The organism is Streptococcus pacificus (genome assembly GCF_016481305.1).
Classification (GTDB): Bacteria; Bacillota; Bacilli; order Lactobacillales; family Streptococcaceae; genus Streptococcus; species Streptococcus pacificus.
Genome location: NZ_JAENBO010000003.1, coordinates 115,344 through 171,831 on the forward strand (window position 1 = coordinate 115,344; position 56,488 = coordinate 171,831).

The window sequence follows — 56,488 nt, forward strand, 5'->3', positions numbered from 1 at the left end:
AACGGTGCCAGACAAGGAATGAGTGATATGAATAGAAATAATAGTATCGAAACCTTCTTTTAATATGTTTTCATAAGTTTCAGCAAACAATCCTACAGGAGGTTGACTGGTCTTAGGAAGGTGAGTACTATTTTTCATCATATTCAAGAATTGACCTTCTTTAAGATCATTATCAGAATAAAGTATCCCATCAACCATTACAGACAAAGGAACTACCGTGATGTTGTATTTTTCAAGAAGTTCAGACTCTATTGTGATAGAAGAATCTGTCACTAATTTAATATTTGCCATTTTAACCTCTTCTTTGTGCTTTTTTTAATGTTTATGTTATCATTATAACAAATAAATATTAAATTGGGGGGATTTTATGACAGCAAAGTATTACAATCTTATTAACGAAGTGCTAAATGCCATAACGCACACCATTGGTGTGATACTGGCCATTATTGGCTTAGTATTATTGCTCAACAAAGCAACAACACATCAGTCTCAATTAGAACTAGTGGCCTATAGCATTTACGGTGCTACCCTCATTGCTTTATTTCTGTCGTCAACACTTTATCATGTCTTATCTTTTAGTCAATTCAAAAGGCTTTTTAAAGTGTTTGATCACTCAGCTATTTTTTTATTAATTGCAGGAACCTATACACCTTATTGCTTACTAACACTAAAGGGATGGGTTGGCTGGGTGCTACTTATTCTTGTTTGGGCTTGTGCCATTATCGGCGTTAGTATGAAAATTATTTTTTTAAAACCACAAAAAAATATCTCAAAACTATCTACCCTGTTATATATTATCATGGGATGGTTAATTGTTTTTGCTGCAAAACCTCTTTGGGATAATTTACCTTTTAATGGTGTTTTACTGCTCTTTCTTGGGGGTGTCACCTATACTATTGGTGCTCTTATTTATGCCATTAAATTCCCTTACAATCATGTCGTTTGGCATTGTTTTATCCTAGTTGCTGCCTTATTAATGTGGTTATCCATTTATTACTATGTTTAAAAGTATTGTCCATTAAAAAGAGATTGGAAATTTTCTTCCAATCTCTTTTTTTATAACATATGATTCTGTTTATCTCAGACAGATAACACTAGAAAATCATAAGTTATTAAGTAAGTCACTTTCTAACTGACTATTTTTTATTTAATAATTCTTTTGCTTGTGCGCGTGCCGTATCAGTCACGTCATTTCCAGCTAACATTTTTGCAATTTCCTCAATCCGTTCATCTGTGTTTAATAATCTCACTGTTGATACCGTTGAGGTATTATCGCTTGTTTTTTCAATGAAAAATTGATGATCGGCTTTAGCAATAACTTGTGGTAAATGAGAAATAGCTAGTACTTGACCGTGTTGTGAAATCAAGTGAATTTTTTCTGCAATGGCTTGTGCTACCCTTCCTGAAACACCTGTATCAACCTCATCAAAAACAATACTTGTTCTTTCAAGTGATTTCGAAAAGACTGTTTTAATGGCTAGCATCAAGCGCGACAATTCACCACCTGATGCCACTTTAATCAGGGGTTTAAAGGATTCTCCAGGATTTGTTGAAATGTAGAAGGTGACATTTTCATTGCCAAGTCGGTTAAACTTACTTTCAGAAAAAACAACTTTAAACTCAGCCTTCTCCATATAAAGATCTTTTAATTCTTGTTTGATATTTTTTTCCAATGTTTTGGCAATATCATGACGTTTTTGGCTCAAAGTCTTAACAGCAGATAAAAGTGATTGTTCTAGTTTTTTTAACCTCGCTTCACTATCATCCATCGTTTCATCACCAACTGTTAGCAACTGATATTCTTTTTGAATATTAATCAGATAATCCAAAACATCGTTGACCGTGCCACCATATTTTCTGGTGATAGTATTAATAACATCTAAACGACTATCAATACTTAATAAACGGTTAGGATCATAATCTAAATCATCAATAATATCAGACAAACGTTTAGTGACATCTTCTAAAACATAGTAGGATTCTTGAATATCCTTGGAAATTTCTTGATAACGACTATCATAGCTTTCAATACTGTCTATCTCGTTCATAGCCGATCTAATATGACTCAAACTAGAAAACTCGTCATCATCTAATTGATGATAGGTTTCTGCCAAAGCATCTGCTATTTTTTTATGATTCATTATGCGGTGACGTTCTTCTTGCAAGAGCTCATCTTCGTTTGTTTTCAAATCGGCACTTTCAATTTCTGAGATTTGATAGGCTAACATTTCAATTCTAGCCTTATTATCATTTTCATTCTTTTTTTGAAGAAGAACACGTTTCCTTAGTTCTTTGTAGTCGTCAAAAAGGTTTTGATAATTTTTCTTTATTTCTTGGAACTCTTTTGAGCCAAATTGATCTAACATCACAATATGTTGCGATGGTTTCATCAATTCTTCTTGATCGTGTTGTCCATGAATATCAACCAATTGTTGACCCACTTCTTTAAGAACAGAAAGATTCACCATTTGACCATTGATACGACTAACACTTCGACCATTACTATGTATTTCTCTGCGGATAATCAATTCACCGCTACTATCAATACCATTTTCTACTAATAACTGCTTAAGACTTGCCTTGTGGGAAATATCAAACAAACCTTCAATTTCAGCCTTTTGAGCACCATGTCGAACAGCATCAGAGTTTGCTCTAGCTCCAAGCATCATATTCATAGCATCAATGATAATCGACTTCCCTGCTCCTGTTTCACCTGTTAAAACAGTCATACCATTGTCAAAATGCAGAGAAATATTTTCAATAATAGCAAAATGACGAATAGAAATTTCTAATAACATGCTATTCTCCTTGAGATTTCAATACTTTAGTTTCTATTTTAATTGTTAAATTGACATTATACCTAGACCATTTTAAACAATTCAAAACAAACTAGTCATTTAAAAAGTACCATAACATGACTAGGCTATGCTTGTAAATGATTCGTGAGCTTTTTGGATAATCAGCTTAATATCATCACTTACTGAATTAACAGGATGGTTAGATTTCTCTAAAAAAAGAAGAAATTCAATGTTCCCGTGACCGCCTTGAATGGGAGAAAAGTCTAACTGTTTGACACTAAAATGATTTTCAAAAGCAAATTGGCAAACAGACTGGAGGACTTTTTCATGAATGGCGCTATCTTTGACAATACCATTTTTACCGATTTGCTCACGCCCAGCTTCAAATTGTGGTTTGACCAGAGCAACAACTTGTCCTTTTTCAGATAGAATTTGAGATAAGGCGGGCAAAATCAAACGTAATGAAATAAAGCTAACATCAATTGAAGCAAATACTGGTGGGTTATCAGCAAAATCGTTGGGATCTGCATAACGAAAATTGTACTGCTCCATACTTTTAACACGCGCATCCTGTCTTAGTTTCCAGACCAGTTGGTTGGTACCAACATCAACAGCATAGACCATGCGGGCACCATTTTGAAGCATGACATCAGTAAAACCACCCGTTGAGGCACCAATATCTATTGTCGTCTTATCGGCCACTGAAAGATTAAAAACTGCTAACGCTTTTTCTAATTTTAAACCACCCCGACTGACATATTTTAACTTTTCACCTTTTATTTTTAATTCAGTATTCTCGTCAATCTTCTCACCTGGTTTATCAAAACGTTGACCATTTAAAACAGAGATGACTAAGCCAGCCATAACCCCCCGTTTAGCTTGTTCTCTTGTCTCAAAAAGCCCTTGTCGATAAGCAAGCACATCCACTCTTTCTTTAGGCATCAAGTCGTAACCTTTCTATCACTGTTCTGATTCTTTGAGCATCAAACTGATGAGAGTTTTCAAATTCTTCAAAGATACGTAAAGCATCATCTAGAGACTGATTTAAAATACTGATTGACTGCTCTAAACCAAATAAACTAGGATAGGTCGTTTTCTCAGCGACAATATCTTTTTTAGGGGTTTTTCCCAATTCAGAAAAATCAGCAGTCACATCTAAAATGTCATCTCTCACTTGAAAGGCTAATCCAATTAGTTGACCAGCCTTGCCTAAGCGCTCAATGTCTTGTTTAGGCAAGTCAGAAACAATACCGGCTGCAAGAAACGGATACTTCAAGAGCTTTCCTGTCTTGTTACTATGAATAGCAACCAAATCAGCTTCTTCTAACGCTTGATGTTCTCCCTTTATATCAAGCATCTGTCCACCAACCATGCCTCTACTACCTGCCGCATCAGACAAGAGTTTAACCAGTTGCACAATTTTATCAGCAGGCAAACTAGACGTTGCTAATAAGCCAAAGGCATCAAGGAACAAAGCGTCTCCAGCTAAAATAGCAGTGGCCTCATCAAATTGTTTATGATTGGTTAATTGGCCTCGGCGGTAATCATCATCATCCATTGCTGGTAAATCATCATGAATTAAACTTCCTGTATGAATCATCTCTAAACTAGCAGCAATAGGGTAGTGGTCTTCTGTTAAACTGATGCCAAAACCTTCTAACAAAAGTAAAAATAAAAGAGGACGAAGGCGTTTACCACCTGCATTAACCGAGTACAAAATAGCTTTGGTTAAATCAGATGAAACAATTTCTTCTTTATAATAAGAAGCAATAGCTTCATTAGTCAATTCAATCACTCGTGCCTCCTTAATCCATTTCTGTTTCAGTATTATCAGGTTGCATGACCTTCACTAATGTTTTTTCAGCCTCATTTAATGTTTTTTGTAATTCTTTAGATAACAACATCCCTTTTTGGAATTCTGAAATGGCCTCTTCTAAAGGCACATCACCATTTTCTAATTTTGAAACAATAATCTCTAAGTCCTGTAAATTCTCTTCAAATGTTTTTTTAGTCGTTGACATTTTTAACCTCCACTTGAATTTGACCATCACGCATCTGGATGTCCAAATTATCTCCTTTAGCAATTTTTTGAATAGAAGCTATCACTTGATTATCTTTATGAACAATGGCATAACCCCTTGCTACGATTCGTGATGTATCAAGAGACAACAAAGCTTCTTGTGATTTCTCATACCTCTTTAAAGACTTTTCATAAAGTGTCCTTATCTGATGTGATAACAAACGATTGGTTTGCTCGATGTAATCTTGGTAAGTTCGAATTTTTTTATTCAAATCAATTGAAACTAAACGATTCCCCAATAAAGTCGATTGATGTTCTTTTTGTTGATAAGTTTCTTTAAAAAGACTAGTCAATTGATTGGTTAGTCGATCTAGTTTTTGTAAATAACTATCATAAAGTCGATCTGGTTGCCTAAAAATAACGGAACTTGTCAATTGTGTTAGACGTTCCTTTTTTTGGTTCAATTGTTGCATGACTATTTGATAAAGACGTGTTTGCCTTTCATTCAAATACTGATACACATCTGCCTTTGTAACTGGTGTTGCAAGCTCAGCCGCTGCAGTTGGTGTCGCCGCTCTTTGATCTGCCGCAAAATCAGACAAGGTAGTGTCCGTTTCATGACCAACACTTGAAATAATTGGAAGTCTAGATTCAAAAATCGCTTCTACAACTATTTCCTCATTGAAACTCCACAAATCTTCAATCGAGCCACCACCACGACCAATAATCAATATGTCTAAATCACTTCTTAAATTAGCTTTTTTAATATTGTCAACAATTTCTTCGGCACTACCTGGCCCTTGAACCTTAGTTGGAAATAACAAGATTTCAACACCAGGAAAACGTCTTTGGACGGTCGTAATAATATCTCTAATAACCGCACCACTTTGACTGGTCACCACGCCAATTTTTTTAACAAATTGGGGAAGCTTTTGCTTGTGTTTTTGATCAAAATAACCTGCAGCGGTTAGTTTTTTCTTGAGTTGTTCAAACTGGACTGCAAGTGCACCAACACCGTCAGGCTCAGCTTTTTCAATTAAAATAGAATAAGACCCATTTGGCTCATACAATTGAATACGACCAATAACATTTAGCTTCATTCCTTCTTCAATCTCAAACTTAAGAGATTTGAAAACACCTGCCCACATTGTTGCTTGAATAACGGCTTTATCATCTTTCAAAGAAAAATATTGATGCGTAGGCCGTCTTCTAAAATTTGAAACTTCACCTGTCAGATAGACTCTCTCCAAATAAGGATCGCGGTCAAATTTTAATTTTAAATATTTTGTCAAATGAGAAACTGATAAATACTCTGACATGCTCTCTCCTTAATTGTTTTTATTACTCCCATTATATCAAAAAAGTGTCTATTAGACACTCTTTATCTTATTAATGACTAGTCAATTAAAACACTTGATTTATTTGACTTTTCTAAGTGCTGACTCATAAGTTTGCTCAAGAAGCATAGTAATAGTCATTGGCCCAACACCTCCTGGAACAGGTGTGATATAGCTGGCAATGTCAGCCACCTCATCATATTTGACGTCACCAATTAATTTACCATTTTCATCACGATTCATACCAACATCAATGACAACAGCGCCTGGTTTGACAAATTCTTTAGTCACCAAATGACCTCTACCAATAGCAACAACCAAGATATCAGCAGTTTTTGCTAATGCCGCTAATTGTTGTGTACGAGAGTGGGCGATAGTTACTGTCGCATTTTCATCCATCAAAAGTTGTGCCATCGGTTTACCAACAATATTACTACGACCGATAACTAGAGCGTTTTTACCAGATAAAGAAATATTATATTCCTTAAACATTTCCATAATACCTGCTGGCGTACAAGGCTTCATTACCCCATGACCACTCCATAATAAGCCCATATTAACAGGATGAAACCCATCAACATCTTTTTCTGGAGAAATAGCCATTAAAACAGCTTCTTCATCAATATGACCTGGCAATGGCAGTTGCACTAAAATCCCATGAAAACTATCATCATCATTGTAGGTTGACACTAAGGTCAATAGCTCTTCTTGACTAATTGTTTCAGGGACACGAACAACCTCACTCTTAAAGCCAGCAGCAAGTGCTGAACGCTCTTTATTTCTCACATAAACTTGACTAGCTGAATCTTCACCCACAAGAATAACAACGAGACCTGGCACAATCCCATGCGCTTGTTTTAATTCCTCAACCTTTTGAGCGAGATTCGTTTGCATTTTTTGTGCAAGACCCTTACCATCTATTATTGTTGCCATTATCTACTCCTATTATCTATCTCGTTATAATCTTCTTATGCTATTTTAAAAGACAAAAGCACACTTGTACCCTTGCCTTTTTGTACATTATTAATAAAGTAAATCAAAAATCTCAATTGCAATTAAATCAATACTATCAAACGTATACGTTTCACGAGCAGCAACATCACGAAGGGTAAAAGTAACCCCTTGTTCAGGATCATTGTTATAAGCTACTTCAGCAACAACAACACCATCACGTTCAAAATTACGTTTAAAATTACCACCATCATTTGCCATTAATTCGAGACGATTAATAATTCTCACTAAATGTGATTCCATAGTTCTCTCCTATTCACTTTTAATCTCTACTATTTTATCATAAATCAAGGCAAACAAACAATAAAAATATTATTTTGTTGGTTTTCTACCTAAAATAGTGCTGTTAAAAGAGTTATCTTACCTATAATAATATTCCAATCTTTTTACTTGATTTCTTTTCCAATGGTGATATAATTATTTTATAAAAAGTTTGACCAAAACTGACCAAATGGTTTTAATGGTCAACTTTATGTCATAACGAAAGAGGTAACTACTATGCTTTGTCAAAATTGTAACTTAAATGAAGCCACAATACACCTTTTTACCAATGTTAACGGCAAGAAAAAACAAATCGACCTATGTCAAAATTGTTATCAAATCATGAAAACAGATCCACATAATCAATTATTGAGAAATCTTTCTCATTCTTCATCAATTAATCCACTCTTTGATGATTTCTTTGGTGATTTGAATAATTTTCGTGCCTTTAATAACGACCTTCCAAACTCCCCTAAAACACAGGCAGGAGGAAATGGGATTAACAACAACGGTAACAACCGTTTCCGTAATACCCCTCCAACTCCTCCAAAACCACAAGGTGTCTTAGAAGAGTTCGGGATTAATCTAACAGAAATTGCTAGAAATGGTAATATTGACCCTGTTATTGGTCGCGATGAGGAAATTACTCGTGTGATTGAAATTCTTAACCGCAGAACAAAGAATAACCCTGTTCTAATTGGTGAAGCTGGGGTTGGTAAAACTGCTGTTGTTGAAGGCTTAGCTCAAAAAATTGTTGATGGTGACGTGCCTCAGAAACTACAAGGGAAACAAGTAATCCGCTTAGATGTTGTTAGTCTTGTTCAAGGTACTGGTATCCGTGGTCAATTTGAAGAACGCATGCAAAAATTAATGGAAGAAATTCGTAATCGAGAAGAAATCATTCTTTTTATCGATGAAATCCATGAAATTGTTGGTGCCGGTTCTGCTGGAGAAGGCAACATGGATGCCGGTAACATCTTAAAACCAGCCCTAGCACGCGGTGAACTACAACTTGTTGGTGCTACTACACTTAATGAATACCGTGTCATTGAAAAAGACGCTGCTCTTGAGCGCCGTATGCAACCCGTTAAAGTTGATGAGCCAAGTGTTGACGAAACCATCACCATCTTAAAAGGTATTCAAAGTAAGTACGAAGATTACCATCATGTCAAATACACTGATGAAGCCATTCGTGCTGCAGCGGTACTATCAAACCGTTACATCCAAGATCGCTTCTTACCAGATAAAGCGATTGACTTATTGGATGAAACAGGTTCAAAAATGAACCTCACGCTCAATTTTGTCAATCCTCAAGAAATTGATAAGCGTTTAACAGAAGCTGAAAATCTTAAAAATCAAGCCACTCGTGATGAAGATTACGAACGCGCTGCTTATTTCAGAGATCAGATTGCCAAGTATAAGGAAATACAACAAAATCGTGTGGATGAACAAAACACACCAATTATTACCGAAAAAAATATTGAGAGTATTATTGAACAAAAAACCAATATTCCTGTTGGTGATTTGAAAGAAAAAGAACAAACACAATTAGTGAACTTAGCTGAAGATTTAAAAGCGCATGTTATCGGTCAAGACGAAGCTGTTGATAAAATAGCTAAAGCCATTCGCCGTAATCGTGTTGGTTTAGGCTCACCAAACCGTCCAATCGGAAGCTTTCTCTTTGTGGGGCCAACTGGTGTTGGTAAGACGGAACTATCAAAACAACTCGCGATTGAACTTTTTGGTTCAGCAGATAGTATGATTCGTTTTGATATGAGTGAGTACATGGAAAAACATGCCGTCTCTAAATTAGTTGGAGCCCCTCCAGGATATGTCGGCTATGATGAAGCTGGTCAATTGACTGAAAAAGTTCGTCGTAACCCATATTCTGTCATTCTTTTAGATGAAATTGAAAAAGCACACCCTGATGTCCTACATATGTTCCTTCAAGTTCTTGATGATGGTCGATTAACTGATGGTCAAGGACGAACAGTTAGCTTTAAGGATGCGATTATCATTATGACATCAAATGCTGGTAGCGGTAAAACTGAAGCAAGTGTTGGTTTTGGTGCAACAAGAGAAGGACGTAAAAATTCTATTCTTGGACAGCTATCTAACTTCTTTAGTCCTGAATTTATGAACCGATTTGACGGTATCATTGAATTCCAACCACTAAGTAAGGAAAATCTATTGCTTATTGTTGACCTAATGTTAAATGATGTTAGCGAGCGTCTTCTCAATAATGACATCAAGCTAAGTGTCACTGATAAGGTTAAAGAAAAATTAGTTGACCTTGGCTATGATCCAAAAATGGGGGCACGTCCACTTCGTAGAACGATTCAAGAATACATTGAAGATGCGATTACAGACTTTTACCTTGATAACCCAAATGAAAAAGATCTGAAAGCGATGATGACAAGTAACGGTAATATTGTTATTAAGTCAGCTAAAAAAGCTGATTCTGATAGTGAGAATGCTTAATCACAAAAAGAGAAGTCTAGACTTCTCTTTTTTATTTCACCTCATTAATAGCAGATTGGTCAAACTAAAAAGATTTTAGTATAATGTTAAAAAGGAGTTTTATCATGACAAATCCCGTTTTTGGAACAAAAGAAGAAAATACTGATTATGTTGCTAGATATGGTGTTTATGCCGTTATTGCTGATGAGAAAAAGGAAAAAATCATTCTTGTTCAAGCACCAAATGGGGCATGGTTTTTACCAGGTGGCGAAATAGAGGCCAATGAAGATCACTTTAGTGCTCTAAAACGTGAATTAATAGAAGAACTTGGTTTTGAAGCCACAATCGGCGACTATTTTGGTCAAGCAGATGAGTATTTCTTCTCCTCGCATAGGCAAACACATTATTACAATCCTGCCTACCTTTATGATGTCATAAACTATCAAAAAGTTTCACAACCTTTAGAGGATTTTAACAATCTAGAATGGTTCCCCATCAAGGAGGCCTTGATAAAGTTAAAACGGGGTAGCCATCGTTGGGGAATTGAACAATGGCAAAAAAAATATAAAATAGAACACTAATTTAAGTCATATTTATAAAATCGTGCTATAATAATAGAAAAAAGATATGGCGGAGGAATAAGATGAGATTAATTAATACTACAAGTAGCCATCCTCAATTGGTTAAAAACCAATTGAAACATACTGATGCTAAACTCGTTGAAGTATACTCAGCAGGAAATACCGATGTTATCTTTACACAAGCCCCTAAACACTATGAATTATTGATCATTAATAAATATCGAGCTATCAAAGATAATGAAATAGAAGCGATTCGTGAGTTTTTCTTAAAACGTAAAATAGATCGCAAGATTACAATCCCTGATCAAATCAAAACAATCCATTCAGCTAAGCTGATTGAGATATCAATTCCTACCACAATTTAAAGCAGTATTAAACTGCTTTTTATTTAACCTAAAAATAAAACGATGCCTCGCTTGATAGCAAATGACATCGTTTTTCTTTTTTATTTGGTTTCAAAACCTTCTTTTACAGCATCAGGGAAATGAGCTTCTAAAATAGTGGCACAAGACTCACAAACCATAGCAAGATTTGGATTGATGTGTTTTCCAACTGTTTCATCTAATCTACGACAACGAGCACAGACATCACCAGTAGCATGTTCAACACTAAAGGCAATTTCATCAAACACAACAGCTTCTTTTGGAGCTGCCTCCTGAGTCATTGTTAATTGAGAAACAATTAATAACTGAGCAATATCACTCTCCAAACTTTCTAAAAATGTTTTTGTCTCATCATTTAGATAAATCGTTAAGTGTGCTTCAAGTGATTTACCAATCACTTTTTGATTACGCGCTTCCTCAAGCGCTTTTTGAGCCTGAGTACGAATAGTCATAAAACGTTCCCACTGCTCAACAACTTTATCTTCTTGATCAAAAGCTAGAGCTTTAGGCATTTCTGATAATTGGACAAATTCTTCTTTTTCAAAGCCTAAGTAAGACCAAATTTCTTCAGCTGTATGTGGTAAAATTGGTGTTAACAATTTCGTTAATTTAACCAAAATATCATAGAAGACAGTTTGCATTTGACGTCTTTCTAAACTATCAGCGGCCTGGATATAAACAACATCCTTGGCAAAATCAAGATAGAAAGCAGATAAATCTACTGTGACAAAGTTAACAATTGCCTTATAAATAGTCATAAAGTCGTACTCTTCATAAGCTTTATTAATTGTTGCTACTAACTGGTTAAACTTAATTGTAATGTATTGATCCACTGAACGAAGTTGGTCATACGATACACTGTTAACTTCTGGATTAAAATCATTAGTATTGGCTAGTAAGAAACGAAGAGTATTTCTAACTTTTCTGTAGGTTTCTGAAACTTGCCCAAGAATCTCCATTGACACACGCACATCATTTGAGGAGTCAACAGAGGTCACCCAAAGACGAAGAATTTCAGCACCATATTGTTTAGCCACATCATTAGGAGAAATGATATTCCCTTTTGACTTAGACATCTTCTCACCCTTACCGTCAAGAACAAATCCTTGCGATAAAATAGCTTGGTATGGTGCGTGTTCATTAACAGCCACAGACGTGATAAGTGATGAATTGAACCAACCACGGTACTGGTCGCTTCCTTCTAAATAAAGGTCTGCTGGATAAGAAAGATTAGAACGACTGTTCATAACACCATTCCACGAACTTCCTGAGTCAAACCAAACATCCATGATATCTGTTTCTTTTGTAAACTCTCCATTTGGGGAACCAGGATGAGTAAAGCCTTCAGGGAGCAGTTCTTTTGCTTCTTTTTGCCACCAAATAGCTGAGCCTTCTTGTTCAAAAAGATCTGCAACATGATCAGTCACTTCTTTAGACATAATCGGTGTTCCGTCTTCAGCATAGAAAATTGGTAATGGCACTCCCCAAGCACGTTGTCTAGAAATAACCCAGTCTCCACGGTCGCGAATCATGTTGTAAAGACGTGTTTTACCCCAAGCTGGGTAGAAAATCGTTTTATCAATTTCTGACAGAATGTCTTCACGGAATTTAGAAACAGAAGCAAACCATTGAGGCACTGCGCGCCAAATAATTGGTTTTTTGGTCCGCCAGTCAAATGGGTAAGAGTGGGTAATCTCATCAGTTGCTAGGAGTAAATCACCTAATTGTTCAATGACAATTGGAGTCACTTTTGCGTAAAACTGACCAGCAAAGGCCTCCCCAGCATTTTCCATCATCATACCGCGGCCATCAACCGTAACAGCTACTTCTAAACCATACTGACTAGCAACGTTATAGTCATCCTCACCAAAACCAGGTGCTGTATGGACAATACCTGTACCAGAGTCAAGGGTAACATGGTCACCAAGGATAACTAATTCATCAACGTCTTTATCCCAAGGGTGTTCTGTGACAATTCTTTCAAGTTCGCTTCCTTTATAAGTTTTCAATACTTCTGGAGATTCCCATGAAAAACGTGTCGCTAAATCGTTTAGCATATCATAAGAAACCACAAATTGTCTAGAATCATTAGCTGGTTTAACAAGGGCATAATCAAAATCCGGACCAACAGTTAAAGCGCGTGAGGCTGTTACTGTAAAAGGCGTTGTTGTCCAAACAACAATATAAGTATTGTTATCAAGAACTCCTTTACCGTCTTTAACTTTATTAGCATAATAAATAGAGGTTGATTTTAAATCATGATACTCAATTTCAGCCTCAGCTAAAGCAGACTCAGATGACCAAGACCAGTAGACAGGTTTAGCGCCTCGATAGATATAACCTTTGTCAGCCATAGCACCAAAAACCCTAATTTGTGCCGCTTCATAATCTTTTGTCAGTGTAATATAAGGATTTTCCCAATCAGCAGAAATACCTAAACGTTTAAAATCTTCCATTTGTTTATCGACTTGACTAAGTGCGTATTGACGACACATTTCAAGATAGTCAGATAAATCAATTTCCTTACGTTTAACACCTTTTTTAGCCAAAACTTGCTCGATTGGAAGACCATGCGTATCCCATCCTGGAACATAGGGAGCCCTATAACCTGACATAGATTTAGAGCGTACAATAATATCTTTTGAGATTTTATTCAATGCATGCCCAACATGGATATTACCATTGGCATAAGGAGGGCCGTCATGAAGATGAAATGACGGTTTATTCTCATTTAATTTTTGTCTTTTAGCGTATAAATCAGCTTCTAGCCATGATTTTTGCCATTGTGGTTCTTTATTTGGTAAACCAGCGCGCATTGGAAATGCTGTACTACCTAGATTAAGTGTTTCTTTTAATTTCATTTTTTCTCCTTATATATAAAAAAGCCTTCATCATAAAGGACGAAAGCTCGTGGTACCACCTTAATTCGAATACTATAAGTATTCCTCATTGCTTGTAAGGTAAGCTAACCTTCTATCTTATCAATTGTTCAGATAGAAACAAACAAGATGATAAAAAACTGACAAGGGAATATAGGACTCACACCAACTCCTACTCGCTGAAAATATTATCAATTTCTTGTGTTCTTGTTAATCGTCAATATTAAATTGGACAGTGTCATCTACATCATCAGATTGTTCCGATATGATTTCAATTGTTGGGTTTGATGCTTCTTCAGAAGCTTTTTTTGCAGCTTCTAGCTGGGCATTTCCTTCTACAACACGTCTTTGTAATTCTGCCATCTCTTCTGGACTGAATTGACGAGTCGCATCCATAGAATTAGAATCATCTGTTTCAGGAACATGCTCTTCTAACACTTTTTCAACAACTTCCTTGAAAGCTGCATCAGAATTTTGAAGGTAAACCGCTGTTGGCTGTAACAAATCATGCCACTCTGGTGCATTAACGAGACCCATTTGACCTTCAACCACTGATAATAAGCGTTGATGGAATAAACGGCTCTGACGTTTCAAGTCTTCTGTTTCAACTGCAACACGTTTGGCATCATCTGTCGCATCACGAATGATTTGATTAGCCTTTGCTTTTGCTTCCTCAATTAAAGTAAACGCATCATTTTGTGCTTTATTTAGAATATTATCCGCTTCGATTTTAGCAGACATTTTAACTTTATCCGACGTTTCTTGAGCTAAGATAACAGATTGTGTCAAAGATTCTTTCATATTGTCAAAATATGCTATTTTTTCTTCTAAGTCTTTGATCCGTTGTTGTTTGGTATGGTTCTCACGAATAATTTCTTCATAATCATCAATAACCATATCTAAAAACTCATTGACTTCGTCAATGCTATAACCTCTAAATTTTACTTTAAATGTTTTATCTTTAATTTCGAGTGTTGTTAATGTCATCCACGTTTCCTCACTTATGCACTTTTCGAATAATTGTTAATTTATGTTTCTTTTGTTTTGATAGGCCATTATCAGATGCAATAATAAATCGCCCATAACCTCTGACACTTATAATATCATTTTCTGAAATAGTATCAAATGCTTTGTTGACAATCATATAGTTAATCTTTACCTTATCAGAGGTAATTAATTTCAGGGCTTCATTTCTTGATATTTTTAAAACAGATGAAATCACATTGTCTATTCTTAGACTCGTTGTTAACACATCAATTGTTTTATCCACATCATCTGCCTGAATTAATTTTTCCAAAGATTCTTCTGAGAGTTTCACACTGGTACGACCAATTTTATGAATATTATTTTTAAAATAAGGAAGCATTTTTGTATCAATCAGAACCTGTGCCTGCCCTTTTTTAATTATAATATCACCAAGAACTGTTCTTTTAATGCCCAGACCATTGATCAAACTTCCAAGAATTTGCGCATGGGTTAATTGATTAAACTTATCATTATAACTGATATTTAGTAATGAGATTTCAAAATCTGAAAATTCGAACTCATAATAAGGTGACGGCGGTGAAATAATGATTCTAGCGTATTCCATCGCGAAGTAATCACTACTAACATAAAAAGTTGTTTTTCTTGTCTTTAATAGAATTTTTGCGATGTATACTTGCCTAGGATCTAAAAATTCTGTCACTTGAATATAGTAGGAATCTTCCACTTTTTGAATTAATTCTTCTATTTTTTCAAGAAATAGTTTTTCATCCTGTCTAAAATGCTGATATAAAGAGTTTTTTTCTACCATTTTATAAAATCATATTGATTACATTTTTTAGAATTCGTAAAGCAATCAAAGCTGCCACTACAGTGAAATCAATTGTTCCAAATTGGAGATTAAATTTTCTAAATACTTTTAAAATAGGTTCGACAATTTGATACAAATAGCCCGACCAAGGACTATTGTGTGCCTCTGGGAACCAAGAAAGTAATGCATAAACAACAAGTAAAAAAGAAAAAATATCAATTGCGTTATTAATTATAAATAATATCATTTATCATCTCTTCATATCATAGTCATAACTAATATCTTGTCCATTATGTGGGATACCTATCTCATCAAAATCAACAATAACATTAGCTGGTGTTAATAAAAACATTGAAGAACTTACTTTTTGAAGATTACCATAAAGGACTTTACTAGCACCGTCAATAAAATCAAGGCAACGACGCGCTTGAGCATCTATCATATACTGAAAATCAATCAAAATACACTCATTAAGAATCAAAGCATCTACTATTTCTTGAGCATCTTCATATTTTTTAGGATATTTAATTGCAATAGTTGTTTTTGCAGATTCTGCTGCCGTTTGAGCCATTTGTTCTCTATTAACCTTAGCATGTGAAGGAGAAACATTTGCCACAGGACGTAAGTGTGATCTCTCTTTTATTTCTCTGTCTGGCATCTCAATGCCTGAAGGGTACTCATGTCTCTTCTTAGGTTGTTCAACACGAGGTTGTCTAACTGACTGCTCAGTTACTTCTTCTTCTAATTCGCTGATATCATCTGTATCAAAATAAGAAATAAGTTTATTAAATTTATCTCTAAGTGCCATATTTTATCTCCATTTAACTAAAAAATGCTGTTCCGATTCTAACATATGTTGCGTTATTTTGAATAGCTACTTTATAGTCTCTACTCATTCCCATACTTAAATCAGTCAAAGGCATATTTTTAAGTTTTCTGTCCTTCAAGGTTAACCTAAGTTCATTTGCTGTTTTAAAAATGTCCGTTAGTTCTTCGCTATTAGCATCAATTGGTGCCATTGTCATAATACCAACAATACTAATTTTATCATATTCTATTAAAGTATTAATTACATTGTCAATCTCCTCAAGTGAAAAACCATGTTTACTTTCTTCACCCGAAATATTAACTTGTAAAAAACATTTTATAGGATGTTCAGCCCTTTTTTGAATTTCTTTTGCTAAATTCAAGGAATCAAGTGCATGAAAGTAATCAATTTTATTAATGATTTCTTTCACCTTTCGACGTTGTAAACTTCCGATAAAATGCCAAACAATAGATTCATTAGAAAGAGCTTCATACTTAGATAAAAATTTATCAACTCGGTTCTCACCAATATGTTTTATTCCTAATGCTATGATTTCTTTAGTTGTCTTTAAATCAACATACTTTGTAACTGCTATAATATTAATGTCCTCAGGAGATCTACCTGCTTCTTGAGCAACTTTTGAGATTTCCTGAAGAACATTAGCTGTATTTTTTTCTAAATCCATTTTAACGATTTTTAAAGAATGGTGGTGTCTCTAATTCATCATCGTCATCAGATTGTTCTGAAAATGAAGACATTGTAAGTTTGCTATCTAATTCACCTTCAGTTGGACGAGTGATTGAGTCACGACGAAGATCCCAGTTTCCAAAACCAGATGATTGTGGTGCAGAATCCTGAGGACGACTTGCTCTAGGCATATCAGGTGTTTCATTCATATCAAATGATTGATAAGCTTGACGTCTTGTATTTAAATGTTCTGCTGCATATTGAGAACCTGCTTGTCTAGATGAGTTAGCAGTGTGAGGTTGCGCATTCCCAATACCTGAAACACGTTCAACTTTATCTTGACGCACTCCTGTAGCTACAACTGTTACTCTAATTTCATCAGCCATGGTATCATCAATTGAAGTCCCTAACCAGATATTAACACCTTGACCAGCTGCTTGACTAACAATCTCAGAAGCTTCTTCAGCTTCAGTAAGAGTCATATCTAGACCACCTGTCACATTAACAATAACATCTTCAGCACCATCGATAGTTGTTTCAAGAAGAGGCGAGTAAATAGCTTTGCGAGCTGCTTCTACAATACGTTCTTCTCCAGAACCAATACCAATTCCCATTAAAGCATTTCCTTTATTTGCCATCACTGTTTTAACATCAGCAAAGTCAAGATTAATAAGCCCAGGATTAGTAATTAAGTCAGAAATACCTTGAACACCTTGACGCAACACATTGTCTGCCTCACTAAGTGCTTCAAGAAGAGGTGTTTTTTTATCAACAATTTCTAAAAGATTGTTATTAGAAATGATTAACAAAGTATCCACTTGATCACGAAGTTCTGAGATGCCTTCAATCGCAAAGTTGCTACGTTTATTTCCTTCAAAAGCAAATGGACGTGTCACAACCGCAACTGTCAAAGCGCCTAAACTTTTTGCAATTCTAGCAATAACAGGTGCAGCACCAGTTCCAGAACCACCACCCATTCCGGCAGTGATAAATACCATATCTGAACCAGTCAATGCTTCTGTAATTGTTTCTTCACTTTCTTCTGCTGCTTTACGACCAATCTCAGGTTGTCCCCCAGCACCAAGTCCTCTAGTCAATTTAGGACCAAGTTGAATGACAGTCTCAGCTTTTGAACTACTCAAAGCTTGTACATCGGTATTAGCTGCAATGAATTCAACACCAGAAACACCTTCTGTAATCATTCGGTTGATGGCATTGCCACCACCACCGCCGACACCAATAACTTTAATAATTGCACCTTGACTAGCTGCTGTATCAAACGAAAATACCATTTTATTTCCTCACTTATTTTTATCTTTAATCAAACATACTTCCAAAAATATTACGAACCTTGTCTCCAATGTTTTCTTTAGGCTTAGATTCAATATCTTCTTGTGGTCTTTTAACTTCTGCTATATTATTAGTCTCTGAGTAGCTAACCGGCTCACTCATCACAGGAGCTCTTCCTGTATCAATAGGTCTACGACGTAATAATTCTTCACCAGTTACAGCTCTTTGAGCAATAATATCAACATCTGCCATAGAACCAACATAATCAACGAGTGAAATCACATTAGCAAACATTGGATTTCTAATCCCCATTTGATTAGGTACAAATAGTTTAACATTAACGCCAAACGTTTCTTGAGCCAATTCAACAACACCAGGAATAATCGCACCTCCACCAGCAAGGATAATACCTCCTGGATACTCAATAGATCGACTGCGTTCTAGGTCCTGTTTAATATGGCCAAAGATACTACGAACACGAGCTGAAATAATTTCTGAAATATAACGTTCAGAAACATCAATCGGTTGAGTTTCACCAACCACTTCAACTTGAATAGTTTCTGTAGCACTACTGTCACTGACATTGGCATTCCCAAAATTATACTTGATAGCTTCAGCAGTGTTAATAGATGTCTTAAGTACCTTTGAAATATCTTTTGTGACGTAGTCACCACCTTCAGGGTAGATATTTGTAAATTGAAGCTCTTGAGAACGCATAGAAGCAACACTTGTTTGGCCTCCACCCATATCAATAACAGTTGCTCCAAACTCTCTTTCACCTTCATTAAGGACATATTTGGTCATAGCAAGAGGTGAAATGATGACATTGTCAACAGCAATCCCTGCTTTTTCAACTGTTTTTCTTAAATTATGCAAAATGGTACTTGGTCCTGTATACAACAAACCACGCATTTCTAAACGAATACCCATCATGCCTCGTGGATCTCTAATCCCTTTAAAACCATCCACGATGAATTCACCAGGGACTAATGAAATGACTTCACGTTCTGGTGTAATACTTTTTGTTAATGCTGATTTAACAACACTATCAACATCTTCATCTTTAATTTCTTTTGAATCACTAGTTACGGGAATCATTCCTTGAGTAGGTTCAATCTGAAGAAGATTTGCCGGCAAACTAACACTAACCTTATCAATTGAAATGCCAGCCTTTTCTTCTGCTTGATCTACTGCAGTTCTTATCGCTTTTGAAGCGGCATCAATATCAATAACAATGCCATCTCTAACACCGGAGCTCTTTACATTACTCACTCCGATAACGTTCATCTCATTATCAACAAATTCAGCAACAAGAACTTTAATCGAGCTTGTTCCTATATCCAATCCTGTAAAAAAGCCATTCCTAGCCATTCACTCGACCTCACTATCTCTCTTATCTTTTGTACTGATTAAAAACAGTATTATTCCAAAATATTATAACATAAAAAAACGTAAAATGTTAGTGTTTTACGTTTTTGATAATAAAAAATTTATTTAATTGTCATTTTTTAGAAACATTGTTGTTTTTTAAAAATCTAATCCTTTTAAATATCATTAATTTCGGGAGATAATTGCTTTAAAAAGGTGATGAGTATTTTGGCTGAAGTTCGACCCGCTTCTTTGATAAATTCTGCAAAAGTAATATTAGCGTCATGTGAAGCTGTATCGCTGATAGCTCGAACAACAATAAACGAACACTTGGCATTAGAAGCTGCTTGAGCTACTGCAGCACCTTCCATTTCCACAGCCAAAACTTCTGGAAACAATTCAATGATGTTATTTATTTTTTCTTGTCCTGCAATAAAACTATCTCCTGTTGCAATCAGACCGATTTTAGAAGAAACAGCTTCCTCTTGTAAAACTTTCTTAAAAGCCTTAACCAACCACGGACTTGATTGATAATAGAGAGGTTGAGTTGCCATTTGACCATATTTATAACCAAATGCCGTAACGTCAACATCATGATAAACTAAACGGTCTGAAACAACAACATCTCCAATTTTAAGCTCTTTATTTACCGCACCTGCTGAACCAGTGTTAATAATAACTGATACTCCAAAATGATCAGCTAAAACAGCAACACTCATGGCACTCATGACTTTACCAATACCACTTTGAACGAGAATCACCTCGTGTTGGCCAATTTTCCCAGAAAAATAAGACTGATTTAAAACAAGAGTTTCTTTTTTTTCTGCAAGATTATTCACTAAATAGTGTAGTTCTTCTTCCATTGCAGCAATAATTCCAATTTTCATTTTTTCTCCTAAATCTTAAAAATGGCATACATTAAAACAGCTAATAATAAAATGACTATAACCAAAATTAAATTTAATTTCTTGCTGAAAGCATTGCGCTTAGCATTTTCTATCCGACGGCTTTTAATCATTTGCTCTTGTCCATTGGAAGGCTCGTCTTGCAAAGAATAATCAGAATAATTATCAGAAATCACTGGAATAACTTTGGTATCTTCGTCTTCTATCAACTGACTATCCAATGTTTTTTTGGCATTAGCACGTCTAATGATGTCATCAGTTAATAAAGGTTTTCCCATTAGAGTATCCTTTCTTGATTTAGTGTTAGGTATTGAACTGCAATAATTGTTTTGGCATCGGTAATTTGACCAGTACTAATCATGTCTTGACACTCTTTTAGACTTAATTCAAGAATTTCAATCGTTTCATCGTCATCTTTTGGTTTTGGATTTGGCACTTTTTTAAGACTTGTCCCTAAATAGAGTTTTATCTTTTCGTTACAAAAACCAATAGCTGTATAAAATTCATGGATAAGCGAAAGTTCTCCAACATAACCAGTTTCTTCTTCTAGTTCACGAAGGGCAGCTTCTTTTTCAGAGCCACTTTCACCAACTTCTAGTTTCCCAGCAGGAATTTCATAACTAATCATCTCAATAGCTTTACGGTATTGTTTAACAATAACTAATTTATTTTCTGGTGTTATTGCTAATACGGCAACCGCACCTTTATGAAAAACGAGTTCACGTGTTGACGTCCCTAAACCATTTGGTAATTCAACCTTATCAACAGCAACGTCAAAAATATGACCCTTAAAAATAGTTTCTCTTTCGATTGTTTTTTCAATAAATTCCATAAAAAAACTCCTATTTCTGGCTTGGGTGATGCGGCATTTTAACAGCATAACCTTCTTTATTAACTTGGCGACCTCTACCAATAGCTAAACTATCTTCTGGTACATCTTGATGAATAGTTGAGCCTGCTGCTGTTATTGCATTTTCCCCAACATTCACAGGTGCAATGATAGTTGAATTGCTGCCAATAAAAGCATTATCTCCAACAGTTGTTTTAAACTTATTTTGACCATCATAATTAGCAATAATGGTACCAGCACCAATGTTGACACCACTACCAATAGTAGCATTGCCAAGATAGGTTAAATGACCTGATTTAGTGTTCTTTCCGACGGTTGAAGATTTTACTTCTACAAAATTTCCAATGTGAACATTTTGGGAAAGATGAGATTGGGGACGAATGTGGGCATATGGACCAACAGTCACATTGTCTTCAACGATAGACTCCTCAATCATTGAAGCTGTTATGGTCACATTTTTACCAATAGTCGCATCTACCAGATAGCTACCATTTGTAATTGTGCTGGCTTGACCAACTTTTGTCTTCCCTTTTAGGGTGACATTAGGTTCAAGAATAACTTCTGAGTCTAAGCTAACATCTATGTCAATATAAGTAGTTTTTGGATCGATGAAAGAGACACCATTCACCATATGCTGATGATTAATTCTTTGACGCATCACTCTTTCAGCTCTTGATAACGCAACACGATCATTAACACCTAGACTTTCATCAAAATCACGTAATTTATAGGCACCAACTTTTTCACCCAATTGTTTGAAAATACCAATGACATCTGTTAGATAGTATTCCCCTTGAGCATTATTTGTGGTGATGTTTTTAAGGGCTTCAAACAGACGCTTATTATCAAACACATAAGTCCCTGTATTAATTTCTTTGACTTGTTGTTCAAAATCAGAAGCATCTTTTTGCTCAACAATTTTTGTGACTTCATCATTTTGATTGCGGATAATACGACCATAGCCAAAAGGATTGTCTGCTTCAGCAGTTAAAATTGTGGCAACATTTTTGTGATTACTATGAAAATCAACAAGATTTTTCAGACTTTCACCTGTAATCAGCGGTGTGTCACCAGCAATAACTAAGGTTTGTCCTTCTAAACCTGCCAGCTCAGCTTCAGCCATCATAACCGCATGTCCGGTTCCTAATTGCTCTTTTTGTAGAACAAAATGAGATTGTTCCCCCACTACGTCCTTGACTAAATCAGCCTTGTGTCCGATAATCGTTACTTTTTTGGCGGGATTGATAGCTGAAACACTGCGAAACACATGTTCAACCATTGAGATACCTGCTACTTGATGAAGCACCTTAGGTAAATCTGATTTCATGCGGGTTCCTTTTCCAGCCGCTAAAATAATTGCATAATTTGTCATTTCTTTTCCTCACAATGCCTTTTTAAAATTACTCTATTATAGCATAATTAACAGAAGTTGTTAAACCATTGTCGCTAGTGCCTGATCAAGAACGGTCATCACGCGTTGACTATGATTGAGTCTTTTTTTAGCTTCTTTTAAATCTTTTAAACGAATGATTTCTTCAAATGCAACAAATTCAGACCATAGACGAGGTTGATTTGGATTATTATTAATAACTCTCGTTTCCTCACCATTTAGAGTTAAAGCGATTGATGGAATAATACTTGTGGCACCGTTAACATCTAAATAGCCTTTATTCCCTTGAATCGTTGTTTTAATGGCTGCACTGGAGTCTTTAGAGCCGATACAAGAGACCTTAAACGTTTGATAATCCAAAAGTAAAATTCCTGATGTATCAACACCTTTTTCAATATTAGCCAAATATTGAACAGATTTAGGTAAGCCAAATAAACCAACAACAAAATGAATATTATAGATATTCAAATCACGAAGAGCCCCTCCACCTTTTTCTGGATCAAACACAGGAGCAATTTCACCGTTTTTAAAAGCATCATAACGTGACGAATATTGTGAAAAATTACAATTGATAATTTTAATCTCGCCTAGTTTAGGCAATAATTCTTTAATTTCATCATAATTTTTTAAATACTGATTGGTAATGGCTTCTAATAAGATGAGTTGTCTTTCGTTTGCTAACTGTGAAAGTTCTTCCAATTCTTTTGCTGTCATCGTAAATGGTTTCTCACAGATGACATGTTTGTTAGCTAATAAGGCTTCTTTTGCAAAAGTAAAATGAAGGTGATTTGGTACAGCAATATAAACGGTATCTACCTCTTTACTAGCTAGTGCTTCTTGGTAATTACTGGTGTTTTGTTTTATGCCATATTTTTCGGATAAGTCTTTTGCTATATTAAGACTACGAGCTGTTGAGACAATCATTTCTAGAGTAATTCCTTCAATTGTTTTTAGAACAGGTAGGACTTCTTTAACAATCATCCCTGTGCCAACTAGTGCTAATTTCATTGTAAACTCCTTTTATTTCAGACTCCAACCACCGTCAATAGTAATAATCTCACCCTGCATAGCAGAGGCTTTTCCTGACGCCAAAAATAGACTCAACTCTGCCACTTCTTCTGGTGAAATCCAACGTTTGATTGGTGTTTCTTTTGCAACCCAATCTGCCAAACCACCTGGTTCAAAATCAGCTTTAGTCATGGCTGTTTTGACGGCGCCTGGAGCAATACCAAAAATAGAGATATTTTTATCGGCATAATCAAGTGCTAATTGTTTGGTGAACCCGGCTAATGCGTGTTTAGATGCGGTATAGGCCACACCACCTCCTCCTGCTATAAAAGAGGCGATGGAGCACATGGTAATAATACAGCCTGATTCTTTTTCAACCATTTTTTCTAAATAAAAAGAAGTCATCTTAACTGTTGCAAAAAAATTAGTGTCAAATACATTAGATATTTCCTTGATAGTTGTTGCTAATAATGGTTTGTAATTGTCCAAAACACCAGCTGTCAAGCATAAAACATCAATATCTTTTACTTGCGTAAATAAAGGTGTTAAATCTTTTGTAATATCTAATGCAATAAAATCAAATAATCCTTCTAATCTTGGAGCAGGATTTTTATCAACACCGTAAACATGGTAACCTTCTTTTAAAAAAAGTCTTGCTTGCTCATAGCCGATACCACTCGAGACACCTGTAATTAAAACGGTTTTAGTCATTCACTTCAATCCAATCTGTTGCTAAAACATCACAAGGCGTTGGACTCCACATGGAAAAACCTTCACCCTCACCTGAAACATTAATTAAAAAGTAAGGCGTTACCTCTAGAGATTGCCCTTTTTGTTCAATACTATCAAATAATTGGACATAATTTTCAGCACCACCCCAACCTGTGCGAACATATTTTTTCTTTGCTTTTAACCCTGGTAAAATTTCTTCAAATGTCATGATAGCCTCCTTTATGCTACTGCCATTATACCATAAAAAGAATAGTTTTCTTTTCTTGCAAATAGCTTAAAAGTCATCAAAAAAGAGAACACAAAATGTTCTCTTTTTAGTGATTAACCAATTTGACTGCCGTTTGGTACAGTTTTATCTACTGTTAAAAGAGTCAACTTGTCACCGTGTTCAGCTGATAAAATCATCCCTTGACTGAGTAACCCCATCATTTTACGCGGTTTGAGGTTGGCAACAATTTGCAATTTTTGTCCAATTAATTCTTCTGGATTTGGATAGTACTTGGCAATTCCTGAAAGGATTTGACGATCCTCTCCATCACCTGCGTCTAATCTAAATTGTAATAATTTATCAGAACCAGGTACTTTTTGAACGTCCTTCACTTCGGCAACGCGAATTTCTACCTTATCAAAGACATCAAATTTAATGGTATCTTTTTCGTTGACTAACTCTACCTCAGCAGGATCCCAAGGTTTTTCTGTGGCTTGTTTTCCTGACATTTGTTCTTTAATATAGGCAATTTCTTCTTCCATATCAAGACGTGGGAAAAGTGGCTCACCTTTTTTAACAACGGTTAGGTTAACTGGCAAACTCTCCATTGAAATAGTAGCTAGATGATAAGTATTGTCAAGACCAAGTTGCGTCATAATGCCAGTAGCTGTTGTCATCATAAATGGTTGAATAAGGTGGGCAACAACACGTAAGCTAGCTGCTAAGTGACTCATCACGCTTGCTAACTCTTGCGTTTTTTCTTCTTTTGCAAGAACCCATGGTGTGGTTTCATCGATATATTTGTTGGTTCTAGCAATAATTTGCCAAATGCTGTCAAGAACTTTTGGAAAATCGACTGCCTCCATATAATCATGATAAGCCTTGATATTTTCTGTCACCGTCTCAACAAGAGCAGCATCAAATGCTGTGACATTTTCTTGATAGCTAGGAATTTTGCCATCAAAGTATTTATTAATCATCGCTACAGTGCGGTTGAGTAGGTTTCCTAAATCATTGGCTAATTCATAGTTAATGCGTCCAACATAATCTTCTGGTGTGAAGGTACCATCGCTACCAACAGGTAAACTTCTCATCAAATAATAGCGTAACGCATCTAATCCAAAGCGCTCTACCAGCATTTCAGGATAGACGACATTGCCTTTTGATTTTGACATTTTACCGTCTTGCATGACAAACCAACCGTGAGCAATAAGGCGTTTTGGTAGTGGTAAGTCAAGCGCCATCAGAAGAACTGGCCAGTAGATAGAGTGAAAACGTAGGATATCTTTTCCTAGCATATGGATATCAGCCGGCCAAAACTGATCAAATTTTTGTGTGTCAGCTGTACCGTAACCAAGAGCAGAAATATAATTACTTAAGGCATCAATCCATACATAAACGACATGTTTTGGATTTGATGGTACTTTAACACCCCAGGTAAAGGAAGTCCGTGATACTGCCAAATCTTCAAGACCTGGTTCGATGAAGTTTTTCAACATTTCATTCATACGTCCGTGTGGTTGAATAAACTCTGGGTGTTCTTGATAAAAAGCAACTAAGCGATCAGCATATTTACTTAGGCGTAAGAAATAAGATTCTTCAGAGACCCACTTAACCTCATGACCACTTGGAGCAATTCCTCCGATAACTTTACCATCAGCATCACGAAAAACTTCTGCTAACTGACTTTCTGTGAAAAATTCTTCATCTGATACTGAATACCAGCCTGAGTATTCTCCAAGATAGATATCGTCTTGAGCTAATAAGCGCTCAAAAATTTGGGCTACGACGGCTTCATGGTCCTTATCAGTGGTTCTGATAAATTTATCATGAGAAATATCCAGTAACTGCCATAGTTCTTCAACATCTGCAGCCATTTCATCAACATAAGTTTGAGGGGTTTTACCGACTTCTGCCGCTTTTTCCTGAATTTTTTGGCCATGTTCATCAAGACCAGTTAAATAAAAAACATCATAACCCATGAGACGTTTATAGCGTGCCAAAACATCAGAAGCTATGGTAGTGTAGGCTGAACCAATATGGAGTTTACCACTTGGATAGTAAATCGGTGTTGTAATATAAAATGATTTTTTGTCAGTCATTATAATTCCTTTCTGCGCAAATGAAACGCACTTCATTATTTTTTTATTATATCATAAATGAATTGATGCGATAAGTTATTTGATAAGTTTTATCGTCTTTTTATCAGTATTTCTCAATTAGTCGCAGAAATAGAATTGTTTTGATATAATGAAGCTATTAATTAACGAAAAAGGAATGACAAATGAAATTAATCTCTTGGAATATTGACTCTTTAAATGCTGCTTTAACAAGTGACTCAAATCGTGCCATTTTATCACGTCAAGTAATTGAAAGCTTGGTGGCTGAAGATGCTGATGTTATTGCTATTCAGGAAACTAAATTATCTGCTAAAGGGCCTACTAATAAACATCTTGAACAATTGGAATATTATTTCCCAAACCATACTCATACTTGGCGGTCTTCAGTTGAGCCAGCTAGAAAAGGCTACGCAGGAACCATGTTCTTGTATAAATCAGAATTGACACCAAACATTACTTTTCCTGAAATCGGTGCCCCTTCGACAATGGATAGTGAGGGTCGTATCATTACACTAGAATTTGAAGACTTTTTTGTCACACAAGTCTATACCCCAAACGCTGGCGACGGACTAAAAAGATTAGCTGATAGACAAGAATGGGACAAACACTATGCTGATTATTTGGTAGGTTTAGACCAAGAAAAACCTGTTCTTGCCACTGGTGATTATAATGTTGCCCATAAAGAAATTGACCTTGCTAATCCAAGCAGTAACCGCCAATCACCTGGTTTTACCGATGAAGAAAGAGAAGGGTTTACCAATCTCTTAGCTAAAGGCTTTGTTGACACCTTTAGATATCTCCATGGTGATATTCCTGATGTTTATACCTGGTGGGCACAACGTAGCAAAACCAGCAAAATTAATAACACCGGCTGGAGAATTGATTACTGGTTAACGAGCCAAAGGCTGGTGGATAGAATTAAGAAATCAGAAATGATTGATTCAGGCAGTCGACAAGATCATACACCAATTGTCTTAGAAATTGATTTATAAAAAAAGCAGGGAAAATCCCTGCTTTTTCTTTATAGTGCTAACTCTTCATAGCTCTTTTTATAACCTACTTGGAGTAACTGATTATCATTAATCAGTAGAGGGCGTTTGATTAACATACCATCACTAGATAACAAATCAACCGCCTCATCAATACTCAAGTGTGGTAACTTATCTTTCATTCCTAAAGCACGATAACTCATGCCACTTGTGTTAAAGAAAGATTTTAAAGGTAAACCACTAGTAGTGATCCATTGTTTCAATGTTTCCGCACTTGGAGGTGTTTCTTTGAGATTAATGGCTTCAAAATCAATTCCCAAAGAAATTAATTCTGCTTTCGCCTTACGGCAAGTACTACATTTAGGATATTCATAAAAGGTTAACATTATTTCTCCTTTTCGATTGTTTTGACAATGTACAAAATTCATTTAGTAATTAAATTTTCTCATTTTAAAAAGCTTGGTTCGTAATCATTCTCATTGTTTTAAGGCACAAATGTTATGTTTTCATGTGTTAGGAGCCAACGTTTTTTATCTAATCCACCTGCATAGCCTGAAAGCTTGCCCGCACTAGATAAAACTCGGTGACACGGGATAACCATTGAAAAAGGATTGTGACCAATTGCTGTCCCTACTGCTTGAGGTGACTGACAATCTAGTTGCTTAGCTAATTCACCATAGGTCGTTAATTGGCCGTACGGTATTGTTCTAAGGGCTTTCCAAACTTTCTTTTGAAAAGAACTTCCCTGTATGATAAGGGGAAGATTGTCTGCTGAGGGTTTTCTTCCTGAAAAATAAGCCTCCAACCAGTCAATCACTCTATCAATAGCTTCAGTTGATCCTTTAATCGGTTTTTCAGAAATGCCTTGTTCAAAATAAGTTTGATGCACAAACCAAATGCCTATCACGCCTTCATTATTAGCAATGATAGACATCTCTCCCAAAGGAGAATGATAGATTTTTTTGATTAACACAATAACTTTATCCCTTATTTTCGATTAAACGGACTCGAATAATATTGTCATTTGCTTCAAAAACACTGACTAGCTTATCTACTTTTTCTTTATCACTTTCACCTAAGTCAATAAGAGTATATGCAAACTCTCCATTTGAACGATTAATAATATTATCAATATTGATTGACTCCCCTGATACGGCAGCAGACATTTCAGCTACCATATTGGGAACATTTTTATTAATGAGGGTAATGCGATAAGGCGAATTTAAAGCTTGATGAACATTAGGGAAATTCACTGAGTGAGTAATTTCTCCTGTTTCTAAAAATTGACGAACGGTTTGGCTAGCCATAATGGCACAGTTTAATTCGGCTTCTTTTGTTGATCCACCAACATGAGGAAAAACAGTAATCTGTTTTTTATTGAGCAGCTCCTCATTGCCAAAGTCAGTCACATAATGCTTAATAGTACCTATTAAAATAGCCTCAAAAAGAGCATCTTGATTAACCAATTCGGCACGCGCAAAATTAATAAGTGTTGTGCCTTTAGGCATCATGGCAAAGGTTTCTTTGTTAAAAGTATCTTTTGTATCTGGTGTTAGCGGGACATGAATAGTAATATAATCTGCTTGAGTCAAAATATCCTTGATGTCTGCAACTCTTTTCACATGACTTGAAATACTCCAAGCCGTTTCAATAGAAACATAAGGATCATAGCCTAGAACTTTCATACCTAAACGTCTGGCATCATTAGCAATACGAGCTCCAATAGCTCCTAGACCAATGACGCCTAATGTTTTACCAGAAATCTCAGACCCAGCAAATTGACTTTTGCCGGCTTCAATTTGTTTAGGCACATCAACTCCAGAAAGCTTATTGACCCATTGATTGGCTGAGAGATAATCACGCGCCGACAAGAGAAGAGCTGTAATCACAGATTCTTTAACTGCATTAGCATTGGCCCCAGGAGTGTTAAAAACAACAATCCCTTTTGTGGTCGCATCATCGATAGGAATATTATTTGTGCCTGCACCCGCACGAGCAATCGCTTTTAAAGACTCAGGGAAAGGTTGGTCATGTAAGTTTTGACTACGTAGAATATAGGCATCTTCTTGGTTGGTCTCGCCATTTATCTCAAAATTGTCTCCTAGTTCTTTGAGGCCAATCGGATTAATATTGTTAAATGTTTTAATGTAGTATGTCATTTTATCTCCCTAATAAATTGGTGATTTGGTTAATTAGTTTCTGGCTTTGATTCTTTGGTAAGCTAAGCACTCACCATCTATAGGTACTTTTCCTTGGTAGCTAAAGTCTAATTTTTCAAGAATATGTTGCATAATCTTATTTTTTTCATGAGTATCACATCTGAAATCATTGGCATCAAAACCCTCCATCAAACCTTCTAATAAGGTTTGAGCGATTTGTTGTCCTCTATATGATTTAGCAATTGCCACACGATGAAAAGTGATATAGTCTTGGTTTTGATTTAGCCATTTGCCATCATAAATGGCATCATAGGCAGGCTCTTTTCCTTCAATGACAGCAGCATAACCAGCAAGCATGTCATCAACTAAAATAACATAGCCTTGACCTTTTATAATGTCTTCAATGATAGTTTCTTCGTTTGGATAATCATTTTGCCATTGATTGCTGCCACTTTCTGCTAAAAATGTTTTAGCGTCAGTCATAATGGTCATGATATCGTTTACTTCATTTGGAAAAGCTAGCCTAATATTCATTTTTTATTAACCTCTTCAAAGTTTTTCATAAAATCAATTAAGGCAAGAACACCTTCTTTTGGAAAGGCGTTATAAAGACTTGCTCGCATTCCACCAACGCTACGATGCCCTTTAATATTTTTAAAGCCTGCCAAGTCAGCTTCTTGATTAAACTTGTCATCTAGTTCTTTATTAGGTGTTGTAAATGGAATATTTGATAAGGATCTATTTTCTTTATTCAAAACTGGGTTTTGATAAAAGTCAGATTGATCAATATAGTCATACAAGAGGGATGATTTTTCTTGATTTTGTTTGGTTATTTCAGGAACGCCACCAAGTTCTTTTAACCATTCGAAGACTAATTTTGCCATATAAATACCAAATGTTGGGGGTGTGTTATAAAGTGATTGACTTTCTGCTTGAATCCTATAATCCAACATACTTGATAAGGTGGGTTCTGTATTTAATAAATCTTCACGAATAATCACAATGGTTACTCCAGCTGGACCAATATTTTTTTGGGCGCCGGCATAAATCATCCCAAAATCAGAAACTTGATAAGGGAAAGCCAAAATATTAGAACTCATGTCTGCAATAATAGGAACACCATTTGTATCTGGCAACTCATAAATGGACGTTCCTTCAATAGTATTATTTGTTGTGAGATGCAGATAAGCCGCATCTTTTGCAATGTCTTTGGTTTTAATTTCAGGAATATGGTTAAAGCCATCTTCTTCTGACGATGCTAATAAAATAGGTTCAAAAGGAATTGTTTTAGATAGTTTTACCGCTTCACTGTAGGCTTTTTTACCCCATGACCCTGCAACAAGATAATAGGCTTTTTTTCCTTTGGCTAAATTCAAGGGAATCATTGAAAACTGAGTTGAGGCACCACCTTGTAAAAAGAGAACCTTGTAATTATCAGGAATTGCCATCAACTCTCTTAATAACTGTTCGGCATCTTTAATAATGGCATCAAAAGCTTTCGAACGATGAGAAAGCTCCATAACACTCATCTGCGTACCATCATAGTTTAAAAACTCATCTTGTGCTTTTTTTAGCACTTCTTTAGGTAAAACAGCAGGACCTGCTGAAAAGTTATATATTGTCATCTGTTAGCCTCCATAAAAATTGCTTTTAGTATACCACAATTTTCAGAAAATTCACAACTATTTTAATTTTTAAAACTCGCCAACTTCATGGTATAATAGTTCTAAGAAAAAAGAGGAGAAAAGTAATGATTATTAAAGAATTTTGTGCTGAAAATTTAACTGACTTACCAAAATTAGTGGGAACCGACATCACTCGCATAGAATTATGTGATAATTTAGCGCAGGGAGGCACAACTCCTAGCTATGGTGTTATCAAGGAAGCTTGTCACTACCTTCATGAACATAATATAACAGTTGCAACCATGATTCGCCCAAGAGGTGGAGATTTTGTCTATAATGACACTGAAATAAGAGTCATGGAAGATGATATTTTAAAAGCTGTTGAACTAGAAAGTGACGCTCTTGTTTTTGGAATGCTTACTGAAGATAATGAAATTGATATTGATGGGATTGAACAACTTCTACCAGCTTGTCAAGGAGTTGCTATGGTCTTTCACATGGCTTTTGATTTAATTCCAGAAGATAAGCAACAAGAAGCTATTGATACCCTTGTTGACCTAGGGTTTGTTCGTATCTTACTTCATGGCAATAAAGAACGTGGAGACATTTTCAATAATATTAATCATCTTCTCGATTTAATTGCTTATGCCGATAATCGTATTGAAATCCTTCTTGGTGGAGGGGTTTCAGACAAAAACTATAAACAATTACTTAGCCTAACTAAAACCAATCAAGTTCACGGAACAGGACTTCTTGTTAAATAAAAAATAGTTCGTTTTTCTTGAAACAAAAAGCACTCAGTAAATTGAGTGCTTTTTTAGTGTTGATCATTTAAATGATGGTAAGTGTTGTAAACCTCTTGACGATTTAATTGATACTCTTTAGCCACTTTTTTAATCGCTTGATTTGGCTTTAAACCATTACTTATTAGCTCATTAACCATTGTTAGAACATCTGTATTTTCTAACTCTAGATCTTTTCTATCATCTTCTAATCCAGAAACAATGATTAAACATTCTCCTTTTAGTGGATTGTCTTCAATAAAATCGATGACTTCGGTAATGCTACCTCTTTGATATTCTTCATACAGTTTTGTGAGTTCGCGAACAACAACGACCTGCCTATCACCATAGACTGATAACATATTGCTTAATGTTTCTTTGACACGATATGGAGATTCATAAAAAATCTGCGTCTCAGGATAAGAGTGTTTCTGTTCAAAAAACGCTTTTTGTTGCGAGGCTTTTCTTGGAAGAAAGCCATAAAAAATATGCGGTTGAGGAACAAGACCACTAGCAATAAGAGCAGTAATTCCTGCACTTGCTCCTGGTAAGGAAACCACATTAATTCCTTTTTCAATAGCAGCAAGAACCAAATCATGACCAGGGTCTGAAATGCTAGGAAGCCCCGCATCAGATACTTGCGCAATGGATTTACCTGATTCTAAAAAAGCAATTAAATCAGGAATTTTACGAAAGGCATTGTGCTCATGAAAACTCGTTTGGCGGGTTGGTATTTCAAAATGTTTAAGTAATATTCCTGTATTTCTTGTGTCTTCTGCAGCTATCAAATCAACCGTTTTTAAAATCGAGAGACTTCTAAAAGTCATATCTTCTAAATTACCAATAGGAGTGGGAACAAGATAAAGCGTTCCATAGGGAGATGGCTTAAAACTTTTTTGTATTTGCATAATAATCACTCTCTATATAATAATTCCATACAGAAAACACAATCCGCATTATCTTCACGGTGCTGACCATAAAAGGTATTACAGACATGAAACCCTTCATCATATATTTTTTCAAGGTGGTTTCTACTTTTTTTCGAGATAGTCTCAGAAGCCCTAACTTTTGAATGTTCTATCTGCTCTTTTAACTGATGATTTTCAAGTCGCAATCTAGCATTTTCTTCAGCCATTTCTTTGACTGATTTTTTAAGTGCTTCTACTTCTGCAATTGATAACAATAAATCTTGAGATATCTCATCAAAATGTTCCAATAAATTTTTTTTATCCATTAACTGTCGTTTCCTTTTGACTATCTTTTACTACTTAATATGATGTCTTTGAATCCATTAAAGACGATAAAGAAAGCATTCATGATTGGTCTAAGACCATGTATTCTAAGGCATTTTGAAAACTCACATTCGCCTGCCACATTTTTTGAGCATGATAGATTTTTTTAAGCAGTTTGTCTCTCTTCAAAGAGTCCTCAACATCCTTCAAAAGAATAACCATTAGTTTGAATGTGAGTTGTTGTTCTTCTTTTTCTTGAATTTTATCACTTAATTTGGCAATTCTCAAATAAGCCATTGGTTGATTAGCGACAATCGCTCCTACTGCTAACTCTATTTCTTTCATATTGTCCAACCATTTTTGGTTTTCTGACCATTTTTTTGCCTCAGCAACATCTGACACAAGTTCTGCCAGCTTTAAAGCTTGACTAGAAAAAATACCTTTTGATTCTAAATAATCCTTAATGAACTGACTATTTTTTTTAAAGTAAAAAACTTGGCATCTACTTCTAATCGTAGGCAAAATCTTATTGACATCCGAAGTAATCAGAATGATATAAATATCTTTTTGAGGATTTTCAATAAATTTTAAAAGACTATTAGCTGCATTAGGATGCATCTTTTCAGCATCTTTGATAATAAAAACTTGTCTTTTCCCTTCAAGTCCTGAATAAGAAAAATCATGAATAAACTCACGAACTGTCTCTGTTTTAATCATATTACCTGTTGGTTCAATCACTTTTAAATCGAGAAATTCTCGTTCATCAATTAATCGACAAGAGCGACACACCAGACAAGGTTCATGATCTTTTGATGGATTACTGCAAAATAAACTCTTTGCTACGTATAAGGCCATCTCAAAACTAGCAAACTCACCTGAAAAAAGATAGGCATGACTAATCAATTGCTTTTTTAAAATTGTTTTGAAGTAAGCAAAAATTTTAGGTTGTTGCTGTTCTAAGTTCATTATGATAACTCCAAAAATGTTTCTAAAATAGTTTGAGTGTCCTTTATAACAGTCTCTAAGGACTGAGAAGCATCAATAATCTTAATACGTTTTGGTTCTTGACTGGCTAATGATAAGTAACCTTGTCTCACACGTTGGTGCATATCAAGTTTTTCTAAATCTAGGCGATTCACTTCACGTTCATTGTTTGTTTGAATTCTTGCTAAACCTGTTTCTGAAGGCACATCAAATAAGAGTGTTAAGTCTGGCTTAATGCCGTCTGTCGCATAATGATTTAACCAGTCAACATCTGAGACGGCAATCCCACGTCCATAACCTTGGTAGGCAACTGAACTATCAATAAAACGATCAATTAAAACTAGGTTGCCTTTTTCTAACTCTGGTAAAATTTTTTCTACTAAATGCTGACGTCTTGCAGCTGCATAAAGCAGTAGCTCAGTTTTACTATCCATACTTGTGTGGTTAACATCTAGAATAACGTGTCGAATTTTTTCAGCAATAGCCACACCACCCGGTTCTCTTGTCATGATAACGTGACCATCATATTTTTGTTGTAAAACTGGCATCAAAGTCTCTAAAACAGTTGATTTCCCAGCACCATCTGGTCCTTCAAATGAAATAATCTTCCCTTTTTTCATACCTCATCCTTAACATTTTATTATTTCCATTTTATCAAAAAAACAGTTAAAAAGACACTGCTATTTTATCTAGCAGTGTTTTAATTTTAAAGCAATTCCTTAGCGGAGGTCTCAACAATCGACTCAACAGTGATATCAAATGGTTGTAATTTTTCATTTAACGTTTTTCTCACAGCCTCAGTATCAAAACTACCATCAATTTGCACTTCAATAATAACCTTACCAGAGTCTTTATTAGCTTCAACAGTACGACTGATATTGAGGTTTTCTTCAGAAATAGTTTGAACAATTTTAGCTAAAACCCCTACCTTATTGTCAGCTTCAATGCGAATACGAATTCCTTCGACGCCGTAACCAGATACTTCTAAGAAGGTTTTAAAGACATCTTTATCAGTAATAATACCTACTAGCTGTTCTTTGTCTAAAACAGGAAGTACACCAATTTTATTAGTCATCATTAGGTAAATCGCATCTTCTAAACTAGCATTTGGTTCAATGGTAATAAGACTTTTAACCATCACATCTTTAATGCGAGTCTTATTTAAAAGATAATTCATTTCATAAATAGAAAGAGTTGTTGCTTTTGAAGGTTTAGCATCTGCTAGGGTGCCTTCGGTCACTAAACCAACCAACTTTCCATTTTCGACAACTGGTAAACGACGAAAGTTTTTTTCTTTCATCATATCTGCAGCTTGTGCAACTGTGGTATCTGGTGATACGTGTATAACCGTATCGGTCATGAAATCTCTTACAGCCATAATGTTCCTCCTTAGGATTTTAAGATTATTATACCACAAAAGATTGTACTTATGACAACTCTAAATAAAATACTACGAGTAAAATAAAAAACTATAAATAAGTTAAATGGTGGCTGATAACTTATTTATAGTCTTGTTAACAATAGAAATTAATCGTGATATTCACCACGATCCCACTTTTCTAAGAATTCATCAAAGAAGTGTGGATCAGATTGATCTTTGTTGATACTTTCAACATGAGCAATTTTAGCAATCAATTTTTTATTTTCTGGTGTTTCTTTGTATTCAGCATTGATAAATGCTTCAATGATATCATTCATTAATAGACCACCAGTGATTTTACCGCCAAAACCGATAACATTTGCGTTTAATTCTTCTTTAGCGTATAAAGCTGTTGTCATATCACGAACTAAAGCTGATCTAATACCAGGAACTTTGTTAACAGCATTGTTAATACCAACACCTGTTCCACAGATACATACGCCAAGATCTGCTTTACCACTAGCAACTGCTTCACCAACCCTTTTACCAAAGATAGGATAGTGAGTACGAGTAGTATCATAAGTACCAAAATCTAGCACTTCATGACCAAGACTTTTCAAAAAGTTTGAAACTTCTATTTTTTCATAGGTAACAATGTGGTCACATCCAATTGCAATTTTCATTTTAAATCACCTTTCCTTATTATCCCATTTTGTTAAGCATGTCTACACGAATTTGGTGACGTCCACCATCATAGTTTCCTGTCACAAATCCTTTAACAATATTTCTTGCTAGTTCTCTACCAACAATTTCAGCACCCATAGTAATCATACGAGCATTATTATGACCTCTAGTCATGTAAGCAGAACGCTCGTCAGATACTTCTGCACAAACCATCCCTTTGATTTTTGTACCAACCATAAAGCTTCCAGCTCCATAAGCATCAATAGCGATACCTAGGTTGTCATCTGATTTTTGAACTTCTTGAGCAACTGCTAGAGTTGTTTCAACAAAATCTTTATCAGAAGCTTCGTTGACATCAAAAACATCGTAATCGTTACTAATAAGATAGTCTTTTACGATTTCTTTGAGTTCTTTTCCTGCTGGATCAGCACCAATTACAATAGTCATATCTTTCTCCTTTTTGATATAGTAATAGTTGTCATATAGAATATTGTTCTATGACTTAATTATAATGCTAAAACAACAAAAAGTCAACAGATAATGTTGACTTTTTGTTGTTTTTTTGCTTTGGATTTTTATAAAATGAGATAATTAATTATGTTACTGAATGATTTCAGTATAGGCTCTTAAACGCTTCATAGCTTCTGTTTCATGTTCATCTATAATAATACCAGTGATATTTGTTAAAGAGGCAAATGTTGTAAAATCTTCTTTGCCAATTTTTGAAGAATCAATTAAAAGATAGCGCTCAATAGAATGGCTTAATGCTAATTTTTGAGTATAAGCTTCGGCAACTGAAGATGTCATCACAGACTTTCCTTTAACACCATTGGCACTAAAAAACATTTTACTAAAATGCATTCTTTCTAAAGTGGTATTAGTGATATCACCAACAAATGATTCCGTGATTTCTCTCATTTCTCCTCCCAAAAGAAACACTTGAAAAGACGGTGATGTTTTTTGGAATAAAATATTAAAGACTGGCCAACAATTGGTAACAATCGATAAGGACTTATGTGAAATTTCCTCAGCTAATAAGGAGATTGTGGTACCAGGTCCCAAAAAGATGGTGTCTCCTTCTTCAATTAAAGAAGCTGCCTTTTTAGCTATCAAACGTTTAGCTTCAACATTTTGTGTGTTCTTTTCTCTGTGAGAAATTTCTCTATACTGAAACGCGGTATTACTTCTTGCCGCCCCATGAAGTTTTGTTAGAACTCCTTGCTCTTCTAATTCTGCTAAGTCTCTTCTTACAGTCATATCAGTGACATGCAATTTTTTAACAATTTCAGAGATACGCATGGTTCCTTTTTGATTAACCATTTTAGTAATTTCTTCTAATCGCTGATATTTTTTCATTCTCTTATCCTCCAGCTTGATACTATTATTATATAAACTTATGTTGAAATAAACAACAAATAACTGCTAAAAAGCAAAAAAACAACAAAAGGGATAAATATTTATTTATCCCTTTCATCTTAGTAGTAAACATTTTATTTCAATTATTTAGAAATAACTAGTATTATTTAGCAGCAGCTTTCATATACTCTTCGTTACGAACTTTCATTTGTTTTGCATACCAGAAGAAAATACCAACGTAGAATACTAAGAAAATAAGTAATGTGATGATAGCTGCGATTTGTCCTGTTGTTGCTTGTCCAATGATGTATCCGAAGATTTTTTCCATTGGTCCTTCAAGAGTTGAGTGAGTGATTAAAGCATTTGCTGGAGCATTTGCTGGGAAGGCTTGTACTTGTTTAGCAAGTTCTGTAGCAAATGGTGCAATCATTGTTCCTGATAACAAGAATAATGGAAGTAACACTGTTCCAATTAAAATCATACGGATAAGACGTCCACGAGTAACAACAAGAAGTGCTGGAGTCATACCCATAGCAATAATACCTGCAAGAGGTAAGATACCATTACCAACTTTTGAAAGAAGAACTGCTTCAATAAGCATAATTGGTGCTAAGATATTCGCACAGGCCCAAATTTCAGCACGTCCAGCGATAAATGGCCAGTCAAGACCGATATTGAAACGACGTCCGCCCATTTTGCTGTTTGCAAAATTAGTAATCCCTTGTGAAAGTGGTTCAACCGCTGCAATAAACCATGAACCAATTAGTGAGAATAATTCTAAGCTGGCACCGGCTGTAAATCCTAAAGCAAACCAACCTTTAACACTATCAATAGAAATAGTTGGATCACCCATAATACCGATAACAAAACCTAGAGCCATACCGATAAAGAACTTAGAACCCCAGAAACCAATTTTTTGGTTCAATTTTGCAGCGTCAAAGTCATATTTATCTAACCATGGGAATAATTTATCAAAAATTTTATCTAGAACCATAATAACAGGGTTCATCATGTAGTTCATATGAGTTGAAGTCATTGGAGAGTTATGATCAGTGTTCAAAAGATCATCAAATGTAGGTTTCATCAAATCTGAGTTAATGATTTTAAGTACCCCTACAAGAACTACTGCCAAGATAGCAATAAACAAAGCAAAAACAGTTGATAAATGGTTACGTTGTGCGTACCACATAATTAATAATCCTGTGATTGACAAATGCCAAATATCAAAGATATCCACATCAAGTGTATTTGTTTTATTTAACGCGATCATTACAATATTAACAATAATCATAATCAATAAGAATAATAATGTGTATGGAGAACCCCAAGTAATAGTTGCAAGTGGTGCCCACCCTACGTCAATAATATTCAATGTGATACCAGTGTTTTCAACAAAGGCTTGTAATGAAGCTGAAAATGCTCCTGTTAACATTCCGATAATAGCACCAACACCTGTAAGAGCGATTGCTAATTTAATACCCCCTTCAAGTGCTTTTGAAAATTTAACACCAAAAGCCATAGCTAGGATTGTCATAACAATCAACATGATAACTGGCGCACCCATTTTGATAATTGGGTCAAAAAACTGATTGACAAAATCAATAAACTGTTGCATGATAACGAATCTCCTCAATTCCTTTTTTATTTAAGATTATTTTCTTTGATAACTTCTTCAATTTTTGTAAATACTGGTTGACTCATCGCAGGGATGCGATAAAGAATAGGACCAGCTTCTACAACAGGTATATTGATATCAAATCCCAAGTCAGTTTTTGCAATTGGTGCAAAAATATCATAATTTTTCACCATTTCTTCTGTAATGTCTTTCACCATTACAGCATCTGCTGAAACTGAATAACCCTTAGCTGATAATTCTGTTTCAAGTGCACTTTTGATTTGGTGACTAGAGTTAACACCAGCACCACAAGCTGCCAATATTTTAATCATAATGTAATACTCCTTTTTGTATTAAATATTTTTTGATAACATCTTTAGAATCCATTTTCCCTAACTCTTCTAAATTACCTTTTTCAACAAAGAATGACATCAACTGAGACAATACATCAGTTTGTCTGTCATTTTTATCATTGATGATAAAGAAAAATGAATTGACATAGCACTCTTCCTCAGGGTTAATCATGTGTTTAAAAACTAAAGGTTTACTATTTTTAACATAAACAATTCTGTCTGTTAAACAATATTTTGTTTCTGTGTGTGGAATAGCTGCATATAGAATATCTGACCCATCCATCAGATCAATTTTAAGCCCAGTAGGAAATTCTTTTTCTCTTTCTTTCAAGGCATTTCTATATTCTTTTGTCACATAGCCAACTTTTTCCAGTTCATTGGCAACGCTTTCAAAGAGTTGTTCTTGACTGGATACATCAGTTAATAAAATATCCTCAAACATTTTTTCTCCTTTTTATACTTAAAGTGGTCTAAAGTTATGAAATAATTTGTTTGACCTTCCTTTATTTAACCAAATAATAACATAAATGTAACACTATGTCAACCTGTTTTGTTGTTTTATTGTTGCTTTTTTGTTGCTTTATGTTTTATTTTGAACAATATTTATTTAGTTGTTCAAATTTATTAGTCTAATACATTCAGAATTCTTTAGTGGCGCGATCTATAAATTATACAAACAACCAATGACTAATAAAAATAAATAAAATAAAAATTTCCAAAGACAATTATCTTTGGAAATTTTTTGAAAGCTTTATTTTTTTTCTAAGTACTTAAATAGTTGAAGTCGATCGATACCTTTTAAAAGAAGGGCCAAAATAACAATATGGATTGGTAATTGTATGGCACTTGTAAATAGTCTGGCAATAAAGGTTTCATAAAATGGTAACTTGTAAAGTATGGCTAACCACATTGTATTTAACAAAGCACTTATTGCTAGAGTATAGACCACTTGAGCCATAATAACCCTCTTTAGACTAAATGGCTTTCTATACAAGAAAAAGCCGTAGATTAAGCCTGTTAGGGCTGCACTAATTGTAAATCCTGGGAAAAATGGACCTGTTGGTTTGATAAAAAAACCACCAATGTCTGAAATGAGCCCAACCATCATCGCAACTACTGGACCAAGAAGGGAACCAGCAATAGCAATAACATGAGAAGCAAATCGCAACTCTAAAATCTGTGAAATGGGTAGTTTAAAAAATCCCATTACAATAGCTAATGCAGCTAATAAAGTAGCTAATGTCAGAACTCTGACATTTTTAAGTTGTAACATAAAGAATACCTCCTAGGCAGATGGTACCTGTTACTACATCATTGGCTAAATACCGATCTAAAGATAAGAAAAAGTATCATTACCTTATAGAAAAAAGATGTAGCAGCGGGATGCGACTACGAAACCGCAAAAAGACAGTTCTCTCTTTTTTTCGTCCCGATGACAACTCCCCGTTCATCAGGCACTTAACGCTTCATAATCTACTCTGCTATTTATTTTTGAACTGTTATTTATTATAGTGTTATTTTTAAAAAATTGCAAGCTCAAAAAAAGTATCTCAAAAATAGAGATACTTTTTTAACAAACTCATTTTGATGTATTATCCTAAGATTGTAATATCAAAGGCATATGTTTTTAACTCATCTGGTTGAGCATACTGCACATGACGTTTTTCTTCAAAAACATCAGACTCTTCCAGTGACGTTGACAACCCTAACCAAGGTTCTAAAGCGATAAATGGCCCCTTATTAGGTGTTGTCCATAAAACAAGTGATGGGAAATCTTTAAATGCTACTTGAACGCCCTTGTTATGATTTTTAGACAAAAGTTTGACACTTCTTGATTCTAGTTGATCAAGTGTGATGGCATCTTCTTTGAATAAATCAAACGATAATGGTAAGACTTTTTCTTGGTTTAAGAAATCTTTTCTATCTAACAAATCCAAAAGTCCTGTCTCAGGGAACTGTTTTGGAACTGTTGTAGTTTCAGCTTTTTCAAATTCTAAGTAGTAATCATCGTAAGACTCATCTTCTTTTATTGGACAATTAAAGCCTGGGTGTCCACCAATAAAGAACGGCATTTTCTTAGCATCTTTATTCTTAATCTGATAAGTTGTAGTAATTGTTTTATCAGATAGGGTATAAAGAATAGTTAGTTCAAAAGCAAAAGGATAATTGTCAAGCATTTCTTTAGTAGATTGAATACTAAATGCAATACTATTATCATCGTGATGTGTCACTTCAAATACTTTTTTACGCACTAATCCATGACGAGGTAGACTACCTTCAACATGACCTGCTGAAGCAAAAATAGTTTTATCGTTTCTCACACTACCACAATTTGGAAATAGTACTGGTGCTTGCCCACTCCAATAGTTAGCATCCCCTTGCCAAAGGTATTCAATGCCTTCTTTATCTTTAATCGACGTTAAAGTGGCGCCGTTTTCACTAAAGGTTACTGTTAAAAAGTCATTACTTAAACTTAACATCATTTTTTCCCTTTATTATTCTTAAGCTTTTTCAGTCCAAGGAGTTGCAGTTTTTTCAATGACTTTATTTAATTCATCAATGTTATTGAATCCAGTTGTACGTAACCATTCAATAGCTGCTTCTTTACCTTCTTTGATATATACTTCAACTGAACCAGCCCAAGTAGCACGACCACAAAGAACACCGTTAAATTTAGCACCTGCTTCATGAGCAAATACAAGAGTTTCTTGGAAAAGTTTGCTACTTACACCAGCACTCAAGTAGATGTATGGCAAGTTACTTGCTGCTTCTTGATCACGGAAGTATTGTGCTGCTTCTTCTTTAGTGTAAACCACTTCACCAGTTGCAAAACCTTCAACATAGTTCATGTTAACTGGTACTTCAACTTTTAAGACATCCACATTGTAGCGATCTTCTGAGAAGACTTTCATAGCTTCAATCACTTTTCTTGGTTTTACTTTAGCATATTCTGCACTTGTTGCATCTTTGATTTTTTCATCATATGAAACGATTTCAAGGTAGAAAGGAATATCTTCTGCCACACACTCAGAACCGATTCTTTCAATGTATGCTTTCTTTTGAAGGTTAGTGTAATCATCACTATCTACATCATAGTAAAGAAGGAATTTAATGGCATCTGCACCTTGTTCTTTCAAACGTTTAACAGACCACTCAACCAAACAGTCAGGTAAGCGAGTTGTTGTTGTTGCGTCGTAACCTGTTTTTTCATATGCAAGTAATAGACCAGCATTTTCATCTTTAACGTCAACAGCTGGAAGGCCAAATTCTGGGTCTAAAAGGATAGATGAAGAATATTTTGTTAATTCTTCTGATACTAAGCTTTTTAGTTCTTCCATTTGTTCTACTTTTGGTTCTTCAGTTTGGTGTTGTGACATCATTCTTCTTAATGCCCCACGTTGGTCAAAAGCAAGTGCTGAGATCACACCATCTTTGTTTGAAAGTTTTTCCATGTAACGACGTTTTTGTTCTGTAAGTGCCATTTTTATACCTCTTCTACTTTAATTTGTTTATATAAGTTATCATAGTTTGCCATGTTAACATGACCAGTCATTTTTTCTTGTGCATTAAGCATACCAAGAACGTTTGCTTTTGTAAGAAGTTCTGCATCACTTTCATTGTGTAAAAGTGCTGATGAAATTCCTGCAACTGTTGAGTCTCCTGAACCAACAGGATTAACAACAGAAATTTTTGGAATAGTAACGCGATAGAAAGTATCATTGTGCTTTGCAAAAGCTCCTTTAGAACCTAAAGAAACAACAATCCATTCAATTCCTGCAAATAAGTCATCGTTTAAAACTGCTTTTAATTCTTCAATATCAGAAGAAACAGTACGACCTAATAATTGAGATAATTCTTCCAAGTTCGGTTTAATAACCGTAGGTTTATTTTTAGATGCTAAAACAGCTTCCAAAGCTTTGCCTGAACAATCTAAAACCACTTTTTTGTGATAAGTGTTAGCAATTTCTATCATTCTAGAATAGTAGTTTTGTTCTAACCCATCTGGTAAGCTACCAGAAATAGCAACAACATCTGCTTGTTTTAGAATGATTTTAAAATGATGGAGGAAGCCCTCGCTCTCATCTAAATCTAACATGGGACCTTTTTCTAAGATCTCTGTTTGATTGCCGTTATGTAAAATAGCGACACAGTTTCTAGTATCACGACTAATACTAAAGAAGCATTTTTTAATGCTATTATCTAAATGATTAATCAGATACTCACCAGTTGTACCTCCAATACACCCACTGGCCATAACTTTATCGCCAAGTTCAGATAAAACTCTAGTAACATTTAACCCTTTGCCCCCAGGTGTTTTAACAACTTCAGACACCCGATTGACCGTATCCAAATCCAAATGATCTAAATGATATGAAATATCAACTGACGGATTCATGGTAATGGTTAATATCATTACATACTCCTTTCATTCAATGGGATTTTATCTCATTTTAATATATTTGTAGACAATCTGTCTTCATTTGATTAGGATTTAACATAGCAAAACCATCTTAATTCCATACCTATAATATAAACCAAAACAAACACAAAGTCAAGGTTTTTATGTTTATATTTGTTTATATTTATTTGTTTTAGTCAGTAATAAAAAAGAAATGATTGAAAAAAATAAGTCTCTATGCTATGATAAATCTACAATCAGTCGAACTACTATAAAAAGGAGTAAAACATGCTAAAAAGAGAACGCTTACAACGTATTCTTGAAAAAGTTAACAACGAAGGGCTTATAACCGTTCAAGAAATTATAGCTGAGTTAGATGTCTCAGATATGACTGTTCGAAGAGATTTGCATGAATTAGAAAAAAACGGCAAATTAATTAGAGTACATGGTGGTGCACAAAGCATCAGCCAAAATAGTTTTTATGAACGTTCTAACACTGAAAAATTAACTAAACAAATTGAAGAGAAAAAAGAAATAGCTACAGCTGCTATTGATCTCATTAAAGACGGTGAAACAATCTTTCTTGGTCCAGGAACGACAGTAGAGTGTGTGGCAAAAAATTTGCACCAACGCAATTTACGAATCATCACAAATAGTTTACCAGTTTTTAACATCCTAAAAGATAGCCAAACCGTTGATCTTATCCTCCTTGGTGGAGAGTATAGGGATATTACAGGTGCTTTTGTAGGCAGTTTTACTAATAACTATGTCAAATCGCTTAAATTCTCTAAAACATTTATCAGTGCTAACGCGATATACAAAGATCGTGTGGCTACCTATAGTGAATCTGAAGGTGAGCTCTTAAATATTGTATTAAATAATTCTATTCAAAAAATATTGCTAGTTGATCATACCAAATTTGGTCGCTATGACTTTTATGCGTTTTATAAAACCAATTTCTTTGATTTTCTAATTACTGATTCTGCTATCTCCCAAGAGAACCAAAAAATTTATAATCAATACACCGAAATTATTATCCCAGAAACAACATAAAAAAAGCATTGTCAACAATGCTTTTTTTATGTTTTAAAAATAAATCACTCATTAATCACTAAGTGAAAAACGGTTGGTCATTAAATTACTAGCATCATGTAGTAATTTGGCTAATAAAAGATTTGTTTGTTTCTCAACATAATCACTCATTTCTTGATTTTCGTATTCAAAATCAATCATTTCACCTTGAGCAAGTGCATTATCAACTTTTAAAAGTCGCTCGTGTCCTTTGGCCATAATCTCTTGGTTATAACTGTCGATATCGCCTTCATGTTGTCTAAAATGCGGGTCACTTATGGCAGCAATCAAGCGATTAGTCCAGTAAAAACTGTTAGTGGTCACTGTTTCTGGTGTATAGGCAAAATAATCTGGTGTTTTACTAATTTGCGTAAAGAAAGGGACCATAGCATTAAATGGCATAGAACCGTAACTTAACCACTGAATACCTGTTGTTTCTTTTGGTTTATCAGGACGAAGTTGTAAAAGGGCAGTTTGGCTAGTTCTATTGATACCAATCGGTCTAAAAGCTTTTCTAGAGTGCTCATTACCTTCTAGTCCATAAGGGTCATATTCAGTGTTTTGATAATGCCCGCTTAAAACATATTTGATGTCTTCAACAGTAATCTTACGGTAAGGTTTTTGACTCCAAGGAATGAAAAAACTAGTGGGCTCTTGCTTTATTTCTGGATTTAAAAAGCGTTGAATAAACCAAGAACGAGGCGTATTATATTGTCTGTCTTTATCCTTTTGACTGCCAAAAGCGAGCCTTGGATTAAAATGTTCATGACTATAATTTAACTCTAGGTGGTTGTCTTTAATAAACTCACGAAGACCTGTCGAATAAAGAAAATGATCAGGGTTATTAAATTCAAAGTAATCAAGACCAAGTTGATTAGGGTTAGTAACGTAAGCATTGTCCGGTACGCGTCTTGCAATCCAGTGATGGCCACCGACTGTTTCCATCCACCAAATCTCATCAACGTCTGAAAAAGCAATACCATTTGACTCATAAGTACCAAATTCTTCAAGAATCTTTCCTAAACGTTTGACACCATCACGCGCTGAGTGAATGTAAGGTAAGACTAGTGTCACCATATCTTCTTCACCGATTCCAGAAGGCACTAACGGGTCTGCTCCTAGCACACGACTATTCGTTGTGATTGTTTCAGTGGCACTCATGGCAACATTTTCTTCATTGATGCCAGCCGCTGCCCAAAGCCCATCTTTTCTTAAGGCATCAGGTACTGCTGTGTAACGCATTGGTTCTTCATCAAGTGACATTTCAAATGATGATAACACCGATTGGTATTTCTTTGGTTGGTCTTCTTTGTTAAAAACAACAAAGTGTTTTGGTGTAAACTCACCATTTTGTGAATCTTCTGTTCTAGCAATCATGGTAGAGCCATCATAACTAGCATTTTTACCAACAAGAATGGTTGTACATCCCATTTTTATCCTCCTATAAATCTTCTGCTATTTTATTAATCTTTCTCAAACGATGATTGACACCGCTTTTTGTTAAGGGAAATTCTAAACTATCGGCTATTTCTTGTAAAGAATAGTCCGGATGAGTGATACGAATTTGAGCAATTTGTTGTAACTCAATAGGTAAACTATCAAGACCAACCGTATCGTTTATTTTACTAATATTATTGATGAGTTTCATACTAGCATTGATGGTTCTAGCGATATTGGCGGTTTCAACATTATTAGCCCTGTTAATATCGTTTCTAGCCTCTTTCATCAATTTGATTTCTTCAAAGGTTTCTCTGGCTGCCATGGCATTAATAACAATCAAAAAATCCATAATGTCATCTGCCTTTTGAAGATAGGTGACAGCACCGTTTTTTCGTTCAATGACTTTGGCATCTAATAAGAATTTTTTCATGAGATTGGCTAAATCTTGTGCGTGATCAGAGTATATTGAGAAAATCTCCAGCTGATATTTACCAGAGTCTGGTTCTCTAATGGTTCCTGCTGATAAGAAAGCACCTCTTAGATAGGAACGTCCTGCCTCATCATTCGTTAGAATGTGAGGATCAATCCCAGTTGTAAAACCAAAGAAAGAGTCTGCTAGCTGTAATTGTGATAATATACGATCAACCTGTTCATCAATAAAGACTTGATAGACACGATTTTTTTTGAGATTTGTCTTTTGATGATAATTAATATCTGGTTTTACCTGACATAATTTTTCAAGCATTTCGTAAATATGTCTAGCGACTTTGGCATTTTCAGTAGTGACAGATAAGGTCAATCCTTTACTGGTCAATCCTAAATTACCTGACATTTTAATAATAGCCGATAATTCATGCACATCGTCTGTTGAAGCACTCAAAATTTCTTCTTTAACCGTGGTTGTAAAACTCATAGACTATACCCTTTTATCAAGCTCATCAGCTCTTCCACCACTAAATCACCATGGTGAAAAGCCCCACCATTTTCTAAATGTAAGAAATTAGAAGAGATAACTCGTTTCACTTGCTTAGATAAGCCTTTAAAATCATGTTCCACTTGGACTAGGTATTCATCAAACTGGTGATTATCCATATACCCTTGAGGAACAGGTTCAATATTAACTAAAACCGTATCAATAACATCTTTTCCAAGATGTTTGTTAAGAACCGTAACATGATCGCTATCAGTAAAGTGTTCCGTTTCACCGTATTGAGTCATGATGTTACAGACATAGGCTATTTCAGCAGGTGTCTTTAATAAGGCCTCTTTAATTTCTGGAATCACTAAGCTGGGTAAAATAGAAGTAAATAGAGAGCCTGGTCCTAAAACAATCATATCGCTTTCCATAATACTTTCTACCACTTTTCGACTAGCTTTTGGGACATCGTCATTATAAGCATTAGTGACATAAACATAATCAATCATTCCTTTGTAATTGGCAATTTGACTTTCTCCAATCACTTCATGACCATCTTGGAAAACCGCATGAAGTGTCAGAGCTTGATCACTAGCTGGAAAGATTTTCCCTGTGATATGGAAGAACTTTGCAAGGAGCTGAATCGCACTATAGGTAGAGCCTTTCATTTCTGAAATGCCTGCAATAATCAGATTTCCTAAAGGATGACCCGCTAAAGCACCATCATTTTCATTGAAACGGTATTGAAAAATCTGCTCATAGAATTTGGGCATATCACTCATAGCCACTAAAACATTGCGTAAATCTCCTGGAGGGACTAACTGCATAACTGATCTGAGTTCACCAGAACTGCCTCCATCATCAGCAACCGTTACAATCGCAACAATATCAACGTCTTGATGGCGTAAGCTATTTAAAATAACAGGAATTCCTGTGCCACCACCAATAACGGTTATTTTCGGTTTTCTCATGAGCGATTCAAGGTCTCCTTACGTTTTTGATAATCTCTATGGCTTTCATTGACTGGCCAATCTTGTTTTAATTCTTCGGCAATTCGGTGGGCAAAAGCAACACTTCTGTGTTGTCCTCCTGTACAACCAATGGCAATGGTTAAGGTGGATTTTCCTTCTTTACGATAGCTTGGTAAAATGGGTTGTAAGAGGGTCATTAAATGTTGATAGAACTCTTCTGATTCTTGATGATTCATCACGTAGTCATACACGGGTTGATCAAGACCTGTCATCGGCCTTAACTCAGGTTGGTAATGAGGATTTGGTAAAAAACGGACATCAAACACAAGGTCAGCATCTAAAGGTAATCCGTATTTGAAACCAAAACTAATCACTTCTATACGAAACATTTTTTGCTGATTGTCCCCAGAAAACTGATCAACAATCGTTTGACGCAGTTGTCTAGGTGTTAGGGTTGTGGTATCGACCACATTTTGGCTAAGGCTTTTTAGAGGTGCTAACAATTCTCTTTCTAATTTTATTCCATCTAACACACGACCATCCGCAGACAAAGGATGACTTCTTCTGGTTTCTTTGTAGCGAGAAATCAACTCACTATCTGTGGCATCAAGAAATAAAATTTTAACCGAAATCTGATCATTAAGTTCTAAATCATCTAAAATATTGGTTAACTCAGAGAAGAATAACCGACTTCTCATATCAACGACTAAAGCCACTTTATGATTTTCATTGGCCTGTAAAACCAACTCTAAAAACTTGGGCATGAGGGTTGGTGGCATATTATCAATAGTAAAATAACCCAAATCTTCAAAAGATTGGATGGCAACCGTTTTTCCAGCACCACTCATTCCTGTAACAATAACGAGGTTAATGGTTTGATCAGACATGGCAACTCCTTCTCTCTTTTTCTTTTCTATATTATATCAAAAAATTCACCATCCTTGTGGTGAATTTCTTTTTATGATTAACTTATTGTAAAAGCTCTAATTGTTCTTCTAGCATTTCTTCATTGATTTGACCTGGGTAGTATTTTGCTAAGCTACCATCGCTATTAATGAATACATGTGTCGGAAAAGCTCTTATGGCATAATCTTCCATAAAGTGATCACTACTATCAAAATAAACTGGATAAGTAGCGCCAAGTTCTTCTGCTGCTGCTAAAATAGTGGCAGAGTCTTTGTCAGCTGGATTACTATTTTTAAATTGTTTATCATTTGGTGAGGTAACAGATAAAAAGACGATATCATCCTTATCTTTCACTTTTTGATAGACTTTTTCTAATTCTGGAAATTCTCGCTTACAAGGGCCACACCAGCTCGCCCAAACATTAACATAAACTTTTTTCCCTTTCAAATCACTTAAGGAAATCGTTTCACCGTTCTCATCAATCAAGGTGAAATCAGGAGCTTTTTCTGTCTTTGTTTCTTGAGTTGTTTTAGTATTATTATTTGATGGCTCATTATCTTGTGTGGTTGAGCAAGCTGTTAGTAAAAAAACTGATACTAGTAATAAAAAATATTTTTTCATGGGTTAACCTTTCTTATATTAAATGATTCATAACAGTCGTAAATGATCCCGTCATAATGCTAATGCCAATCACAAGTAGAATAAGACCAGAAATAACTTTCGTATATTTGACAAATTTTACTTGTTGTTTAAAGAAGTGAAGCATCTTTTGTGAAAAAATAGCTACTAATAAAAACGGAAGCATAAAACCAATAGAATAAACTAGCAAAAAGAGGATGCTAAGACTTCCTTGATGGGAACTAGCGTAAAAGAAGACACTCGCTAAAATGGGACCAATACAGGGACTCCAAGAAAAACTAAAGGTAAATCCTAGTAAAAACGCTAAGAGAGGTCCTACTTTTTGTCCCACCTTGTAAACAGTTTGTTTGGCTGAAAATTCTCTTAATAAAAAGTCAATTTTAAGCCAGCCAATTTGAAATAGCCCCATCGCAATCATCAAAACACCACTAATCATCTGTAAAATTTTTAGATGTTCATTTAAAAAACGGCTTAAAAGACTACTTGCAAAAGCTAAGATAAAAAAGGTCAAAGCGATTCCTGAAATAAAGCACAAGGTATTAATCAAAACTCTTTTTTGGCGATTGCCTAAATGGTTTTGGCTATCCTTATCACCATCTCCTGCTAAAATACCAATATAGATGGGTAAAATAGGCAAGACACAGGGTGAAAAAAAGGATAATACCCCTTCTAAAAAGAGGGCTAATACTGTGATATTTTGAAATGCCATATCATCCTCCTCAATATAGTTATTATCGCTAAGAATAACATTCTTGCAAAAATGATTGGTTACTTACTAACTTCATCTGAAATAATAGCATCTCTATTCTTAAAATAGAGTAGAGGTGCTAATAACAGCAATAAAATACCTAATAAAATAAAAGTTCTAGCAAAGCCTATATTATCAATCAACCAACCTGTCAACGGAAAAACAATGATCATTGATAAGCTAAAACACATGGCATTGACACTCAAAAGTGTGGCTCTGACTTCACTTGGTAGCTTGTGTTGTAGGTCGTTGTTGAAAATCGGTAAAAACAAAGCATACAGACCATTACTAAAGAGATAAATAAGAGCGTAGCTAACAACATGACCAGTGATAGCAAAGATAAAACTAAGTCCTGTTAGAAAAACTAAGATTGGAAAAACACACTTAGAATGCCATTTTTCGCCAATGCGACTGGCCAACCAAACAGCTAAAACATTAATCACACTACCTAAAAGCATGATAAAACTAATTTGCCAAACGGTTAAATTGGGTAATTCATTTTGATAGTAGAAATAAAACATACACATGATGCTAGCCACAAACTGGAAACTGAGCATCCAAAAGAGCAACCCTGGTTTTTCTTTAAATTCTTTTGAAACGACTAAGACAATCGATTTTAAAGTGGTTTGTTCACCTTCTTTAGCTTTTAACTGTGGTTCTTTCATCAGATAGATTAACCCAATACCAATCAATGACAAAACAATCATGATGTAGTAAGTATAATGTAAAAGACCATGAACAAAAAAACTAGCCATAACACTGCCAAGTGCTAATCCTGCTTCAACAAAGCCAGCAATGACACTTGTGATTTTTAAGTAGCGTGACTCAAGACCGGCCTCTTTAGCCGACTCAAAAAGCATGGCAGAATCCGTTCCTGAGCTAAAATTATAGCCTAAGGCGGTTAGAATCATAGCAATGGCATAAATCCAGAAATTGCCTTGTCCCAAAATCATTAAAAGACTGGATAGGATAGTCATCACTCGACTGATATAAAGATTGGTTTTATAGGTGAATCGATCTGCCAGCATGCCTGAAGGAATTTCAAAAAGAATACTAGTCCCATGAAATAGACTTTCCAAAAGACCAACTTCTAATAAACTCATCCCGTTTTGGCTTAGAAACAAGACCCAAAAAGTGGTGATGCCAAAAAAGGATAGGAAATCTAATCCTCCAAGAAGGCTGATATTGCGACGATATTTTTTCTGATACATGCTGTTTTATTCTCCCTTACTATCAGACATTATATCATAAAAGACCCTGCCGAATCAGCACTATCTGGCGTCATTTTGAAAAAAATTAATGAGCCAATTGGCGTCGTTGAGGCTGTTGTTATAGTCATTATTAGTCAGTTAAACTAGTAATGGCACTATCAATATAATTGTATTAATCCCTGCATGACATAGGATTGAAACCCACAAATTATTGCTCTTTTTATAGGCAGTACCTAATATTGCTCCAAAGAGTGCATAATAGCCAAATGAAGCAAATGTTTCTGGACCATGTAGGATTGAAAAAATGCTAGAAGTGAGTACAATACCCAACCATGTGTTTTTAAAAGCACCTTTTTGGATAAATCCTCTTAAAAACAACTCTTCTTCCAATGGAGCAAAAATGGTAATGCTTAAAACTAATAATAATTGATAACCATCTGTTATCAAACTATTAGTAATATCAGTTCCCGACCGTGAATGAAGGACAAAAACAGAACTGTAAATAGCGGAATATAAAAAAATTGTCACCAAAGCCAGAAGAAAAATTAACCATTGCTTTTTAGTTGGAAAACGAAGTTTGTCTATCTCAGACTTTTGAAAATACCGGAAACTAAGCCACAATAAAACAATCTCTACCAGGACTTGAACAACATCACTGATGGCTTGATTATCAAAATGAAACATATATACTATAGCCCCTAAAAAAAGAGGACCTAATAACCCAATAAAAAAATTACCAACTCTTTCCAAGTTCTTCTCCTTTTTATAATTCTTTTAGCGGTAAAGCCGTCTAAGCATTCTCAAGCAGATGGAATTCCCTTTTTTCTGTGCTAGTTCTTTTTTATAACGCTCACGCTCATCTTCCATACCGTCTTTAAGTACAAAATAAACAATAAGTACAGTTCCTAAAATAAAAATCAGTTCCTTTAACCACTGCATCATTTTTTCCCTTTTAAGATTTTATGTTATTTAATTGGACAGGTTATTTGCTTAACTTGTCCTATTAATTTTACATCATAGCAATTGGACCATATAGTTTAAGATTTGGTTTGATGTCTTCAAAATGGAAACGATCGTAGGCTTTCCATGCTTGATAGGCATCAGTTTCCAGCTTTAATTGTCCAATCCCAACCAAAAGACTGGCTCTTTGATGAAATTTTTCCAATTCAAGCAAAATAACATTGTTAATCTTTTTTGTTTTTTCAATGGTTCTCATCATATCATCAATATTATTTTGGAATCTTTGTTCATCTCCCAACCCTTTTTTAGAGTTTTGAAATTTTTGATTTAAATCATTGATAAGTGTACTTGCTTCTTTTAGTGTGTCTTTAGTAAATGTTGTCATTATCATATCCTCCTTTTTTAATCTGATAATAATTGATAGGCTTTTTGAAACTGCTTTTCACTTAGAACCTGATGGTTTGTTCCATCAACATAGTCCCCAATATAGCCATTTCGATACATGTAATAACCCATGAAGCCACCGCCACCAGCACTCCCAGTCATTCCCATTTTTAGGTTTGCTCTAGTATCTGGATTAAGACCAGCTAATAGGATTAAGACATGATTATCCACCCATCTCATATAGTTTTTGACAAAGGCTTGTTTGACCCAATCAGGTTGGTTAGAATCACGACTAACTTTCCAAACATCTACCTCTTTGCCACGATACATCGCTTTCATAATAACCTTCTTTCATCCAAGTGACAGTTTTAAAAATCGAAATACTAAAAAATGAAACAGAGAAGCACTCCCCGCTGTTGATAAACGTTCAATAGTATCGATTAATTTTCTAGCGTCTTCAGGAAGCGTCACACCCGCAGCCACAATTTTTTGATTGACTGTTGAAACAAATTCCTTGGCTCTCTGTCGCAGAATCATATCATTTGACTTGCCTTCTTCTAGGAATACTAAAAAAGTCTTGGTCAAGTGATTTAAGTTGATTTTTTCATTAAGGGTGTACTCATCTCTAATGATTTGATACAAGTTTTTAACTGTTGCTTTTAGTGCCTTTTTCAACATTATTGACCCCTTTCTTGTCTCCAACCAGTAGATAGCCTTCATTACAAAATCATAACTTCTTTTGATTATCCTTTAAATGCAAAAGGATGTATCTTGCTTGTCGTTTCAGATGAGCTGTTTAATGCCTGAATTTGATGCCATACCTCACTGCCTTCTTTCGATAAAACAATACCACCAGGCATTAAATGTCTTCCAAATACTATAACAAAGCGGCGTAATTTAGAAGCTACTACAGTTTCACCTTCTTCTTTAGAGTGACGAAGGTCTAAAAATTCCTGGATCGTTTTGAGAGCATTTTGTTTAGGCTCACTAGCAATAGCCATGGCAGCAATTTCTTTTTCCAAGCTTGTCACTAAAGCAATACTTTTTTCTTTATAAGAGGTTGTCATAATTTTTTCCTTTCCTTTTTACATCATTGCGTATGTCATTGATTTTTAATACTATAGTGATGTTTTTATAACTAAATAATAGCACAATAAATTATTTTAGTTATCCTTTTTCCTAAACAGTCATTGAAATTTCTTAAATGGGGAAAAATTCTTCAAATCACAAAAACTTAAATCATTTCCATTCAAGAGCTTTTAGTAGCCGTTTAGGAAATGAAAAACATTTTTGGCGGATAAATGTTATACTTAATTTACTTAAACTGTAATTGTACAAAAAATCTTATTGGAGGTTTCAAATGAAAAAATTAGCTAAGTATGCTGGATTGCTGATTGCTTTTCTCTCTCTATCCTATCCGATTAAAGAATATTTTGGACGAGGAAGTTTGCTTGCAATTATTTTTTCCGGCCTAATTTTTCTAGTGCTTTATAGAGTCATTAATGAAAACAAAAAACATAAGAATTAAGGAAATAGCTTGTAGCAGCAAAATATAGTTATAAAAAAGCATTCTAAATTAGACTTTAGGTTTAATGTTTAGAATGCTTTTTTATAACACTTGCTTTTTAACAAGTATGATTTCAAAAATAATGACTCAGATTCTCTACTTCTATTCAAGCATTTTTCATTTTGATATTGCTAATACTGAGAACATAAATGGTCACATAAAAAATAATCAAAACATGACTGTAAAAGTAGAGGAGTTCAGGTTCTAATCCTTTGAAAATCATAAAAATATAATAAGAAATCAACAAGAGTTGAAACCATTTGGTCTGATTTAAAAAACTTTTAAAACGCTTTGAAATCTGTAAGGATGTTCGATCCGTTTTTAATGATTTATTAATCAACCAATAGATAGATACTTCAAATAGAGAGCTGTACAACAGTAACCACAATATGTTCAAATAAGGAATAGATATCATTAATCCAGTCAGACCAGATAGTATGATATTTAATAAAATGGGTAACAGTACTTTGTATTTATTCATGAGTTGCCACTTTCTTTTAACAAATAATTTAATCTTTCAGCAAAATCACAAGCTTTGAAAATGGTCTTATCATATTTTAAAGAAGGCGCCATGTCCTTTGTCACTATATTTAGCATTGATGTCTTCAATAGAACGGCAAAGTTCACTTTCTTCAGTGGTCAATGTCACTGGTCCATCATGCTTAATAGCACCAATCTCTTTGATTAACCACTTCACTTTTAAAGAAATACTTAAAATACTACCACCTTTTGGAGAAATTTCCTTAAGCCCTTCATCAATTTTAGCCACTATGGCTTGGTGAAAGGTATCGTCATAAGATGCCATTTTTTCTTTGAAGGATTCTATTAAGGGCACAATAGTAGCTTGAAATTCTGCTGTTTTATCATCTTTTTTTGTATGAAACATTTGTATAACCTCCAATTATTCTTTGCATTAATTATGGTAAAAACATGTTCTTGAATATTATAGATCATTTTATTTGAAAGGTGGAACTGTTCAAATGATTTACTTTCTTGACTATTTCTCTAAATACAACAATTCCTTTTCGAAAAATTGAAGAGTGAGGATACTCTTTAATATCAAATCTCCTTGATAAAAAACTCCCCACTATATGTTATTTAAAAACCAATTCTTCAATATTCATTTTTTTATGATATAAAAATCATTTCAATTTCCATTCATATTGTATAAAAATATATTGTTTTTTTCAATTACTTTTATATTGTTTTTTGATAAAACTTGCCACTGATAAAGTCATCATCCCCA

The 56,488-nt window shown here is 34.9% G+C and carries 67 protein-coding genes, 1 riboswitch and 1 other annotated feature (2 of these 69 only partly in view); of the genes, 8 read left to right on the plus strand and 59 right to left on the minus strand.

What is annotated here, in order from left to right; translation table 11 throughout:
- Positions 1-291: the 5' end (the start) of a DegV family protein gene (locus JHK62_RS04825; protein WP_199575601.1), read on the minus strand. It extends 546 nt beyond the left edge of the window; 291 of the gene's 837 nt are visible here — the first part of the coding sequence; it begins with the start codon at positions 289-291; its stop codon lies off the left edge, out of view.
- A 76-nt stretch (positions 292-367) separates the two neighbouring features.
- Between JHK62_RS04825 and trhA the strand changes: the two genes are divergently transcribed.
- Positions 368-1,006: a PAQR family membrane homeostasis protein TrhA gene (gene trhA / locus JHK62_RS04830; protein WP_199575603.1), complete on the plus strand. Its 639-nt coding sequence runs from the start codon at positions 368-370 to the stop codon at positions 1,004-1,006.
- A gap of 130 nt (positions 1,007-1,136) precedes the next feature.
- Here trhA and recN read toward each other — a convergent pair whose 3' ends face one another.
- The 7 genes from recN to JHK62_RS04865 all read right to left on the minus strand — a co-directional run bounded on the left by recN (position 1,137) and on the right by JHK62_RS04865 (position 7,409).
- Positions 1,137-2,798 (minus strand): DNA repair protein RecN, encoded by a 1,662-nt coding sequence (recN, locus tag JHK62_RS04835; protein WP_199575605.1) that lies wholly within the window; start codon positions 2,796-2,798, stop codon positions 1,137-1,139.
- Positions 2,799-2,918: 120 nt separating this feature from the next.
- Complete coding sequence (locus JHK62_RS04840) at positions 2,919-3,740, minus strand: TlyA family RNA methyltransferase (RefSeq protein ID WP_199575607.1); 822 nt, start codon at positions 3,738-3,740, stop codon at positions 2,919-2,921.
- Positions 3,733-4,593: a polyprenyl synthetase family protein gene (locus JHK62_RS04845; protein WP_425507447.1), complete on the minus strand. Its 861-nt coding sequence runs from the start codon at positions 4,591-4,593 to the stop codon at positions 3,733-3,735. The genes JHK62_RS04840 and JHK62_RS04845 overlap by 8 nt, the downstream gene beginning before the upstream one ends.
- A gap of 10 nt (positions 4,594-4,603) precedes the next feature.
- Positions 4,604-4,819 carry an exodeoxyribonuclease VII small subunit gene (locus tag JHK62_RS04850; protein WP_199575609.1) on the minus strand — a complete coding sequence of 72 codons (216 nt, stop codon included), beginning with the start codon at positions 4,817-4,819 and terminating at the stop codon, positions 4,604-4,606.
- Positions 4,806-6,137 (minus strand): exodeoxyribonuclease VII large subunit, encoded by a 1,332-nt coding sequence (gene xseA, locus JHK62_RS04855; RefSeq protein ID WP_199575611.1) that lies wholly within the window; start codon positions 6,135-6,137, stop codon positions 4,806-4,808. The genes JHK62_RS04850 and xseA overlap by 14 nt, the downstream gene beginning before the upstream one ends.
- Before the next feature lie 99 nt (positions 6,138-6,236).
- Entirely contained in the window at positions 6,237-7,088 is an 852-nt protein-coding gene (locus JHK62_RS04860; RefSeq protein ID WP_199575613.1) for a bifunctional methylenetetrahydrofolate dehydrogenase/methenyltetrahydrofolate cyclohydrolase, read from the minus strand.
- A gap of 90 nt (positions 7,089-7,178) precedes the next feature.
- Positions 7,179-7,409 (minus strand): DUF1797 family protein, encoded by a 231-nt coding sequence (locus tag JHK62_RS04865; RefSeq protein WP_199567595.1) that lies wholly within the window; start codon positions 7,407-7,409, stop codon positions 7,179-7,181.
- A gap of 255 nt (positions 7,410-7,664) precedes the next feature.
- On the opposite strand from JHK62_RS04865, the gene JHK62_RS04870 reads away from it, so the two are divergent.
- The 3 genes from JHK62_RS04870 to JHK62_RS04880 all read left to right on the plus strand — a co-directional run bounded on the left by JHK62_RS04870 (position 7,665) and on the right by JHK62_RS04880 (position 10,833).
- A complete protein-coding gene (locus JHK62_RS04870) occupies positions 7,665-9,908 on the plus strand; it encodes an ATP-dependent Clp protease ATP-binding subunit (protein WP_199575615.1) in 2,244 nt (747 codons plus the stop codon).
- A 104-nt stretch (positions 9,909-10,012) separates the two neighbouring features.
- The gene (locus tag JHK62_RS04875; protein WP_199575616.1) at positions 10,013-10,468 is read left to right on the plus strand and encodes an NUDIX hydrolase; all 456 of its coding nucleotides are present in this window, start codon (positions 10,013-10,015) and stop codon (positions 10,466-10,468) included.
- Positions 10,469-10,530: 62 nt separating this feature from the next.
- Complete coding sequence (locus tag JHK62_RS04880; RefSeq protein ID WP_199575618.1) at positions 10,531-10,833, plus strand: DUF1827 family protein; 303 nt, start codon at positions 10,531-10,533, stop codon at positions 10,831-10,833.
- An 80-nt stretch (positions 10,834-10,913) separates the two neighbouring features.
- Here the strand turns inward: JHK62_RS04880 and ileS are convergent, their stop codons facing one another.
- From ileS to metG, 16 genes are all read right to left on the minus strand, one after another.
- Entirely contained in the window at positions 10,914-13,712 is a 2,799-nt protein-coding gene (gene ileS / locus JHK62_RS04885) for an isoleucine--tRNA ligase (RefSeq protein ID WP_199575620.1), read from the minus strand.
- 32 nt (positions 13,713-13,744) lie between these two features.
- Positions 13,745-13,954: a binding site (T-box leader), on the minus strand.
- On the minus strand, positions 13,941-14,717 hold the full coding sequence (locus JHK62_RS04890; RefSeq protein ID WP_199575621.1) for a DivIVA domain-containing protein: 777 nt from the start codon (positions 14,715-14,717) through the stop codon (positions 13,941-13,943). Its footprint overlaps the feature before it by 14 nt.
- A gap of 10 nt (positions 14,718-14,727) precedes the next feature.
- A complete protein-coding gene (locus tag JHK62_RS04895) occupies positions 14,728-15,525 on the minus strand; it encodes a YlmH family RNA-binding protein (RefSeq protein WP_199575622.1) in 798 nt (265 codons plus the stop codon).
- Between the two features lies 1 nt (position 15,526).
- Entirely contained in the window at positions 15,527-15,772 is a 246-nt protein-coding gene (locus JHK62_RS04900; protein WP_199575623.1) for a YggT family protein, read from the minus strand.
- 3 nt (positions 15,773-15,775) lie between these two features.
- Positions 15,776-16,333, minus strand: coding sequence for a cell division protein SepF (locus tag JHK62_RS04905; protein WP_199575624.1), 558 nt, complete (start codon positions 16,331-16,333; stop codon positions 15,776-15,778).
- A gap of 13 nt (positions 16,334-16,346) precedes the next feature.
- Positions 16,347-17,018 carry a YggS family pyridoxal phosphate-dependent enzyme gene (locus tag JHK62_RS04910; protein WP_199575625.1) on the minus strand — a complete coding sequence of 224 codons (672 nt, stop codon included), beginning with the start codon at positions 17,016-17,018 and terminating at the stop codon, positions 16,347-16,349.
- Between the two features lies 1 nt (position 17,019).
- Positions 17,020-18,312: a cell division protein FtsZ gene (gene ftsZ / locus JHK62_RS04915; RefSeq protein WP_199575626.1), complete on the minus strand. Its 1,293-nt coding sequence runs from the start codon at positions 18,310-18,312 to the stop codon at positions 17,020-17,022.
- A gap of 25 nt (positions 18,313-18,337) precedes the next feature.
- Positions 18,338-19,681 (minus strand): cell division protein FtsA, encoded by a 1,344-nt coding sequence (gene ftsA / locus JHK62_RS04920; protein WP_199575627.1) that lies wholly within the window; start codon positions 19,679-19,681, stop codon positions 18,338-18,340.
- 173 nt (positions 19,682-19,854) lie between these two features.
- Entirely contained in the window at positions 19,855-20,565 is a 711-nt protein-coding gene (locus tag JHK62_RS04925; RefSeq protein ID WP_199575629.1) for a 5'-methylthioadenosine/adenosylhomocysteine nucleosidase, read from the minus strand.
- Positions 20,566-20,573: 8 nt separating this feature from the next.
- A complete protein-coding gene (macP, locus tag JHK62_RS04930; RefSeq protein WP_199575631.1) occupies positions 20,574-20,861 on the minus strand; it encodes a cell wall synthase accessory phosphoprotein MacP in 288 nt (95 codons plus the stop codon).
- Positions 20,861-21,415: an NUDIX domain-containing protein gene (locus tag JHK62_RS04935; protein WP_199575633.1), complete on the minus strand. Its 555-nt coding sequence runs from the start codon at positions 21,413-21,415 to the stop codon at positions 20,861-20,863. The genes macP and JHK62_RS04935 overlap by 1 nt, the downstream gene beginning before the upstream one ends.
- A gap of 10 nt (positions 21,416-21,425) precedes the next feature.
- Complete coding sequence (glmU, locus tag JHK62_RS04940) at positions 21,426-22,805, minus strand: bifunctional UDP-N-acetylglucosamine diphosphorylase/glucosamine-1-phosphate N-acetyltransferase GlmU (RefSeq protein ID WP_199575635.1); 1,380 nt, start codon at positions 22,803-22,805, stop codon at positions 21,426-21,428.
- A gap of 60 nt (positions 22,806-22,865) precedes the next feature.
- On the minus strand, positions 22,866-23,831 hold the full coding sequence (locus JHK62_RS04945; protein ID WP_199575636.1) for a Gfo/Idh/MocA family protein: 966 nt from the start codon (positions 23,829-23,831) through the stop codon (positions 22,866-22,868).
- Positions 23,832-23,843: 12 nt separating this feature from the next.
- Positions 23,844-24,542 carry a 3-oxoacyl-ACP reductase gene (locus JHK62_RS04950; protein ID WP_199575638.1) on the minus strand — a complete coding sequence of 233 codons (699 nt, stop codon included), beginning with the start codon at positions 24,540-24,542 and terminating at the stop codon, positions 23,844-23,846.
- Complete coding sequence (locus tag JHK62_RS04955; protein WP_199575639.1) at positions 24,535-24,771, minus strand: DUF2829 domain-containing protein; 237 nt, start codon at positions 24,769-24,771, stop codon at positions 24,535-24,537. The genes JHK62_RS04950 and JHK62_RS04955 overlap by 8 nt, the downstream gene beginning before the upstream one ends.
- Positions 24,772-24,884: 113 nt before the next feature.
- Positions 24,885-26,873 (minus strand): methionine--tRNA ligase, encoded by a 1,989-nt coding sequence (metG, locus tag JHK62_RS04960; protein WP_199575640.1) that lies wholly within the window; start codon positions 26,871-26,873, stop codon positions 24,885-24,887.
- Positions 26,874-27,055: 182 nt separating this feature from the next.
- Here metG and JHK62_RS04965 point away from each other — a divergent pair, with 182 nt between their 5' ends.
- The gene (locus JHK62_RS04965) at positions 27,056-27,883 is read left to right on the plus strand and encodes an exodeoxyribonuclease III (protein WP_199575641.1); all 828 of its coding nucleotides are present in this window, start codon (positions 27,056-27,058) and stop codon (positions 27,881-27,883) included.
- A 29-nt stretch (positions 27,884-27,912) separates the two neighbouring features.
- Here JHK62_RS04965 and JHK62_RS04970 read toward each other — a convergent pair whose 3' ends face one another.
- The 5 genes from JHK62_RS04970 to serC all read right to left on the minus strand — a co-directional run bounded on the left by JHK62_RS04970 (position 27,913) and on the right by serC (position 31,664).
- A complete protein-coding gene (locus JHK62_RS04970) occupies positions 27,913-28,266 on the minus strand; it encodes an arsenate reductase family protein (RefSeq protein ID WP_199575642.1) in 354 nt (117 codons plus the stop codon).
- A gap of 98 nt (positions 28,267-28,364) precedes the next feature.
- Positions 28,365-28,856: a methylated-DNA--[protein]-cysteine S-methyltransferase gene (locus tag JHK62_RS04975; RefSeq protein WP_199575763.1), complete on the minus strand. Its 492-nt coding sequence runs from the start codon at positions 28,854-28,856 to the stop codon at positions 28,365-28,367.
- Between the two features lie 4 nt (positions 28,857-28,860).
- Positions 28,861-30,039: a 3-phosphoglycerate dehydrogenase family protein gene (locus JHK62_RS04980; RefSeq protein WP_199575643.1), complete on the minus strand. Its 1,179-nt coding sequence runs from the start codon at positions 30,037-30,039 to the stop codon at positions 28,861-28,863.
- Positions 30,040-30,072: 33 nt separating this feature from the next.
- The gene (locus JHK62_RS04985; RefSeq protein ID WP_199575645.1) at positions 30,073-30,573 is read right to left on the minus strand and encodes a GNAT family N-acetyltransferase; all 501 of its coding nucleotides are present in this window, start codon (positions 30,571-30,573) and stop codon (positions 30,073-30,075) included.
- Complete coding sequence (gene serC / locus JHK62_RS04990; RefSeq protein WP_199575647.1) at positions 30,570-31,664, minus strand: 3-phosphoserine/phosphohydroxythreonine transaminase; 1,095 nt, start codon at positions 31,662-31,664, stop codon at positions 30,570-30,572. Before serC ends, JHK62_RS04985 begins: the two co-directional genes overlap by 4 nt.
- Positions 31,665-31,789: 125 nt before the next feature.
- Between serC and JHK62_RS04995 the strand changes: the two genes are divergently transcribed.
- Positions 31,790-32,428, plus strand: a complete 639-nt coding sequence (locus JHK62_RS04995) for a copper homeostasis protein CutC (RefSeq protein ID WP_199575648.1) — start codon at positions 31,790-31,792, stop codon at positions 32,426-32,428.
- 53 nt (positions 32,429-32,481) lie between these two features.
- Here JHK62_RS04995 and rsmI read toward each other — a convergent pair whose 3' ends face one another.
- The 15 genes from rsmI to JHK62_RS05070 all read right to left on the minus strand — a co-directional run bounded on the left by rsmI (position 32,482) and on the right by JHK62_RS05070 (position 44,444).
- Positions 32,482-33,354 carry a 16S rRNA (cytidine(1402)-2'-O)-methyltransferase gene (rsmI, locus tag JHK62_RS05000; protein ID WP_199575649.1) on the minus strand — a complete coding sequence of 291 codons (873 nt, stop codon included), beginning with the start codon at positions 33,352-33,354 and terminating at the stop codon, positions 32,482-32,484.
- 5 nt (positions 33,355-33,359) lie between these two features.
- Positions 33,360-33,680, minus strand: a complete 321-nt coding sequence (gene yabA / locus JHK62_RS05005) for a DNA replication initiation control protein YabA (RefSeq protein ID WP_199575650.1) — start codon at positions 33,678-33,680, stop codon at positions 33,360-33,362.
- Between the two features lie 79 nt (positions 33,681-33,759).
- Positions 33,760-34,644: a DNA polymerase III subunit delta' gene (locus tag JHK62_RS05010; RefSeq protein ID WP_199575651.1), complete on the minus strand. Its 885-nt coding sequence runs from the start codon at positions 34,642-34,644 to the stop codon at positions 33,760-33,762.
- Positions 34,644-35,282: a dTMP kinase gene (tmk, locus tag JHK62_RS05015; protein WP_199575652.1), complete on the minus strand. Its 639-nt coding sequence runs from the start codon at positions 35,280-35,282 to the stop codon at positions 34,644-34,646. Before tmk ends, JHK62_RS05010 begins: the two co-directional genes overlap by 1 nt.
- Positions 35,283-35,368: 86 nt before the next feature.
- A complete protein-coding gene (locus JHK62_RS05020; RefSeq protein WP_199575654.1) occupies positions 35,369-36,040 on the minus strand; it encodes a CBS domain-containing protein in 672 nt (223 codons plus the stop codon).
- A gap of 149 nt (positions 36,041-36,189) precedes the next feature.
- Positions 36,190-36,705, minus strand: coding sequence for a galactose-6-phosphate isomerase subunit LacB (lacB, locus tag JHK62_RS05025; protein WP_199575656.1), 516 nt, complete (start codon positions 36,703-36,705; stop codon positions 36,190-36,192).
- Between the two features lie 19 nt (positions 36,706-36,724).
- Positions 36,725-37,153 carry a galactose-6-phosphate isomerase subunit LacA gene (gene lacA, locus JHK62_RS05030; RefSeq protein WP_199575658.1) on the minus strand — a complete coding sequence of 143 codons (429 nt, stop codon included), beginning with the start codon at positions 37,151-37,153 and terminating at the stop codon, positions 36,725-36,727.
- A 153-nt stretch (positions 37,154-37,306) separates the two neighbouring features.
- Positions 37,307-38,062, minus strand: coding sequence for a DeoR/GlpR family DNA-binding transcription regulator (locus tag JHK62_RS05035; protein WP_199575660.1), 756 nt, complete (start codon positions 38,060-38,062; stop codon positions 37,307-37,309).
- 163 nt (positions 38,063-38,225) lie between these two features.
- Complete coding sequence (locus tag JHK62_RS05040; protein ID WP_199575662.1) at positions 38,226-39,677, minus strand: PTS transporter subunit IIC; 1,452 nt, start codon at positions 39,675-39,677, stop codon at positions 38,226-38,228.
- Positions 39,678-39,703: 26 nt separating this feature from the next.
- The gene (locus JHK62_RS05045; RefSeq protein ID WP_199575664.1) at positions 39,704-40,009 is read right to left on the minus strand and encodes a PTS sugar transporter subunit IIB; all 306 of its coding nucleotides are present in this window, start codon (positions 40,007-40,009) and stop codon (positions 39,704-39,706) included.
- A complete protein-coding gene (locus JHK62_RS05050; RefSeq protein ID WP_199575666.1) occupies positions 40,002-40,472 on the minus strand; it encodes a PTS sugar transporter subunit IIA in 471 nt (156 codons plus the stop codon). Before JHK62_RS05050 ends, JHK62_RS05045 begins: the two co-directional genes overlap by 8 nt.
- Positions 40,473-40,781: 309 nt before the next feature.
- Entirely contained in the window at positions 40,782-41,303 is a 522-nt protein-coding gene (locus tag JHK62_RS05055; RefSeq protein ID WP_199575667.1) for a folate family ECF transporter S component, read from the minus strand.
- Between the two features lie 101 nt (positions 41,304-41,404).
- Positions 41,405-41,513, minus strand: a riboswitch (THF riboswitch).
- 109 nt (positions 41,514-41,622) lie between these two features.
- Positions 41,623-42,513, minus strand: coding sequence for an aldose 1-epimerase family protein (locus tag JHK62_RS05060; RefSeq protein WP_199575670.1), 891 nt, complete (start codon positions 42,511-42,513; stop codon positions 41,623-41,625).
- Between the two features lie 18 nt (positions 42,514-42,531).
- Positions 42,532-43,512 (minus strand): tagatose-bisphosphate aldolase, encoded by a 981-nt coding sequence (gene lacD / locus JHK62_RS05065; RefSeq protein ID WP_199575671.1) that lies wholly within the window; start codon positions 43,510-43,512, stop codon positions 42,532-42,534.
- Positions 43,513-43,514: 2 nt separating this feature from the next.
- Positions 43,515-44,444 (minus strand): tagatose-6-phosphate kinase, encoded by a 930-nt coding sequence (locus JHK62_RS05070; protein ID WP_199575673.1) that lies wholly within the window; start codon positions 44,442-44,444, stop codon positions 43,515-43,517.
- Between the two features lie 273 nt (positions 44,445-44,717).
- On the opposite strand from JHK62_RS05070, the gene JHK62_RS05075 reads away from it, so the two are divergent.
- Positions 44,718-45,482 (plus strand): DeoR/GlpR family DNA-binding transcription regulator, encoded by a 765-nt coding sequence (locus JHK62_RS05075; protein ID WP_199575674.1) that lies wholly within the window; start codon positions 44,718-44,720, stop codon positions 45,480-45,482.
- A gap of 51 nt (positions 45,483-45,533) precedes the next feature.
- Here JHK62_RS05075 and JHK62_RS05080 read toward each other — a convergent pair whose 3' ends face one another.
- The 13 genes from JHK62_RS05080 to JHK62_RS05140 form a co-directional block, all read right to left on the minus strand.
- Complete coding sequence (locus tag JHK62_RS05080) at positions 45,534-46,931, minus strand: C69 family dipeptidase (protein WP_199575675.1); 1,398 nt, start codon at positions 46,929-46,931, stop codon at positions 45,534-45,536.
- 10 nt (positions 46,932-46,941) lie between these two features.
- Positions 46,942-47,853 carry a DNA-binding protein WhiA gene (gene whiA, locus JHK62_RS05085; RefSeq protein WP_199575676.1) on the minus strand — a complete coding sequence of 304 codons (912 nt, stop codon included), beginning with the start codon at positions 47,851-47,853 and terminating at the stop codon, positions 46,942-46,944.
- The gene (locus JHK62_RS05090) at positions 47,850-48,827 is read right to left on the minus strand and encodes a YvcK family protein (RefSeq protein ID WP_199575677.1); all 978 of its coding nucleotides are present in this window, start codon (positions 48,825-48,827) and stop codon (positions 47,850-47,852) included. The genes whiA and JHK62_RS05090 overlap by 4 nt, the downstream gene beginning before the upstream one ends.
- A complete protein-coding gene (gene rapZ / locus JHK62_RS05095; protein ID WP_199575678.1) occupies positions 48,824-49,714 on the minus strand; it encodes an RNase adapter RapZ in 891 nt (296 codons plus the stop codon). Before rapZ ends, JHK62_RS05090 begins: the two co-directional genes overlap by 4 nt.
- An 82-nt stretch (positions 49,715-49,796) precedes the next feature.
- Positions 49,797-50,354: a TlpA family protein disulfide reductase gene (locus JHK62_RS05100; protein WP_199575679.1), complete on the minus strand. Its 558-nt coding sequence runs from the start codon at positions 50,352-50,354 to the stop codon at positions 49,797-49,799.
- A 13-nt stretch (positions 50,355-50,367) separates the two neighbouring features.
- The gene (locus JHK62_RS05105; RefSeq protein ID WP_199575681.1) at positions 50,368-51,081 is read right to left on the minus strand and encodes a cytochrome c biogenesis CcdA family protein; all 714 of its coding nucleotides are present in this window, start codon (positions 51,079-51,081) and stop codon (positions 50,368-50,370) included.
- 59 nt (positions 51,082-51,140) lie between these two features.
- Positions 51,141-52,331 carry an MFS transporter gene (locus JHK62_RS05110; RefSeq protein ID WP_199575683.1) on the minus strand — a complete coding sequence of 397 codons (1,191 nt, stop codon included), beginning with the start codon at positions 52,329-52,331 and terminating at the stop codon, positions 51,141-51,143.
- 138 nt (positions 52,332-52,469) lie between these two features.
- Entirely contained in the window at positions 52,470-53,081 is a 612-nt protein-coding gene (locus tag JHK62_RS05115) for a CPBP family intramembrane glutamic endopeptidase (protein WP_199575685.1), read from the minus strand.
- A gap of 24 nt (positions 53,082-53,105) precedes the next feature.
- Positions 53,106-53,273 carry a hypothetical protein gene (locus JHK62_RS05120; RefSeq protein WP_199575687.1) on the minus strand — a complete coding sequence of 56 codons (168 nt, stop codon included), beginning with the start codon at positions 53,271-53,273 and terminating at the stop codon, positions 53,106-53,108.
- Positions 53,274-53,340: 67 nt separating this feature from the next.
- Positions 53,341-53,676 (minus strand): helicase BlpT, encoded by a 336-nt coding sequence (locus JHK62_RS05125; protein WP_199575689.1) that lies wholly within the window; start codon positions 53,674-53,676, stop codon positions 53,341-53,343.
- Between the two features lie 17 nt (positions 53,677-53,693).
- The gene (locus tag JHK62_RS05130; RefSeq protein ID WP_199575691.1) at positions 53,694-54,014 is read right to left on the minus strand and encodes a hypothetical protein; all 321 of its coding nucleotides are present in this window, start codon (positions 54,012-54,014) and stop codon (positions 53,694-53,696) included.
- A 12-nt stretch (positions 54,015-54,026) separates the two neighbouring features.
- Positions 54,027-54,353 carry a hypothetical protein gene (locus JHK62_RS05135; RefSeq protein ID WP_199575693.1) on the minus strand — a complete coding sequence of 109 codons (327 nt, stop codon included), beginning with the start codon at positions 54,351-54,353 and terminating at the stop codon, positions 54,027-54,029.
- Between the two features lie 65 nt (positions 54,354-54,418).
- Positions 54,419-54,742, minus strand: a complete 324-nt coding sequence (locus JHK62_RS05140) for a hypothetical protein (protein ID WP_199575695.1) — start codon at positions 54,740-54,742, stop codon at positions 54,419-54,421.
- A 293-nt stretch (positions 54,743-55,035) separates the two neighbouring features.
- On the opposite strand from JHK62_RS05140, the gene JHK62_RS05145 reads away from it, so the two are divergent.
- Complete coding sequence (locus JHK62_RS05145; RefSeq protein WP_199575697.1) at positions 55,036-55,203, plus strand: hypothetical protein; 168 nt, start codon at positions 55,036-55,038, stop codon at positions 55,201-55,203.
- 589 nt (positions 55,204-55,792) lie between these two features.
- Here the strand turns inward: JHK62_RS05145 and JHK62_RS05150 are convergent.
- Together JHK62_RS05150 and JHK62_RS05155 are read right to left on the minus strand one after the other, a co-directional pair.
- Positions 55,793-56,128: a hypothetical protein gene (locus tag JHK62_RS05150; RefSeq protein WP_199575699.1), complete on the minus strand. Its 336-nt coding sequence runs from the start codon at positions 56,126-56,128 to the stop codon at positions 55,793-55,795.
- 301 nt (positions 56,129-56,429) lie between these two features.
- Positions 56,430-56,488 carry the final stretch of a DUF6568 family protein gene (locus tag JHK62_RS05155; protein ID WP_199575700.1) on the minus strand. 916 nt of this gene lie beyond the right edge of the window, so the window shows 59 of its 975 coding nt (coding positions 917-975); its start codon lies beyond the right edge, outside the window; it ends in the stop codon at positions 56,430-56,432.

Excerpts from the sequence above, each read along its gene's own strand:
- trhA (WP_199575603.1), top strand. The coding sequence starts at position 368 with ATGACAGCAAAGTATTACAATCTTATTAACGAAGTGCTAAATGCCATA.
- recN (WP_199575605.1), bottom strand. The coding sequence starts at position 2,798 with ATGTTATTAGAAATTTCTATTCGTCATTTTGCTATTATTGAAAATATT.
- JHK62_RS04840 (WP_199575607.1), bottom strand. The coding sequence starts at position 3,740 with ATGCCTAAAGAAAGAGTGGATGTGCTTGCTTATCGACAAGGGCTTTTT.
- JHK62_RS04850 (WP_199575609.1), bottom strand. The coding sequence starts at position 4,819 with ATGTCAACGACTAAAAAAACATTTGAAGAGAATTTACAGGACTTAGAG.
- xseA (WP_199575611.1), bottom strand. The coding sequence starts at position 6,137 with ATGTCAGAGTATTTATCAGTTTCTCATTTGACAAAATATTTAAAATTA.
- JHK62_RS04860 (WP_199575613.1), bottom strand. The coding sequence starts at position 7,088 with ATGGCAACAATAATAGATGGTAAGGGTCTTGCACAAAAAATGCAAACG.
- JHK62_RS04865 (WP_199567595.1), bottom strand. The coding sequence starts at position 7,409 with ATGGAATCACATTTAGTGAGAATTATTAATCGTCTCGAATTAATGGCA.
- JHK62_RS04870 (WP_199575615.1), top strand. The coding sequence starts at position 7,665 with ATGCTTTGTCAAAATTGTAACTTAAATGAAGCCACAATACACCTTTTT.
- JHK62_RS04875 (WP_199575616.1), top strand. The coding sequence starts at position 10,013 with ATGACAAATCCCGTTTTTGGAACAAAAGAAGAAAATACTGATTATGTT.
- JHK62_RS04880 (WP_199575618.1), top strand. The coding sequence starts at position 10,531 with ATGAGATTAATTAATACTACAAGTAGCCATCCTCAATTGGTTAAAAAC.
- ileS (WP_199575620.1), bottom strand. The coding sequence starts at position 13,712 with ATGAAATTAAAAGAAACACTTAATCTAGGTAGTACAGCATTTCCAATG.
- JHK62_RS04890 (WP_199575621.1), bottom strand. The coding sequence starts at position 14,717 with ATGACATTAACAACACTCGAAATTAAAGATAAAACATTTAAAGTAAAA.
- JHK62_RS04895 (WP_199575622.1), bottom strand. The coding sequence starts at position 15,525 with ATGGTAGAAAAAAACTCTTTATATCAGCATTTTAGACAGGATGAAAAA.
- JHK62_RS04900 (WP_199575623.1), bottom strand. The coding sequence starts at position 15,772 with ATGATATTATTTATAATTAATAACGCAATTGATATTTTTTCTTTTTTA.
- JHK62_RS04905 (WP_199575624.1), bottom strand. The coding sequence starts at position 16,333 with ATGGCACTTAGAGATAAATTTAATAAACTTATTTCTTATTTTGATACA.
- JHK62_RS04910 (WP_199575625.1), bottom strand. The coding sequence starts at position 17,018 with ATGGATTTAGAAAAAAATACAGCTAATGTTCTTCAGGAAATCTCAAAA.
- ftsZ (WP_199575626.1), bottom strand. The coding sequence starts at position 18,312 with ATGGTATTTTCGTTTGATACAGCAGCTAGTCAAGGTGCAATTATTAAA.
- ftsA (WP_199575627.1), bottom strand. The coding sequence starts at position 19,681 with ATGGCTAGGAATGGCTTTTTTACAGGATTGGATATAGGAACAAGCTCG.
- JHK62_RS04925 (WP_199575629.1), bottom strand. The coding sequence starts at position 20,565 with ATGAAAATTGGAATTATTGCTGCAATGGAAGAAGAACTACACTATTTA.
- macP (WP_199575631.1), bottom strand. The coding sequence starts at position 20,861 with ATGGGAAAACCTTTATTAACTGATGACATCATTAGACGTGCTAATGCC.
- JHK62_RS04935 (WP_199575633.1), bottom strand. The coding sequence starts at position 21,415 with ATGGAATTTATTGAAAAAACAATCGAAAGAGAAACTATTTTTAAGGGT.
- glmU (WP_199575635.1), bottom strand. The coding sequence starts at position 22,805 with ATGACAAATTATGCAATTATTTTAGCGGCTGGAAAAGGAACCCGCATG.
- JHK62_RS04945 (WP_199575636.1), bottom strand. The coding sequence starts at position 23,831 with ATGAAATTAGCACTAGTTGGCACAGGGATGATTGTTAAAGAAGTCCTA.
- JHK62_RS04950 (WP_199575638.1), bottom strand. The coding sequence starts at position 24,542 with ATGACTAAAACCGTTTTAATTACAGGTGTCTCGAGTGGTATCGGCTAT.
- JHK62_RS04955 (WP_199575639.1), bottom strand. The coding sequence starts at position 24,771 with ATGACATTTGAAGAAATTTTACCAGGGTTAAAAGCAAAGAAAAAATAT.
- metG (WP_199575640.1), bottom strand. The coding sequence starts at position 26,873 with ATGACTGACAAAAAATCATTTTATATTACAACACCGATTTACTATCCA.
- JHK62_RS04965 (WP_199575641.1), top strand. The coding sequence starts at position 27,056 with ATGAAATTAATCTCTTGGAATATTGACTCTTTAAATGCTGCTTTAACA.
- JHK62_RS04970 (WP_199575642.1), bottom strand. The coding sequence starts at position 28,266 with ATGTTAACCTTTTATGAATATCCTAAATGTAGTACTTGCCGTAAGGCG.
- JHK62_RS04980 (WP_199575643.1), bottom strand. The coding sequence starts at position 30,039 with ATGACATACTACATTAAAACATTTAACAATATTAATCCGATTGGCCTC.
- JHK62_RS04985 (WP_199575645.1), bottom strand. The coding sequence starts at position 30,573 with ATGAATATTAGGCTAGCTTTTCCAAATGAAGTAAACGATATCATGACC.
- serC (WP_199575647.1), bottom strand. The coding sequence starts at position 31,664 with ATGACAATATATAACTTTTCAGCAGGTCCTGCTGTTTTACCTAAAGAA.
- JHK62_RS04995 (WP_199575648.1), top strand. The coding sequence starts at position 31,790 with ATGATTATTAAAGAATTTTGTGCTGAAAATTTAACTGACTTACCAAAA.
- rsmI (WP_199575649.1), bottom strand. The coding sequence starts at position 33,354 with ATGCAAATACAAAAAAGTTTTAAGCCATCTCCCTATGGAACGCTTTAT.
- yabA (WP_199575650.1), bottom strand. The coding sequence starts at position 33,680 with ATGGATAAAAAAAATTTATTGGAACATTTTGATGAGATATCTCAAGAT.
- JHK62_RS05010 (WP_199575651.1), bottom strand. The coding sequence starts at position 34,644 with ATGAACTTAGAACAGCAACAACCTAAAATTTTTGCTTACTTCAAAACA.
- tmk (WP_199575652.1), bottom strand. The coding sequence starts at position 35,282 with ATGAAAAAAGGGAAGATTATTTCATTTGAAGGACCAGATGGTGCTGGG.
- JHK62_RS05020 (WP_199575654.1), bottom strand. The coding sequence starts at position 36,040 with ATGGCTGTAAGAGATTTCATGACCGATACGGTTATACACGTATCACCA.
- lacB (WP_199575656.1), bottom strand. The coding sequence starts at position 36,705 with ATGAAAATTGCAATTGGATGTGACCACATTGTTACCTATGAAAAAATA.
- lacA (WP_199575658.1), bottom strand. The coding sequence starts at position 37,153 with ATGACTATTGTAATTGGTGCTGATCCAGCAGGAAAAGAACTCAAAGAA.
- JHK62_RS05035 (WP_199575660.1), bottom strand. The coding sequence starts at position 38,062 with ATGAAAAAATATCAGCGATTAGAAGAAATTACTAAAATGGTTAATCAA.
- JHK62_RS05040 (WP_199575662.1), bottom strand. The coding sequence starts at position 39,677 with ATGCAACAGTTTATTGATTTTGTCAATCAGTTTTTTGACCCAATTATC.
- JHK62_RS05045 (WP_199575664.1), bottom strand. The coding sequence starts at position 40,009 with ATGATTAAAATATTGGCAGCTTGTGGTGCTGGTGTTAACTCTAGTCAC.
- JHK62_RS05050 (WP_199575666.1), bottom strand. The coding sequence starts at position 40,472 with ATGTTTGAGGATATTTTATTAACTGATGTATCCAGTCAAGAACAACTC.
- JHK62_RS05055 (WP_199575667.1), bottom strand. The coding sequence starts at position 41,303 with ATGTTACAACTTAAAAATGTCAGAGTTCTGACATTAGCTACTTTATTA.
- JHK62_RS05060 (WP_199575670.1), bottom strand. The coding sequence starts at position 42,513 with ATGATGTTAAGTTTAAGTAATGACTTTTTAACAGTAACCTTTAGTGAA.
- lacD (WP_199575671.1), bottom strand. The coding sequence starts at position 43,512 with ATGGCACTTACAGAACAAAAACGTCGTTACATGGAAAAACTTTCAAAC.
- JHK62_RS05070 (WP_199575673.1), bottom strand. The coding sequence starts at position 44,444 with ATGATATTAACCATTACCATGAATCCGTCAGTTGATATTTCATATCAT.
- JHK62_RS05075 (WP_199575674.1), top strand. The coding sequence starts at position 44,718 with ATGCTAAAAAGAGAACGCTTACAACGTATTCTTGAAAAAGTTAACAAC.
- JHK62_RS05080 (WP_199575675.1), bottom strand. The coding sequence starts at position 46,931 with ATGGGATGTACAACCATTCTTGTTGGTAAAAATGCTAGTTATGATGGC.
- whiA (WP_199575676.1), bottom strand. The coding sequence starts at position 47,853 with ATGAGTTTTACAACCACGGTTAAAGAAGAAATTTTGAGTGCTTCAACA.
- JHK62_RS05090 (WP_199575677.1), bottom strand. The coding sequence starts at position 48,827 with ATGAGAAAACCGAAAATAACCGTTATTGGTGGTGGCACAGGAATTCCT.
- rapZ (WP_199575678.1), bottom strand. The coding sequence starts at position 49,714 with ATGTCTGATCAAACCATTAACCTCGTTATTGTTACAGGAATGAGTGGT.
- JHK62_RS05100 (WP_199575679.1), bottom strand. The coding sequence starts at position 50,354 with ATGAAAAAATATTTTTTATTACTAGTATCAGTTTTTTTACTAACAGCT.
- JHK62_RS05105 (WP_199575681.1), bottom strand. The coding sequence starts at position 51,081 with ATGGCATTTCAAAATATCACAGTATTAGCCCTCTTTTTAGAAGGGGTA.
- JHK62_RS05110 (WP_199575683.1), bottom strand. The coding sequence starts at position 52,331 with ATGTATCAGAAAAAATATCGTCGCAATATCAGCCTTCTTGGAGGATTA.
- JHK62_RS05120 (WP_199575687.1), bottom strand. The coding sequence starts at position 53,273 with ATGATGCAGTGGTTAAAGGAACTGATTTTTATTTTAGGAACTGTACTT.
- JHK62_RS05125 (WP_199575689.1), bottom strand. The coding sequence starts at position 53,676 with ATGACAACATTTACTAAAGACACACTAAAAGAAGCAAGTACACTTATC.
- JHK62_RS05130 (WP_199575691.1), bottom strand. The coding sequence starts at position 54,014 with ATGAAAGCGATGTATCGTGGCAAAGAGGTAGATGTTTGGAAAGTTAGT.
- JHK62_RS05135 (WP_199575693.1), bottom strand. The coding sequence starts at position 54,353 with ATGTTGAAAAAGGCACTAAAAGCAACAGTTAAAAACTTGTATCAAATC.
- JHK62_RS05140 (WP_199575695.1), bottom strand. The coding sequence starts at position 54,742 with ATGACAACCTCTTATAAAGAAAAAAGTATTGCTTTAGTGACAAGCTTG.
- JHK62_RS05145 (WP_199575697.1), top strand. The coding sequence starts at position 55,036 with ATGAAAAAATTAGCTAAGTATGCTGGATTGCTGATTGCTTTTCTCTCT.
- JHK62_RS05150 (WP_199575699.1), bottom strand. The coding sequence starts at position 56,128 with ATGTTTCATACAAAAAAAGATGATAAAACAGCAGAATTTCAAGCTACT.